Source organism: Bacillus sp. 2CMS4F, from assembly GCF_023161785.1.
GTDB classification, from domain to species: Bacteria; Bacillota; Bacilli; order Bacillales; family Bacillaceae; genus Bacillus; species Bacillus halotolerans.
The window spans coordinates 1-57,671 of the sequence record NZ_JALNTO010000015.1 but is presented as its reverse complement, the minus strand read 5'-3'; the positions used below and the strand labels follow the sequence as shown (position 1 = coordinate 57,671).

The 57,671-nt window shown below is 44.0% G+C and carries 60 protein-coding genes, 1 other RNA gene and 1 pseudogene (1 of these 62 running past the window's edge); 20 read left to right on the top strand and 42 right to left on the bottom strand.

All coding sequences use genetic code 11. From position 1 onward, the window contains the following. Positions 1-1,240: the 5' portion of an RNA polymerase recycling motor HelD gene (helD, locus tag MTN95_RS18095; RefSeq protein ID WP_248339503.1), read on the bottom strand. The gene continues 1,085 nt to the left of window position 1, outside the view; the window shows 1,240 of its 2,325 coding nt (coding positions 1-1,240); it begins with the start codon at positions 1,238-1,240; its stop codon lies beyond the left edge, outside the window. 585 nt (positions 1,241-1,825) lie between these two features. Here helD and MTN95_RS18090 point away from each other — a divergent pair. Next, a complete protein-coding gene (locus tag MTN95_RS18090; protein WP_024122837.1) occupies positions 1,826-2,260 on the top strand; it encodes a hypothetical protein in 435 nt (144 codons plus the stop codon). 89 nt (positions 2,261-2,349) lie between these two features. Here the strand turns inward: MTN95_RS18090 and MTN95_RS18085 are convergent, their stop codons facing one another. The 7 genes from MTN95_RS18085 to csoR form a co-directional block, all read right to left on the bottom strand. Next, on the bottom strand, positions 2,350-2,961 hold the full coding sequence (locus tag MTN95_RS18085) for a trimeric intracellular cation channel family protein (protein WP_010331875.1): 612 nt from the start codon (positions 2,959-2,961) through the stop codon (positions 2,350-2,352). 206 nt (positions 2,962-3,167) lie between these two features. Further along, the gene (locus MTN95_RS18080) at positions 3,168-3,584 is read right to left on the bottom strand and encodes a disulfide oxidoreductase (RefSeq protein WP_024122840.1); all 417 of its coding nucleotides are present in this window, start codon (positions 3,582-3,584) and stop codon (positions 3,168-3,170) included. Positions 3,585-3,588: 4 nt separating this feature from the next. Then, positions 3,589-4,257 carry a disulfide bond formation protein BdbD gene (gene bdbD, locus MTN95_RS18075; RefSeq protein WP_101859952.1) on the bottom strand — a complete coding sequence of 223 codons (669 nt, stop codon included), beginning with the start codon at positions 4,255-4,257 and terminating at the stop codon, positions 3,589-3,591. Between the two features lie 118 nt (positions 4,258-4,375). Then, on the bottom strand, positions 4,376-6,487 hold the full coding sequence (locus tag MTN95_RS18070) for a heavy metal translocating P-type ATPase (protein WP_105953896.1): 2,112 nt from the start codon (positions 6,485-6,487) through the stop codon (positions 4,376-4,378). Positions 6,488-6,655: 168 nt separating this feature from the next. Continuing rightward, the gene (gene copA / locus MTN95_RS18065) at positions 6,656-9,067 is read right to left on the bottom strand and encodes a heavy metal translocating P-type ATPase (protein ID WP_248339501.1); all 2,412 of its coding nucleotides are present in this window, start codon (positions 9,065-9,067) and stop codon (positions 6,656-6,658) included. A gap of 83 nt (positions 9,068-9,150) precedes the next feature. After that, complete coding sequence (gene copZ / locus MTN95_RS18060; RefSeq protein WP_024122844.1) at positions 9,151-9,360, bottom strand: copper chaperone CopZ; 210 nt, start codon at positions 9,358-9,360, stop codon at positions 9,151-9,153. Positions 9,361-9,435: 75 nt separating this feature from the next. Beyond that, positions 9,436-9,738: a copper-sensing transcriptional repressor CsoR gene (csoR, locus tag MTN95_RS18055; RefSeq protein WP_024122845.1), complete on the bottom strand. Its 303-nt coding sequence runs from the start codon at positions 9,736-9,738 to the stop codon at positions 9,436-9,438. Positions 9,739-9,895: 157 nt separating this feature from the next. On the opposite strand from csoR, the gene MTN95_RS18050 reads away from it, so the two are divergent. Then, positions 9,896-10,942 (top strand): oxidoreductase, encoded by a 1,047-nt coding sequence (locus MTN95_RS18050; RefSeq protein ID WP_248339484.1) that lies wholly within the window; start codon positions 9,896-9,898, stop codon positions 10,940-10,942. A gap of 34 nt (positions 10,943-10,976) precedes the next feature. Here the strand turns inward: MTN95_RS18050 and azoRB are convergent, their stop codons facing one another. From azoRB to MTN95_RS18010, 8 genes are all read right to left on the bottom strand, one after another. After that, a complete protein-coding gene (azoRB, locus tag MTN95_RS18045) occupies positions 10,977-11,603 on the bottom strand; it encodes an FMN-dependent NADH-azoreductase (RefSeq protein ID WP_248339482.1) in 627 nt (208 codons plus the stop codon). Positions 11,604-11,764: 161 nt separating this feature from the next. Beyond that, complete coding sequence (locus tag MTN95_RS18040; RefSeq protein WP_248339473.1) at positions 11,765-13,663, bottom strand: FUSC family protein; 1,899 nt, start codon at positions 13,661-13,663, stop codon at positions 11,765-11,767. Between the two features lie 134 nt (positions 13,664-13,797). After that, positions 13,798-14,454 (bottom strand): GntR family transcriptional regulator, encoded by a 657-nt coding sequence (locus MTN95_RS21605; protein WP_105953900.1) that lies wholly within the window; start codon positions 14,452-14,454, stop codon positions 13,798-13,800. A 6-nt stretch (positions 14,455-14,460) separates the two neighbouring features. Continuing rightward, positions 14,461-15,408 carry an EamA family transporter gene (locus tag MTN95_RS18030; protein WP_248339471.1) on the bottom strand — a complete coding sequence of 316 codons (948 nt, stop codon included), beginning with the start codon at positions 15,406-15,408 and terminating at the stop codon, positions 14,461-14,463. Between the two features lie 94 nt (positions 15,409-15,502). After that, the gene (locus MTN95_RS18025) at positions 15,503-15,892 is read right to left on the bottom strand and encodes a YvaD family protein (protein ID WP_185848620.1); all 390 of its coding nucleotides are present in this window, start codon (positions 15,890-15,892) and stop codon (positions 15,503-15,505) included. Position 15,893: 1 nt separating this feature from the next. Continuing rightward, positions 15,894-16,247 carry a DMT family transporter gene (locus MTN95_RS18020; RefSeq protein WP_227598750.1) on the bottom strand — a complete coding sequence of 118 codons (354 nt, stop codon included), beginning with the start codon at positions 16,245-16,247 and terminating at the stop codon, positions 15,894-15,896. Between the two features lie 15 nt (positions 16,248-16,262). Next, positions 16,263-16,817, bottom strand: a complete 555-nt coding sequence (locus tag MTN95_RS18015) for a TetR/AcrR family transcriptional regulator (RefSeq protein WP_248339468.1) — start codon at positions 16,815-16,817, stop codon at positions 16,263-16,265. A 113-nt stretch (positions 16,818-16,930) separates the two neighbouring features. Continuing rightward, the gene (locus tag MTN95_RS18010; RefSeq protein WP_105991558.1) at positions 16,931-17,725 is read right to left on the bottom strand and encodes an SDR family NAD(P)-dependent oxidoreductase; all 795 of its coding nucleotides are present in this window, start codon (positions 17,723-17,725) and stop codon (positions 16,931-16,933) included. A gap of 458 nt (positions 17,726-18,183) precedes the next feature. Between MTN95_RS18010 and MTN95_RS18005 the strand changes: the two genes are divergently transcribed. Next, positions 18,184-18,384, top strand: a complete 201-nt coding sequence (locus MTN95_RS18005) for a hypothetical protein (RefSeq protein WP_024122855.1) — start codon at positions 18,184-18,186, stop codon at positions 18,382-18,384. Positions 18,385-18,628: 244 nt separating this feature from the next. Beyond that, positions 18,629-18,930 (top strand): annotated as a pseudogene (locus MTN95_RS21725) (site-specific integrase); the annotation flags it as partial. 74 nt (positions 18,931-19,004) lie between these two features. On the opposite strand, the gene ssrA reads toward MTN95_RS21725, so the two are convergent. From ssrA to secG, 5 genes are all read right to left on the bottom strand, one after another. Continuing rightward, positions 19,005-19,367, bottom strand: a transfer-messenger RNA (tmRNA) gene (gene ssrA / locus MTN95_RS17995). 174 nt (positions 19,368-19,541) lie between these two features. Next, a complete protein-coding gene (gene smpB, locus MTN95_RS17990; protein ID WP_010331890.1) occupies positions 19,542-20,012 on the bottom strand; it encodes an SsrA-binding protein in 471 nt (156 codons plus the stop codon). Positions 20,013-20,154: 142 nt separating this feature from the next. Then, positions 20,155-22,491 carry a ribonuclease R gene (gene rnr / locus MTN95_RS17985; RefSeq protein WP_095713015.1) on the bottom strand — a complete coding sequence of 779 codons (2,337 nt, stop codon included), beginning with the start codon at positions 22,489-22,491 and terminating at the stop codon, positions 20,155-20,157. Between the two features lie 18 nt (positions 22,492-22,509). Next, a complete protein-coding gene (locus tag MTN95_RS17980; protein ID WP_044159124.1) occupies positions 22,510-23,250 on the bottom strand; it encodes an alpha/beta hydrolase in 741 nt (246 codons plus the stop codon). 131 nt (positions 23,251-23,381) lie between these two features. Beyond that, a complete protein-coding gene (gene secG, locus MTN95_RS17975; protein WP_003220028.1) occupies positions 23,382-23,612 on the bottom strand; it encodes a preprotein translocase subunit SecG in 231 nt (76 codons plus the stop codon). A 152-nt stretch (positions 23,613-23,764) separates the two neighbouring features. Between secG and MTN95_RS17970 the strand changes: the two genes are divergently transcribed. Then, positions 23,765-24,529, top strand: a complete 765-nt coding sequence (locus tag MTN95_RS17970) for an alpha/beta fold hydrolase (protein WP_105953907.1) — start codon at positions 23,765-23,767, stop codon at positions 24,527-24,529. A gap of 43 nt (positions 24,530-24,572) precedes the next feature. On the opposite strand, the gene MTN95_RS17965 is transcribed toward MTN95_RS17970, so the two are convergent. Further along, positions 24,573-24,806, bottom strand: coding sequence for a helix-turn-helix domain-containing protein (locus tag MTN95_RS17965; protein ID WP_024122859.1), 234 nt, complete (start codon positions 24,804-24,806; stop codon positions 24,573-24,575). A 151-nt stretch (positions 24,807-24,957) separates the two neighbouring features. Between MTN95_RS17965 and rghR the strand changes: the two genes are divergently transcribed. The 4 genes from rghR to MTN95_RS17945 all read left to right on the top strand — a co-directional run bounded on the left by rghR (position 24,958) and on the right by MTN95_RS17945 (position 28,059). Then, positions 24,958-25,365, top strand: coding sequence for a transcriptional repressor RghR (gene rghR / locus MTN95_RS17960; protein ID WP_105953908.1), 408 nt, complete (start codon positions 24,958-24,960; stop codon positions 25,363-25,365). Between the two features lie 28 nt (positions 25,366-25,393). Next, positions 25,394-25,813: a helix-turn-helix domain-containing protein gene (locus MTN95_RS17955; protein WP_024122861.1), complete on the top strand. Its 420-nt coding sequence runs from the start codon at positions 25,394-25,396 to the stop codon at positions 25,811-25,813. Positions 25,814-25,904: 91 nt separating this feature from the next. After that, complete coding sequence (catR, locus tag MTN95_RS17950) at positions 25,905-26,231, top strand: catDE operon transcriptional regulator CatR (RefSeq protein WP_010331897.1); 327 nt, start codon at positions 25,905-25,907, stop codon at positions 26,229-26,231. Positions 26,232-26,358: 127 nt separating this feature from the next. Then, positions 26,359-28,059, top strand: a complete 1,701-nt coding sequence (locus MTN95_RS17945; protein WP_248339466.1) for a methyl-accepting chemotaxis protein — start codon at positions 26,359-26,361, stop codon at positions 28,057-28,059. 45 nt (positions 28,060-28,104) lie between these two features. Here the strand turns inward: MTN95_RS17945 and MTN95_RS17940 are convergent, their stop codons facing one another. Genes MTN95_RS17940 through opuBA form a run of 4 tightly spaced genes read right to left on the bottom strand, consistent with a single transcriptional unit; the run spans position 28,105 to position 31,546 of the window. Continuing rightward, positions 28,105-28,785, bottom strand: coding sequence for an ABC transporter permease (locus MTN95_RS17940; RefSeq protein ID WP_248339464.1), 681 nt, complete (start codon positions 28,783-28,785; stop codon positions 28,105-28,107). 15 nt (positions 28,786-28,800) lie between these two features. Then, positions 28,801-29,721, bottom strand: a complete 921-nt coding sequence (opuBC, locus tag MTN95_RS17935; protein ID WP_105991553.1) for a choline ABC transporter substrate-binding lipoprotein OpuBC — start codon at positions 29,719-29,721, stop codon at positions 28,801-28,803. An 11-nt stretch (positions 29,722-29,732) separates the two neighbouring features. After that, positions 29,733-30,386 carry an ABC transporter permease gene (locus MTN95_RS17930; protein ID WP_105953912.1) on the bottom strand — a complete coding sequence of 218 codons (654 nt, stop codon included), beginning with the start codon at positions 30,384-30,386 and terminating at the stop codon, positions 29,733-29,735. 14 nt (positions 30,387-30,400) lie between these two features. Further along, complete coding sequence (gene opuBA, locus MTN95_RS17925; protein ID WP_248339458.1) at positions 30,401-31,546, bottom strand: betaine/proline/choline family ABC transporter ATP-binding protein; 1,146 nt, start codon at positions 31,544-31,546, stop codon at positions 30,401-30,403. A 284-nt stretch (positions 31,547-31,830) separates the two neighbouring features. Here opuBA and MTN95_RS17920 point away from each other — a divergent pair, with 284 nt between their 5' ends. The 4 genes from MTN95_RS17920 (at position 31,831) to sdpC (ending at position 34,683) form a co-directional block, all read left to right on the top strand. Next, positions 31,831-32,364: a GbsR/MarR family transcriptional regulator gene (locus MTN95_RS17920; RefSeq protein ID WP_105953914.1), complete on the top strand. Its 534-nt coding sequence runs from the start codon at positions 31,831-31,833 to the stop codon at positions 32,362-32,364. A gap of 214 nt (positions 32,365-32,578) precedes the next feature. Continuing rightward, positions 32,579-33,058 (top strand): sporulation-delaying system protein SdpA, encoded by a 480-nt coding sequence (gene sdpA, locus MTN95_RS17915; protein WP_049809963.1) that lies wholly within the window; start codon positions 32,579-32,581, stop codon positions 33,056-33,058. Beyond that, complete coding sequence (sdpB, locus tag MTN95_RS17910) at positions 33,055-34,026, top strand: sporulation-delaying protein SdpB (RefSeq protein ID WP_024122869.1); 972 nt, start codon at positions 33,055-33,057, stop codon at positions 34,024-34,026. Before sdpA ends, sdpB begins: the two co-directional genes overlap by 4 nt. 42 nt (positions 34,027-34,068) lie before the next feature. Continuing rightward, the gene (gene sdpC / locus MTN95_RS17905; RefSeq protein WP_105953915.1) at positions 34,069-34,683 is read left to right on the top strand and encodes a sporulation delaying protein SdpC; all 615 of its coding nucleotides are present in this window, start codon (positions 34,069-34,071) and stop codon (positions 34,681-34,683) included. Positions 34,684-34,735: 52 nt separating this feature from the next. Here the strand turns inward: sdpC and MTN95_RS17900 are convergent, their stop codons facing one another. The 6 genes from MTN95_RS17900 to opuCA form a co-directional block, all read right to left on the bottom strand. Continuing rightward, the gene (locus tag MTN95_RS17900) at positions 34,736-35,353 is read right to left on the bottom strand and encodes an SdpI family protein (protein ID WP_024122871.1); all 618 of its coding nucleotides are present in this window, start codon (positions 35,351-35,353) and stop codon (positions 34,736-34,738) included. Further along, positions 35,350-35,622, bottom strand: a complete 273-nt coding sequence (sdpR, locus tag MTN95_RS17895) for a sporulation delaying system autorepressor SdpR (RefSeq protein ID WP_024122872.1) — start codon at positions 35,620-35,622, stop codon at positions 35,350-35,352. Before sdpR ends, MTN95_RS17900 begins: the two co-directional genes overlap by 4 nt. 219 nt (positions 35,623-35,841) lie before the next feature. Continuing rightward, positions 35,842-36,531 carry an ABC transporter permease gene (gene opuCD, locus MTN95_RS17890; protein ID WP_248339454.1) on the bottom strand — a complete coding sequence of 230 codons (690 nt, stop codon included), beginning with the start codon at positions 36,529-36,531 and terminating at the stop codon, positions 35,842-35,844. A gap of 17 nt (positions 36,532-36,548) precedes the next feature. Further along, positions 36,549-37,415 (bottom strand): osmoprotectant ABC transporter substrate-binding lipoprotein OpuCC, encoded by an 867-nt coding sequence (opuCC, locus tag MTN95_RS17885; protein ID WP_105954126.1) that lies wholly within the window; start codon positions 37,413-37,415, stop codon positions 36,549-36,551. Positions 37,416-37,479: 64 nt separating this feature from the next. Then, positions 37,480-38,133 (bottom strand): glycine betaine/carnitine/choline/choline sulfate ABC transporter permease OpuCB, encoded by a 654-nt coding sequence (gene opuCB / locus MTN95_RS17880; RefSeq protein WP_024122875.1) that lies wholly within the window; start codon positions 38,131-38,133, stop codon positions 37,480-37,482. A 21-nt stretch (positions 38,134-38,154) separates the two neighbouring features. Continuing rightward, entirely contained in the window at positions 38,155-39,294 is a 1,140-nt protein-coding gene (opuCA, locus tag MTN95_RS17875) for a betaine/proline/choline family ABC transporter ATP-binding protein (RefSeq protein WP_248339441.1), read from the bottom strand. Positions 39,295-39,557: 263 nt separating this feature from the next. Between opuCA and opcR the strand changes: the two genes are divergently transcribed. The 3 genes from opcR to MTN95_RS17860 all read left to right on the top strand — a co-directional run bounded on the left by opcR (position 39,558) and on the right by MTN95_RS17860 (position 41,773). After that, on the top strand, positions 39,558-40,115 hold the full coding sequence (opcR, locus tag MTN95_RS17870) for a GbsR/MarR family transcriptional regulator (RefSeq protein ID WP_248339431.1): 558 nt from the start codon (positions 39,558-39,560) through the stop codon (positions 40,113-40,115). Between the two features lie 181 nt (positions 40,116-40,296). After that, positions 40,297-40,911, top strand: a complete 615-nt coding sequence (locus tag MTN95_RS17865; protein WP_010331909.1) for a PH domain-containing protein — start codon at positions 40,297-40,299, stop codon at positions 40,909-40,911. Between the two features lie 160 nt (positions 40,912-41,071). Further along, positions 41,072-41,773 carry a zinc ribbon domain-containing protein gene (locus MTN95_RS17860; protein ID WP_248339420.1) on the top strand — a complete coding sequence of 234 codons (702 nt, stop codon included), beginning with the start codon at positions 41,072-41,074 and terminating at the stop codon, positions 41,771-41,773. Between the two features lie 40 nt (positions 41,774-41,813). Here the strand turns inward: MTN95_RS17860 and MTN95_RS17855 are convergent, their stop codons facing one another. After that, positions 41,814-43,631, bottom strand: coding sequence for a zinc ribbon domain-containing protein (locus tag MTN95_RS17855; RefSeq protein ID WP_248339410.1), 1,818 nt, complete (start codon positions 43,629-43,631; stop codon positions 41,814-41,816). A gap of 126 nt (positions 43,632-43,757) precedes the next feature. Here MTN95_RS17855 and MTN95_RS17850 point away from each other — a divergent pair, with 126 nt between their 5' ends. Continuing rightward, complete coding sequence (locus MTN95_RS17850; protein WP_396022389.1) at positions 43,758-44,225, top strand: GNAT family N-acetyltransferase; 468 nt, start codon at positions 43,758-43,760, stop codon at positions 44,223-44,225. Positions 44,226-44,270: 45 nt separating this feature from the next. On the opposite strand, the gene eno is transcribed toward MTN95_RS17850, so the two are convergent. From eno to MTN95_RS17830, 4 genes are read right to left on the bottom strand one after another with little or no spacing between them, the layout of a single operon-like run. Further along, positions 44,271-45,563, bottom strand: a complete 1,293-nt coding sequence (eno, locus tag MTN95_RS17845; protein WP_007409956.1) for a phosphopyruvate hydratase — start codon at positions 45,561-45,563, stop codon at positions 44,271-44,273. Positions 45,564-45,590: 27 nt separating this feature from the next. Continuing rightward, positions 45,591-47,126: a 2,3-bisphosphoglycerate-independent phosphoglycerate mutase gene (gene gpmI / locus MTN95_RS17840; protein ID WP_103671307.1), complete on the bottom strand. Its 1,536-nt coding sequence runs from the start codon at positions 47,124-47,126 to the stop codon at positions 45,591-45,593. After that, on the bottom strand, positions 47,119-47,880 hold the full coding sequence (gene tpiA, locus MTN95_RS17835) for a triose-phosphate isomerase (RefSeq protein WP_010331914.1): 762 nt from the start codon (positions 47,878-47,880) through the stop codon (positions 47,119-47,121). Before tpiA ends, gpmI begins: the two co-directional genes overlap by 8 nt. A 30-nt stretch (positions 47,881-47,910) precedes the next feature. Beyond that, the gene (locus MTN95_RS17830) at positions 47,911-49,095 is read right to left on the bottom strand and encodes a phosphoglycerate kinase (protein WP_095712992.1); all 1,185 of its coding nucleotides are present in this window, start codon (positions 49,093-49,095) and stop codon (positions 47,911-47,913) included. A 48-nt stretch (positions 49,096-49,143) separates the two neighbouring features. Here MTN95_RS17830 and MTN95_RS17825 point away from each other — a divergent pair, with 48 nt between their 5' ends. After that, positions 49,144-49,296, top strand: coding sequence for a hypothetical protein (locus MTN95_RS17825; RefSeq protein ID WP_024122894.1), 153 nt, complete (start codon positions 49,144-49,146; stop codon positions 49,294-49,296). Positions 49,297-49,408: 112 nt separating this feature from the next. Here the strand turns inward: MTN95_RS17825 and gap are convergent, their stop codons facing one another. The 3 genes from gap to araE all read right to left on the bottom strand — a co-directional run bounded on the left by gap (position 49,409) and on the right by araE (position 53,178). Next, the gene (gene gap, locus MTN95_RS17820) at positions 49,409-50,416 is read right to left on the bottom strand and encodes a type I glyceraldehyde-3-phosphate dehydrogenase (protein ID WP_010331916.1); all 1,008 of its coding nucleotides are present in this window, start codon (positions 50,414-50,416) and stop codon (positions 49,409-49,411) included. Positions 50,417-50,462: 46 nt separating this feature from the next. Continuing rightward, a complete protein-coding gene (cggR, locus tag MTN95_RS17815; protein WP_105992113.1) occupies positions 50,463-51,485 on the bottom strand; it encodes a gapA transcriptional regulator CggR in 1,023 nt (340 codons plus the stop codon). Positions 51,486-51,783: 298 nt separating this feature from the next. Further along, complete coding sequence (gene araE / locus MTN95_RS17810) at positions 51,784-53,178, bottom strand: arabinose-proton symporter AraE (protein ID WP_024122896.1); 1,395 nt, start codon at positions 53,176-53,178, stop codon at positions 51,784-51,786. A 203-nt stretch (positions 53,179-53,381) separates the two neighbouring features. On the opposite strand from araE, the gene araR reads away from it, so the two are divergent. Continuing rightward, complete coding sequence (gene araR / locus MTN95_RS17805) at positions 53,382-54,470, top strand: arabinose utilization transcriptional regulator AraR (RefSeq protein ID WP_139372588.1); 1,089 nt, start codon at positions 53,382-53,384, stop codon at positions 54,468-54,470. Positions 54,471-54,518: 48 nt separating this feature from the next. On the opposite strand, the gene MTN95_RS17800 is transcribed toward araR, so the two are convergent. Next, the gene (locus MTN95_RS17800; protein ID WP_248339407.1) at positions 54,519-55,529 is read right to left on the bottom strand and encodes an LLM class flavin-dependent oxidoreductase; all 1,011 of its coding nucleotides are present in this window, start codon (positions 55,527-55,529) and stop codon (positions 54,519-54,521) included. Positions 55,530-55,690: 161 nt separating this feature from the next. Continuing rightward, positions 55,691-56,563: a LysR family transcriptional regulator gene (locus MTN95_RS17795; RefSeq protein WP_105953932.1), complete on the bottom strand. Its 873-nt coding sequence runs from the start codon at positions 56,561-56,563 to the stop codon at positions 55,691-55,693. 98 nt (positions 56,564-56,661) lie between these two features. On the opposite strand from MTN95_RS17795, the gene MTN95_RS17790 reads away from it, so the two are divergent. After that, on the top strand, positions 56,662-57,579 hold the full coding sequence (locus MTN95_RS17790) for a DMT family transporter (protein ID WP_105992115.1): 918 nt from the start codon (positions 56,662-56,664) through the stop codon (positions 57,577-57,579). Positions 57,580-57,671: the final 92 nt, after the last annotated feature.

Here is a 57,671-nt window from a genome sequence, read left to right as displayed (position 1 = left end):
CCTTTCGCCGTTCCTTTTTCTCCAGCTTGTTAAGCTCACTCAGCAGCCAATTTGCCGTTTGTTCCATCCGGTTCGGAATGGACAGGCTTTGATCGAGCGAGTAAAAATACGCTTGGACTTGTTCCTTTGTGATCAGTTTTTGTCCGCGGAAAACGATATTTTTAAAGATCATTCCATCAGAAGACAGCCTGCTGACGTATTCATCAATAAATTGCTGAAAAGATAAGCCTGCCTTCCACGTGATTCCGGCAAGCCTTGATTGAAAACTGCCATCTTTTGTTTTGGTCAGGCAATATTCCAGCTGATCAAAGGGGCTTTCACATTGAAACTTGCGGCCAAGCCGATGCTCGATATATTCCTGAAACGTCGCCTGTTCCATATTTTCTTCGCCTAATTCAGGCAAAACAGAGGAGACATAGCTGTTAAACAAAAAGTTTGGGGAAAATAAAACGATTTGTCCGGCATCAATTACACCGCGGTGCCTGTATAACAAGTAAGCGACACGCTGAAGCGCTGCTGACGTTTTTCCGCTGCCTGCCGCACCCTGCACAATCAGAAATTTGCTTTTTTCATTTCGGATAATCTGATTTTGTTCTTTTTGAATCGTGGACACGATGTTTTTCATTTGTGTATCAGAGTGATGGCTTAATACCTCTTGCAGCATTTCATCGCCAATCGTCATATCAGTATTAAACATCGCTTTGAGAGCGCCGTTTTTAATGATAAACTGGCGCTTCAGCACCATTTCCCCTTCTATCGTTTCACCGGGAACCTCGTATTCAGCTTTTCCTGGGGAATAATTATAGTAAAGGCTTGATATCGGTGCTCTCCAATCATAAATCAGAAAGTGTTCCTCCAGCTCATCCATACAGGATGCTAAACCGATATAGATCTGCTCCGCCTGTTTCTCGCCGTTTTCAATAAAATCAATCCGGCCGAAATAAGGCGATGCTTTTAATTGATGAATTCGTTTGAGCTGCTGATCCATATGCCGATGATTCCGTTCCCGATCAGACAGCAGCTCTGCCTGCTGCTTAATGCTTGCCATCGTTTCAACCGCTTCATGGACGTCATCAAAGTTAACCGTGACATCCTCCCAGAAGTTTTTTCGTAATCCGATAATATCATGCTTTAATCCGCCCGCGGACGTTTCGAGAAGCCGCTCTTTATTCTCGAGCTCCTGCAGTACATCATCTATTCTTGACTGCTCTTCTTTCCATTCCTTATCATGCTGATTCATGAACGGCACCTCCAGAAAATAGTTGACAAACGAAGAAGAAATAATGTAAAATAGAATTGGATATATATTTAATATATGATAAAAGCAGGCAAATACAATTTATAATAGCACATTCGCCCAACATCGTTCAAGGTTTGGGTTATTTATATGCATAAAAAACCGATTTCAACTCGAAATCGGTTTTTTTATTTTAACACTTTGATCACTGTTTTACGTTCTTTTTTTAGGTTGCGAATCTTCTCTTTCATCAGTATCGATTCCTTATAACATTCAATCTTCCATATGAAAATATATCTTTTTCATTTTAAACACACACAGAGCGTTGCCGTGTTTATCAGTTCATCTCACGTGAAGAGTGACTAAACTGGCTGTATTATCATCCATATAGCAAACAAAATCAATAGCCTTCCATCCTTGCTATCATACCTATAGACGCAGTAAAATAGTCATTTTTTATCCATTTTCGACATATTTCAACAAAATGAAGTTTCTAATTTGGGAGATTAGGACGATGTTACATTATTTCTGACGGTTTATGATATGAACATGAAGAAAGAACCAGAATAAGCTAGGAGGTAATACTCAATGAAGAAAAAGCTATATATGATGTTGCTGGCTTTCGTCGTAGCCGTAACAAGTTTTACGGCTATTGACCTAGTAAACAACAAAGCAGAAGCTAAAGATTGGGTTAAAAAAGGTCAAATATGGAGTACTCATTACCATTCGGGCTCATTTAAAAACTATACTTACTCGCCAACTTTTCATATTTATTATCCAGGGCAAGGTACTTGGGCCAACATTACGGCAAACGGATCAGGCAGCGGGAAAATTACAGCCACTCTGCAACAAAAGACAAATAAAGGCTGGAAAAATGTGAAAACTTTTTATGCAAAGAAAAAAGGCTCTACAAATTTAAGTTACAAACAAGCTTCTAAAAGCTACAAAACAAATTACAGATTCAAATTCACTAACACAGGAACTAAAAAGACCATCAGCTATACATTTTGGGCTACTTATTAATTTCAAACAACTTTTCAGCATTTGAAAAGACTTTGATCCAGCTGGCTGCAATAAAAAAACCTCTCCGACATGGATGAGGTTTCTTTTATTTACTGGCTATCTAAGCGAAAATAACGGTTTGGCAGCTTCCAATTAAACATATAAGAACAAACGCGGCATACGACGAGTACAAAAAACAGCGCGTATAAACCGATTGAGTTTCCGGTCCAGCCCAAGCCGACGATTAAACCGCCGAGCGCCGCCCATACCGCATAGATTTCCGCTTTCAGCACGAGCGGCTTGCGCCCGGCAAGCAGGTCGCGAATGATTCCTCCGCCGCTTCCCGTCAGCACCGCAGCCACGATAACGGCGCTAAGCGGATGCCCCATTTTGACGGCGTACAGAGCGCCTTGAATAGCGAAAGCTGCAAGACCGATCGCATCCGATAAATTTCCCCATTTGTTCCAATGCTTCAGCAGCAGCTTCGGAAACAAGAAAACGATCGTGATCGATACCAGAGCAATTTGAAAGTACGCACCCTGCTCCCACAAAGCTGACACCGGAACACCGATCAGCAAATTGCGGATCGCTCCTCCTCCAAAAGCTGTGACAATCCCTAATATATAAACACCTAAAATATCATATTCTTCTTCCATTGCAACAATTGCGCCGCTGACCGCAAACGCAATGATGCCGATCACACTGAGCAGCTCCCAAGCCATTCTGATGACTCCCTTTATATTTGTTAAATTTTCTGACGACCTCTAGATTTTATAACCGCTTCAGCTTAAAATCAATAACATTTTTATGATAAAAAAAGATAAATGTAGAGGGAAAACAGTAAACGCCCGATCAACATGAGGCTGCCGCTGGCAGTGCCTATCATTTATACCGTAAAAAAAAGCGCCCTGCCGCGGGCGCTTTTTTCTTATTCAGATTTTTCGCCTTTGAGGAGGCACATAAAAATGATGATCAGAATAAAAGCAATCAAGGCCAGAAACGGAATGGTCACAAAACCGAACCAGTTAATATATTGGCCTGAGCAAGGCACACCGCTTACACATGGCTTGATGCCGCTAAAGCCCGGCACTTTTTGCTCCAGATAATGCATAATCGAAATAAATGCGCCGATAATCGCCATCGGCAGCACATATTTTTTCACGCGTGTGTCACCCTGAAAGGTGGCGATTCCTAAAATCAGAACGAGCGGATACATGAGAATACGCTGGTACCAGCACAGTTCACACGGGATGAACTTTCTGATTTCACTGAAATACAGGCTGCCCAGCATGGCGATAAGAGCAACAACCCAGGAAGCATATAAAAAAACAATTCTATTTTTCATTCGCTTACTTCCCTTTCAGCTCTTTTTCTATCGTTTCTTTAATTTCTTCATAATTCGAAAAATTACTGATCACTTTATCATTAACATAAATCGTAGGTGTTGCTTTTATGTTCATTTTATGATTAAGGTCCGAATCCTTTTCCACTGCAGAAGCAAATGTTTCCTTATCAAGATTGTCCTTCAGCGTATCAGGGTTTACCTTTGTCGTGCTTTTTGCGATATCACCGAGAACCGCCGGCGTTACCCATTCCTGTTCTGTGTCCGGCTGCTTGTCAAACAGCTTTTCATGAAATGCCCAGAAAGAATCAGGATCTTCTTTCCATACTTCCTCTGAGGCAAGAGCCGCTAACGTTGAGCCTTTTCCATGGAACATGACGTTCACGAAAGAAAATTTCACATCGCCCTTGTCAATAAAGTCTTTTTGGATTTTAGGGAAAATGTCGCTGTTAAACATCTTGCAAGACGGACATTTATAATCTCCGAATTCCACTACCGTTACCGGTGCATCATTTTTGCCAAGCACAGGCTGGCCTTTGATAGACGGCTGTCCTGACACTGCTTCGTTGCCTTGCTCCGTTTTGTTATTAATGATTACAATTGCTGCTAACAAGACAACAACGACAACCGTAAGGATGACCGCGAATTTCGCAGAAGACTGCTGTTTCTTTTTCACTCCGACACCTCATCGTTTTAAAATTAAAAAAGAAGCGGATCTCAATTGACCCACTTCTTTATTTTAACAAGACAACCGTCTATAAGAAAAGCCCGAAATAGTGAATTCTCTCCGACAATTATCTCATTTTGAGGCGCATCACGCGCATAGCGTTTGCAACAGCGAGAAGCGTAACACCGACATCTGAGAAAACCGCCTCCCACATGGTCGCAAATCCAAACGCTCCGAGTAAGAGGAAAATGGCCTTAACACCTAAAGCAAATCCGATGTTTTGCCACACGATTCGCCGAGTCCGTTTTGCAATCCGAATCGCTTCCGCTATTTTTGACGGCTGATCTGTCATCAGCACAACATCCGCGGCTTCTACAGCTGCATCTGATCCGAGTCCGCCCATCGCCGCTCCAATATCCGCGCGTGCAAGCACCGGAGTGTCATTAATTCCGTCACCGACAAAAATGAGTTTTTCATTCGGGAGCAGCTTCGATTCCAATGCTTCTACCCGCTCCACTTTATCCTCCGGCAGCAGCTCCGCATAAACCTCGTCGAGGCCGAGCTGTTTTCCGACTGTTTCTCCTGTCTGTTTTGAATCGCCCGTCAGCATGACTGTCTGTTTGATACCGAGCGATTTCAAATCTGCGATCGCTTGTTTTGCATCTTCCTTTACTTCATCTGCTATGATGATCGCCCCGGCATAGCGCTGATCAATAGCCACGTGAACAATTGTACCGGCGTTTTCATCCGGGACGCTCTCAATCTGTTCTCTTTCCATCAGCTTCTTGTTCCCCGCAAGGATTTCTTTTCCGTTCACCTTTGCGAAAATACCGTGCCCGGATATTTCCTCATATGACTCAATTGTGTCCGGGGAAAGCGGCTTCCCATAGGCTTTTCGCACAGATTCTGCAATCGGGTGCTGAGAGTGGAGCTCAGCGTATGCCGCGGCTTCGAGTAAAGTCTCCTTTGAAAAACCTTCCGCAGGTTTGATCTCTGTCACTTCAAAGCTGCCTTTTGTCAGTGTGCCTGTTTTATCAAACACAGCGTATTTGACTTGATGTAAGGCTTCTAAGTAATTGCTTCCTTTCACAAGCACCCCGGCCTTCGAAGCTGCGCCGATTCCGCCGAAGAAACCGAGCGGAATGGAGACAACAAGGGCGCATGGGCATGAAATGACTAAGAAAATAAGCGCGCGGTACACCCAATCAGAAAGTAAAGCGCCAGGAATAAACAGCGGCGGGACAAATGCCAGCAAGGCGGCGATAATGACGACAGCCGGTGTATAATACTTGGCAAACTTCGTGATAAAGTTTTCAGTCCGCGCTTTGCGGCTGCTCGCATTTTGAACCAAATCTAATATTTTGGATACTGCGGAATCCTGATAGCCTTTTGTTACTTCGATATGCAGAACGCCGTTTTGATTGATAAAGCCGGACATGACTTCTTGTCCTTCTGCCGCTTTTCTTGGTACAGATTCTCCTGTCAGCGCTGATGTATCAACCAACGCCGATCCCTGCACAACCTTTCCGTCCAGCGGTATGCTTTCTCCCGGGTTGACGACAATGATATCTCCTGTCTGCACGTCCTCCGGAGAAACGGTCTTGATGCCGTCTCCTATTTTTATATTGGCGTAATCCGGCCTGATATCCATTAATGCACTGATCGATTTTCTAGAACGGCTGACTGCGGCTCCTTGAAACAGCTCGCCGATTTGATAAAACAGCATCACAGCAACGCCTTCCGGGTATTGCTGAATCAAAAAAGCGCCGATTGTAGCAAGAGCCATTAAAAAATGTTCATCAAACACTTGTCCGCGGCTGATATTTTTGACCGCTCGAACGACAATGTCTCCTCCGATTATCAAGTAGGCGGCGAAAAATAGTAAAAATTCCAGTATTGGGCCGGCATGAATCAAATATGCCGCCGCTCCGAGAAGGACCGCTGCTGCCATTCTGATCAGCATATTGATCATTCTTTTTCGATAACCGTCATCTGCTGATTTCTTTTTATGTTTCGGACGAACTGTTACATGAGGATCAATTGATTTTACTTTTTTCTCGACCTTATTGGTGACCCATTGTTCTTCTTTGCCATCGGCTGAGACAGTCAGTGTGCTTGCTGCAAAGTTAACCGCGCATCCGTCAACGCCTTTGATGCCTTTGACGCCATTTTCGATTTTTTGTGCGCAGTTGCTGCAATCCAAACCGTCCAGAACATATTCCCGCGTCACTTGTTTCATTTGTCTCACCTTACCTTCCGATTTAGGGTTCCCTCATCAAAGCATATGAATGAGTGTGAGTATCAAAATTACATATATGAGCATATACTCATATAATAGTTACATCTATTATATGGTGTTTTCCAAGAAAGTGTCAATGAAAAATAAAAACCGGCAAATCACCGGTTTTTATTTTACTTTTTGCAGACGCAGCGCATTCAGAACAACAGATACAGAGCTAAAAGCCATTGCCGCTCCCGCTATCCATGGCGCTAAAAATCCAAGGGCCGCGACTGGAATGCCGAGACTGTTATAGCCAAGCGCCCAGAATAAGTTTTGTTTAATGTTTTTCATGGTAAGTCTGCTCATACGGATGGCGTCCGCAATACTGTTCAGATCGCCGCGAATGAGCGTTATGTCCGCTGTTTCCATCGCGATGTCGGTGCCTGTTCCAATTGCCATGCCGATATCCGCTGTGGCAAGCGCGGGTGCATCGTTGATTCCATCACCGACCATTGCCGTCTGGCGTCCTTCTTTTTGCAGGCGGGAGATTTCCGCTGCCTTTTGCTCAGGAAGGACCTCAGCAATGACGCTGTCAATTCCAGCCTCTTTCGCTATCGCTTCTGCCGTTCTGCGATTGTCCCCGGTCATCATGATGACATCCAGACCCATCTCTTTCAGACGGGTGACTGCCTCCCGCGACGTGTCTTTTATCGTGTCGGCAACCGCTACAAGTCCCGCTGCTGCTCCATCAATGGACACGAGCATCACCGTTTTTCCTTCTCCTTCAAGCTCCTCCATCCGAGGAAGAAAAGCCTCATGCTCAATCCGTTCGCTCTCCATTAACCGTCTTGTGCCGACGAGAATCGTTTTGCCTCCGGCTTCGGCTAAAATACCAGCGCCTACTTTCGCTTCAAAATGGGTCAGCTTCGGTATCTCCAGCCCTTTATCTTTCACACCGGCAACGATCGCTTCGCCGAGCGGGTGTTCCGATCCCGTCTCAGCTGCTGCTGCGAACCGGAGCAGCTCTGTTTCTTCAAAGCCATCGGCCGGAATGGCATCAGTCAGCTTTGGCTTTCCGTTTGTCACTGTTCCGGTTTTATCGAGAACAATGGTATCAAGGCGGTGTGTTTTTTCTAAATGCTCTCCGCCTTTAAAAAGAATGCCGAATTCAGCCGCCCGTCCGGATCCTGCCATAATGCTTGTCGGGGTGGCAAGGCCCAGTGCACATGGACAGGCGATGACGAGAACCGCAATAAACTTGCTGATTGCTTCAGCAAAATCACCTGGAGACGCCCAAAGATACCAAATAAGGAACGTAAGGACGGCGATCCCCAATACAATCGGCACAAAAATGCCGGAGATCTGGTCGGCGAGACGCTGGATCGGCGCTTTTGATCCTTGTGCTTCCTCCACAATTTTGATGATATGAGAAAGCGCTGTTTCTTTCCCGACGTTAACAGCCTTGATTTTCAGGAAACCGTTTGAGTTCACAGTCGCTCCTGTCACGCTGTCACTGGGAGATTTGTCAACGGGAAGACTTTCTCCTGTAATCATGGATTCATCTACAGCAGAGCGGCCTTCCAGCACCTCTCCATCGACAGGAATTCGTTCGCCTGGTTTGACATGAACAATATCACCAACAGCCACTTCATCTATCGGGATGATTTGCTCCTGCCCGTCTCTTACAACCGCCGCTGTTTTGGCTTGCAGCTTCATGAGCTTTTTAATGGCATCTGATGAGCGCCCTTTCGCCTTCGTTTCAAACAGCTTTCCTAACAAAATGAGCGTCAGCAAAATCGCGCTTGTTTCATAGTAAAGGCCGTCAGTATGCCCATGGGAACCGAGGCTTCGAATCGTAAGATAAAGACTGTAAGCATAAGCAGCCGTTGTTCCGAGTGCAACCAATACATCCATATTGGCGCTTTTATTTCTGAGCGCCTTATATGCGCCGACGTAAAACGGCCAGCCGATCAAAAACTGCACCGGGGTCGCAAGGGCAAATTGCATCCACGGATTGAGGAATAAATCCGGCACCCAAATGAACGAAGTAAATGTAAAATGGCTCACCATCGCCCACAGCAAAGGAAATGACAGAATAGCTGAAAAGATCAGTCTCGCTGTTTGCTGCCGTTCTTCTTTCTTTTTGGAAGCAGCGGCTTCGCTATCCTCATCGCCTTTCAGCTTAAGTTGATATCCGAGCTTATCAACGACTTCTCTAAAATCGCTGACAGCCGCTTCTTTTGGGTTGTATTCAACTGTTACAGTTTCTAAAGCAAAGTTCACCGGAGCATTTGTAACGCCCTCTAATTTGCTAAGCCGCTTTTCAATCCGATTGGCGCATGCCGCACAGGTCATGCCCTCGATATCAAACTCAGCTTTTTCCGTTACGACGTGATAACCCAGTTTTTCTATTTTTTCTTGGATTGCTTCTGTTCCTGTTTCAGCAGGGTCATAGCTGACATTTGACGTTTCCGTCGCCAGATTCACATTGGCATCCGTGACACCAGGCATCCGCTTCAGGCCTTTTTCAATTCTGGCGGCACACGCCGCACAAGTCATACCAGATACTTGCATTGCAATTTCCTTTTCCTCACTCAATACACTCACTCCTTTATATACACCCGGGGGGTATATAAAAATGAAAGAAATATCGCGCCTTGATGAAGGCGCGATACCGTGAATCAATTGGCTACATCATAGCCTTGGTCTTCTATCGCATCCGCAATGTCTTTGACTGACACTTTGCCGGCATCAAACGTGACATCAACTTTCCCCGCTTCAAGATTGACATGAACAGCACTAACTCCGTCAAGCTCTCCCACACTCGTTTCAACTGCTTTGACGCAGTGCTGACAAGACATGCCTTCAACTTGCAATGTTTTTTGTTCCATATGAATTCCTCCTGTTTATTCGATCTGTTTTCATCCTACCATACCCCCGTAGGGTATTACAATAATAAAACATCATTATTTCGCTAATTTTTTAAATACGTCTAATAGCTCAGAAATGGCTTGGTCCCCGTCTCCGCTTTTGATGGCGTCTGCTACGCAATGATGGGCGTGATCTTCAAGCAAGTGGAGAGCCACTTTTTGCATTGCCGCCTGAACAGCTGAAATCTGCACAAGAATGTCAACACAATATCGATCGTTTTCCACCATATTTTGAATGCCTCTGACCTGGCCTTCTATCCGTTTCAATCGGTTTGTAATTTGATCCTTTTCTTTCGAGCTTTTATGGTTTAATGCTTTATGTTCATTATGCTTCTCCATGCGCACACCTCTGTTTCATATATTAATTCCCATTATACTGATTGTCCAAACCGTTGTCTAAGCTTGCGGCGGCAAAAAAATTCACTATGCAGGTTTTACCATTTGAAGATAAGGGTATATACCTTTATCAAAGCACTTTTAAAAGGGGAGAAGAAAAGTGAATACGATACAGGTAGGGATATTAGGGTACGGACTGTCAGGCTCGGTCTTTCACGCGCCGCTGCTTGCCGTTCTGGATGAGTATCATATCAGCAAGGTGATGACATCGCGAACGGAAGAGGTGAAGCGTGATTTCCCTGATGCCGAAGTAGTGCATGAGCTTGAGGAGATGACAAATGATCCGGCAATTGAACTTGTCATCGTCACTACTCCGAGCGGCCTCCACTACGAGCACGCATTGGCATGCATTCAGGCGGGCAAACATGTCGTCATTGAAAAACCGATGACAGCCACTGCTGAAGAAGGGGAGAAATTAAAAAAAGCGGCCGACGAACGAGGTGTCTTGTTAAGCGTATACCATAACAGGCGATGGGATAATGACTTTTTAACAATTAAGAAACTCATTGATGACGGGTCTCTAGAAGATATCAATACATATCAGGTCTCCTATGACCGATACAAACCTGAGGTTCAAGCAAAATGGCGGGAAAAAGAAGGGGCTGCCACTGGTACGCTGTATGATCTCGGCTCTCATATCATAGACCAGGCACTGCATTTATTCGGAATGCCTAAAGCTGTAACCGCAAAAGTCATGGCTCAAAGAGAACATGCTGAAACCGTTGATTATTTTCATCTGACAATGGATTACGGCAAGCTCCAAGCCATTCTATACGCCGGATCAATCGTCCCGGCAAACGGGCCGCGTTATCAAATTCACGGACAGCAATCAAGCTTTATCAAATACGGGATCGACGGACAGGAGGATGCCCTCAGAGCCGGGAAAAAACCGGAGGATGACAGCTGGGGTGCGGATGATCCCGAGTCTTACGGTCAGCTGACAACTGTTCATGGCGAGAACAAAAAAACAGAAACCATTCCATCAGTTAACGGCTCTTACCTTACCTATTACCGCAAAATAGCGGACAGCATACGCGAAGGCGTGCCGCTGCCTGTCACAGCTGAAGAGGGAATTGATGTCATCAGGATCATTGAAGCGGCTGTGAAAAGCAGTGAAGAGAAACGGACCATTTCGTTAGAACAATAAATAAAGCCTCCCTTTATACGAGGAGGCTTTTTCATTAGAATGTTTTTCCTGCTTCTTTTGCGCGGGCAATCGCATCTTCTTTGATTTGCTGTGCTTTGTCAGGCTCTGCATTATGACCCTCTACGAAAATGCCATCGAAGGATGGGACGCCGAAGAAGTTCATCATGATGCCAATGTAACGGTGGCCCATTTCCATTTCAGCCGCAGGGCCTTCTGAATAATAGCCGCCGCGCGCTTGAATGTGAATCGCTTTTTTATCAGTTAACAAGCCGATAGGACCTTGTTCAGTATATTTAAAAGATTTTCCTGCTACTGCAACTGAATCAAGGTACGCTTTCATCACCGGCGGGAATGAGAAGTTCCATAATGGCGTGACGAACACATATTTATCAGCAAATGCAAATTGATCGCTAAGCTCTCCTAAACGGCCCACTTTCGCTTTTTCGTTTTCAGAAAGTGCATCGCCGGACTGGAGCTTGCCCCAGCCGCTGAATACATCAGCATCAATGTGAGGAATGTTTTCTTTGTACAAGTCGATATGTACAACTTCATCGTTTGGATTTGCTTCTTTGTATGATTCGATGAACGCTTTACCGGTTGCCATGCTGTAAGAAGTCGCTTCATCATGCGGGTGAGCAGTGATATACAATACTTTTGCCATTTTTACCAGCCCTTTCAATTTTAAAATTACACATCCGTTATTATCATTCAGGCGCGTCATGATTATTCTTTATCTCTTAAACCTTATTATAGGTGCAATAAAAATTACTTTCAAGTAAAATATCTCGAATTAAAGATTTTTTTAAAACCAGTACGAACAGCTTACTTCTCATAAGCTGTTCGCAAACCTGTATACAATGTGTAGAGCTCCCCGCTGATTCGCGGATAATACGGAAAACGCGGCACTTCTACAACAGCGGGCGGCATTTTCATCAGTACTGATTGCTCAGCCTGTTCAAAAAACGCTCTCAAATGGTTTATTTCTTCTTCAGAAACCGGAGAGGACGGGCGGTGATGGGCTTGAGCCGAGAGCAAATAATAACCTAAGTGCTGTACTCCAGAGATCGCCGGCCATAGCGTATCCGCTTTCGCTTTTGGAAAATCTCCAAGTGCTTTATCATATGCATCCCGAAGCCTGACTAAGCTCACTCTAAGCTGATGTCCGTCTATTTGCTGTCCGGCTAACAGTTTCTCCATAAACTGCCCTTCCAGCCTGATCACTTCCCTCATGTATTCAGGCAAGCGTTTTGCTGAAAAACGTCTCCACAAAAGCATCGTTCCCAATAGGCCAATTATGCTGCCGACAGCCACATCGGTCAGCCTCGCCGCTATAAAATAACCAGCCCCCAAGCCGCCATGCATGCTTTCTGTGATGACAAGCGCGTTTGCGGTCAGAAAAGGAACAGCCAAAGCATAATTGCGGACAATCAGCATTTCAAGAAGAAATTGAAGCATTGTGATACATAAAGCGATATACACGCCGGATGGCTTAAAGAACAGGATCGCCCCTGCCAGCATCACGCCTATTACGGTTCCTGCCGAACGCTGAATGGCTCTTTGCAGCGTAAAGACAACAGTCGTACCCAGCATCACCGCCGCTGCCGAGAGCGGAATCCAGTAAGAACGGTGAAAACCGAAGGCATTGGCAAACAAAGCCGCCGCAAACAGCACAATCCCATACTTTAATGCCCGAATCAAAACAGGTGACTCCCAGTCAAAGGCATTTCTCAGAAAGTAATAGGAGGATGGCAGACGGCTTGGCTCCGCGTCCGATGGATCATCATTCCGCCCTGAAGCGATACTCAACACCTCGTTGATTTCTTCATACAGCTCCCGGGCTGGCTCCGCTTCATCCTCCTGAATAGGAAACGCATCGGAAACACGAGATTGCCCCAGCATGTCGGCAGTTTGGCGAAGTGCCTTTGCGATCTGCGCCGTATCCGCGTTTGGTGTTTCGGCAGAAAAATGAATGATCGAGATAAAGAGATCATCCGCTTTTTCCAGCAAGCGGATAAAACGTTCATCATGAGGCGATTTTCTCCATCTATTCCCTTTGCCGAGCACCGTTTGACGGGCTGTTCTCAGCATCAGCACGGTCTGATGCTGCGCGTTATGAAAATCAGGAGTTCCGACATCGGAAAGGCAGGATGCAAGCTGGCGGTATGTTCTTTTCAGTACTGTATTTTCCGGTCCATGCCTGTTATTGATCCAGCCAATCAAGGCGATTCCTGTGGCGAAAAGCCCGCCGGCAAATGTCAGTCCCGCTCTGAATGGAGCTTCTGAAGGATCTGCCGGCAAACCCGAGCTCACCAAAAAGGCAAGGACAAAAAACATCGGTGCTGGCCCTTGTATCCCAAGCGCGCCAAAAATAAACATTGCAGCTGCCCCGATAAGCCCCAGAACAGCCGCCATGCTCCAGAAAGTCCCTGCCAAAAGCGTCCCTAATCCAAACGATGCGGCGATCCCCATTGAAACTAACAGCAGCTTCAGAATACGTTTCGTATACGATTCCCCGCCTGCATATAAAAAAACAAAGCCGCCGATGCTAGCGGTCAAACCGAAATCCGTGTGTCCCGACAATGCGCCGACAAACACAGGAAATCCTGAAGCGATGCCTGACCCGATTGCCTTTTTCCATGGGAAAGGGGCTGCATGAATGCGAAAGGCATCCTTGACGACACTTGGCACTGTTCTTCGATTTTGATCAGAAGACTTGTTCATATTACATAACCCTCTTTAACGACATGATGTTGGTCTCTTCCCGTTTATTCGCCATAGTATGCCCAGAAACAGACCATCTTCTCATTGGATATGCTCTCATCAAAAAAGACAGAGATATATCTTCTCTGCCTTCATTACACAAGTTTTTTCGCAATGTCATGCATTGGTTTGATCCAGTTGCTGTATGTCAGCTCAGCCGCCTTTTTTCGGTCCTTCTCCTTATATGCCTGAATGATTTGGTTATGTTCTTCAATAGAATTCTGCGGAGACTTGAAAAAGAGGTACTCAAGCCGAAGAATATGCATGTGAAGAACAGAGGTAAAATTACGGATATATTCATTATCAGCCGCCTCAATTATCACATCATGAAACGCTTTATCAATGCCAAGCACTTCATAGATTTCGTTTCGGTCAATTGCCGCTTTCATTTCGTGATTGATGGCTGTCAGCTGCTCTATATGAAACGATTGAATGTTTTCAATTGCCAATTCGGCAGCGGTGGACTGGAGAGACGCCATCGGCGGATAGACTTTGAAGACATCATTTTTTTCAATCTGTGAAATTCTTGTTTCTTTCCCCGGAGACATTTCAACAAACCCCTGCATCTCTAATAATTGCAAAGCCTCTCTGACCGGTGTTCTGCTGACGCCAAGCGCTTTGGCCAACGCATCGTCATTCAATTTTTCTCCGGGCACAAGCACTCCTTCCACGATCCATTTTTGAATTTGCTCAAAAGCAAGCTTTTTGGCAGTCTGCCGTTTCGGCTTCGGGGTATTTGACGGTATCGGCACAAAGCATCACCTCTGAATATGGGTTTGGTTTTTTAATGCTGCCGTTTTGCCGGCACTTTTCTTCTGTGAAAGGACAAAAATCATGACTAAAATGCATGCCGCTCCTGCTGCTTGAAACAACCCAAAGGACACGCCAAGCCAAAGAATAGAAGACGCGACTGCGGCAACCGGCTCAGTGCATCCCAGCATGCTCGCTTCTTGCGGGAATAAATATTTCAAACTTTCTAGGTACATGCAGAATCCTAATAACGTTCCGAAAATAACAATAAAAGCGACCGATACAATTCCAGAAATCGTCCAGCCTTCTGCCTGTACTGCCCAAGGCGGATGAATAAAGCTCATGCCGACGCCCCCGATCAGCATCCCCCAGCCAATGACGAGAGCCGACCCCCATGTTTTCAGAAGAGAACTGGAATACAGCGTATAGAAGGCAAGTGCGCCAGCAGAAAGAAGACCCCATACAACAGATAAAGGAGAAACTGTTAAATTGCTGATGTTTCCATTCGTCAGCAGCAAAAAAGTGCCTGCTAAAGCCAATAATAGCCCCAAAAAATCGGAAAACTGAAATGAATTCTTTCGGGTCAGAAGCAAATACAGCATAATCAGAACAGGCGCTAAGTATTGGAGCAGCGTGGCTACCGCTGCATTTCCGGTTCCGATTGAAGCTAAAAACGTATACTGAACACCCAGCATGCCGGCAATCCCGAAAACAATAAGCTGGACTGCCGCTTTTTTATCTTTCCATATGCCCCAAACTGCCCTCCTGTTTTTACCGGCGGACACAATAATCAGCACCAACAGGCCTGATAACAGTAAACGCACCGTTACAAGCCACTCCACCGATACATCACTCGTTTCAAATAAATGCTGGGCAACCGTTCCCGATAATCCCCAAAAAGCAGCTCCGACAATCACCATTAAAAAGCCGTACAACCGTTGTTTCTGAGTCGCCAACGTATATCCTCCTGACATGTAATATGCAATATATTACATATTATATCGTTTTACTTTTCAGAAAACAAAGTGTTTTCAAAAAATAAAAACAGTGCTACTCGCACTGCTTAGATAAAAGTCTGTGAATAAAAAATAAAGGATAAATCAAAAGGTATCCATTAAACAGCCACCATGCAAGATCAAAATCCCCGCTAAATGTCCAGAATGATAAAGCCTGAAGGCCTGAACAGAAGGTCAGCACAAGAGAAATCAGCGCCATCTGCCTCCATATTGCTCTTTTGACGCGCTGCAAATACAAGCTGTACAAACCAGTAATGGAGATTAAGATATCCAAGGGAAAAAAGGACCAATTCCAGGCGATCATAAACGGATCTTGATAATGTGTAAAGGCCCAGCTTTCCGGCATTAATGAAAAGCCGGCAGACAGCCAGTACAATATAAAACCGATATCCGTCACGAGAAAGAACAGTTTCATCACTCTCATGTTACTGCTCACTTTTATGTACCGTTTGAGACTCCGCCCCTTGATCGATCAGGTTTAAAGACACAACACCGACAATAATCAGCCCGATTGAAATCAGTTTCATGACACTTATATTCTCTTGAAAATACAAAAACCCGATAACTGTGATCAGGACAATGCCCATCCCCGACCAGACAGCGTAAGCAACAGATACATCGATAGATTTGAGCGTAAGCGTCAGAAAGAAAAGACTCCCGCCATAAAAAAACATCAATAGCACACTCGGCAGAAGCTTCGTGAAACCCGCTGAAAGCTTCATACTGACCGTTCCGGCAACTTCAAATAAAATGGCCAAACATAAAAACATCCACTGCACGCGCCACCAGCCTCCTCATTTTTCTGTTATCCCGTTACATAATACATCTACGATTGATTCAAGAACTTCTCCTGTCGTGTACTGATGTTTGAGCGGATAATCAGGATCATACACTTGGTTGATGCTGCCTATATACATTTGAACCAATAAATCAATGTTGATGTTTCTGATCTTCTTTTGCTCCCTGCACTCGTTTAACAATCCAATAACAACTGACCACTCTTCCTTCATAAACGTGTCTAATTTGAGCCACGCATCGTAATGGGATTTCTTCAGCTCTTGTAATAACCCCATGTTCAGCAGCTCCATTTCCTTTGGAAGACCGATCAGCATTTGCTTCACCTTTTCAAGCGCATCTAGGGTCTCATCTTCATAGATGCTTTTTTCCAGTTGCTTCATCTCTGCGATAAACTGCGCCACGACGGCCTCCGCAAGCTGATCTTTCGACGGGTAATGCGCATAAAGCGTCCGCTTGCTTGTTCCAAGCGCTCCCGCCAGATCGTTCATTGTAAATGAAAAACCTTTCTGTCTGATCAGGCGAATGGTTTCCGCCAATATTCTTTTTTCCAAATCAATCACCTCGCTTTCGGTACTATAAAAACTTTTTCGGTACCAAAATTCTACGACAGCAGGTTCTGGAAATCAATATAATAAAAAAACCTCTTCCCAGAGGGAGAGGTTTTCTAAAAGACGCTGCGGACCAAGCCGCCGTCCGCCCGAAGTGCCGCGCCATTAATCGCGGAAGACAGCGGGCTGCTTAGGAATGTAACAAAGTGAGCGATTTCTTCCGGCCGGATCAGCCTTTGGATAATTGAAGTCGGACGGTTTTCCTTCATAAAACGGGTCTCAGCTTCTTGAACAGTCAGGTTTTCACCAGGATAAAGAGAGTTCAGCATTGTTTCCACTCCCTCTGTTAAGGTTGAACCCGGCATGACTGTATTTACCGTTACATTTGTGCCGGTTGCCAGCTCCGCCAAGCTGCGGGAAATGGAAAGCTGCATCGTTTTCGTCGCGCTGTAATGGGCCATTTCCTGAGAAGGCATGATTGCCGCTTCACTGGCAATAAAAATCACCCGGCCTTCTTTCTTCTCTATCATTTTGTGTAAATACTTGCGTGTGAGCCTCACACCGCTCATAATATTCACTTCAAAAAATCGGAACCACTCATCATCGGGAATATCAAAATACTCTGCCGGTTCAAAAATCCCTAAATTATTGACCAAAATATCAACCTGCGGATATGCCTGAAACAGGTCACTGCAGCCTTCTTCGGTTCCAAGATCAAATGCGGCCGGATAAAACACAGCCTCTGCATGCTGTGTTTTCAAATCGTCTATCGTCTGATTCACTTTTTCTTCCCGGCGTCCGTTAATGATAACCGCCGCGCCTTCTTCCGCTAACGAAGCGGCAATCGCTTTGCCGATCCCCGACGTTGAGCCGGTCACCAGTGCGGTTTTTCCATGTAAATTCAGCTTCATTCGTTCATCCCTCCGTTTTTGTTTCCTCTTATTTATTAACAGAAATGCGATTGGTAAAACATCTGCTGTAAAACCAGTATGAAACAGCTGGGATTCAAATGGAAGTACGCACTTTTTGGTGCCTGTTATACGAAAAAACAGAGCAAAACTGCTGGATAAGGGAAACGACATTCCTTATACCATTAGACATATTACAAATTACTAATTTTCACATAACTGTTGGAAATGGCCTTTCCATTTGCGATAATAAAACTAATATGTGATGGATAAATGGGGCGAATAAGGATAGGGCATTTTAAAACAATAGCATTCAGCCTTACTTTATTAACCGACGCGCAAGCCATTTCACCCTCAAGCGATTTTTAAACCGAAGAAAATGGGTACTTTGGATAAGCGGTAAGTAGACTCTCTGCAAGTCTACTTTATTTTTTTCTCATAAATAAACGAGGTGAAAATCAATGAATGGTATAGAATTTTTAGAATCTGTGTCGCAATTTGGACAAATCATTTTATTGTTCTCCGGCTACGCCCTGTATTGGAGATTAGGTAAAACAAAAAGAGAACGAAGACTAACAAAATATGAAACTTTTCTTAGGTTCTTTGTAATGTTCGGCATATTGGCATGGGCGTTTTCGTTTCTTGCTTTGCATTTGTGGTAACAATCTTCTGTCGATATTTGACTTATTATGATTAAAACCCTATGGTATGATCGCTTTCGCTTATTATATGAATAAGGAATATCATTATACGAATGTCAAAATCAGTAGTGTTCAAGGATGTTTGGAAGTATAGCTCCCCTAACACTAAGTCCCAAACCTCCCATACCATCTCAATTGCATCTCCCGAATAATTGAGATTAAGGATAAAATTCACATGCAGATTCAGAGAGAGCCGATAGAGTAACTGTCTCTTTTAAAAGACATAAAAAATAGCGCTGAAAACACAGCGCCAGTAAAATCAGATTATAGGATTTTTGGTTCTTTTTACGATAGCATAGCGATTAGCACAATTGATAGACGCTACGAAAAATACCTTAAAAAATCAGGGGTTAAAAAAATAGTGCTCCACGCCTTCAGACTTCACATGCATCATACTTGATCAATAAAAAATGCAATCCATTGGTCATCGCATTGAACAAGTATAGTCACCTTTACCCGTCTTCACAACATGAAGTTATTGGCTTCACGGAAAACGAAAAATTTTAAAAGTGTTACCAAAAAGTAACCGCAGTGCCCTCGAAAGCTTTAGAAGCCTTGATAGCACTGCGGTTACAAAGTATGTATGGAGACGGTGGGAGTCGAACCCACGTCCAGAAACATCGATTACTTAAGCGTCTACGAGCGTAGCCTGCATACTTATGTTTTCACTCATCTTCTTGCCTGCGGGCGGGCCTTCCGAGAGCTAGTCTGTTTGTCTCTTCTTACGTTCTCAGACAGGAACGCAAGCGTAGCCTACTTGGATGTGCTCTTCACAGACACATAGGCAATGTCAGGAAGAGCTCGCTGCGCTTATTAGGCAGCTAATGCTACGTTTTGGTTAAAACTGTTAGTTTTGCCAGTTATATTTATGTGCGTGTTTACGAGATCGCCTCTCGGCTCGCAGCTCAAGCTCGATCCATCCCTGTCGAATCCGTAACGTCCCCTTGTTATAAGGGAAATACGGGAGAAATATCAAGCTCTCACTCAAACTGGCTACATTCCTATTATAACATGATCACGGCTCATTTCAATTGACAAATCCTTCAAGAAAAGACCGTGTCATCTCATCGTGAAATCAGTATAGCACAGGCTGGATTTCAGTATCAAGCGTTATGCTTTTAGAACCCTTTTTGACTGTCTCTGAACGCTCTTTCAATTTCACGCTTCGCATCCTTGCGTTTCAGATCTTCACGTTTGTCATAGTTTTTCTTCCCTTTACCCAGACCGAGAAGAACTTTGGCAAAGCCGTTCTTCAAATATAGCTTGAGCGGAACGAGTGAATAACCTTTTTCCTTTGTTAAGCCGATCAGCTTATTAATTTCCTTACGGTGCATTAACAGCTTTCTCGTCCGGAGCGGATCGTGGTTATAGCGGTTTCCCTGCTCATACGGGCTGACGTGCATATTGTGGAGAAATACTTCTCCCCGTTCAATTTTGGCGAAGGAATCCTTAAGGTTCACGCGGCCGGCGCGAATCGCTTTGATTTCTGTTCCTTGCAATACAATGCCTGTTTCATATGTTTCTTCTATAAAATAATCGTGATTGGCTTTTTTATTTTGAGATAATACTTTTCCTGACCCTTTCGGCATGCCAGAACCTCCTCTCACTAAGGAAAAACTGTCCACCTTTGCGATACGCTCTATTTTACCAAATGTCACGCATGGCGACAATGAAAAGCTGTTTCCGAAAGAAAGCAAATAGAGCCTGCGGCCCTATTTGCTGGTTGAGCTGCTATTTCTTCTTTTTCCGTTTCTGCTTCGGTGCGTTTTGAAAGCCTCGTTTTTTCTTTTTCTTCTTCGGCTTTGTGAACCACTCTCCTTTTTCCTCGGAAGGAGCAGGAGATACAGGCGTATTTGTGCTTAACACGCGTTTTCTGGCAGGTTTTCCGCGTTTTCGGCTGCGGCTGTCCATTTCTCTCGGACGGCGCGGGGTGCCTTTCATACCGACGATCTCGAAGTCAATATTGCGCTCGTCTTTATTGACGTCAACGACTTTGACTGTAATTTCATCCCCGATACGGAACACATTCCCCGTTCGCTCGCCGATCATCGCAAAATGCTGCTCGTCAAAGCGATAATAGTCATCCGTCATAAAGCTTACGTGGACGAGTCCTTCAATTGTATTCGGCAGCTCGACAAACATCCCGAAGTTTGTCACAGAGCTGATCATGCCGTCAAATTCTTCACCAATTTTATCAAGCATATATTCCGCTTTTTTCAAATCATCTGTTTCACGCTCTGCGTCAACTGCACGGCGTTCCATTGATGAAGTATGTTCAGCGATATCCGGAAGCCGTTCAGCCCACTTCTCCTGTGTCGCTTCATCGACCTTGCCGTTGATTAAGTACGTTCTGATCAATCTGTGGACGATTAAATCCGGATAACGGCGGATCGGCGATGTGAAATGGGTATAGAATTCCGTTGACAGGCCGAAGTGCCCTAAGCTTTGCGGGTCGTATTTCGCCTGCTTCATGGAACGTAGCATGACAGTAGAAATCACTGTTTCCTCTGGTCTGTCACGAACTGCGTCAAGAATGCTTTGCAGCGCGCGCGGATGAATATTTCCCGCCGTTCCTTTTACAACATAGCCAAATGTTGTCACAAACTCTAAAAACTTTTGCAGTTTTTCAGCATTAGGCTCTTCGTGTATCCGGTAAATAAACGGAACGTTCATCCAATGGAAATGCTCTGCAACGGTTTCGTTCGCAACAAGCATAAATTCTTCAATCAGTTTTTCGGCGACAGATCGTTCTCTGATCACAACGTCTTTGACCGCGCCTTCTTCATCGACAAGCACCTTTGCTTCTTTGAAGTCAAAATCAACGGCGCCGCGGTTCATCCGCTTTTCGCGAAGAATTTCTGCCAGCCGCTCCATATCTTTGAACATCGGCACGAGCGGTTCGTACTTTTGTTTTAATTCTTCATCATCATCAACAAGAATCTGATTCACATCGGAATATGTCATTCTTTCCGTAGTTTTGATGACGCTTTGGAAGATTTCGTGCTCTGTGACTTCTCCCCGACTGTTGATGGTCATTTCACAAGAAAGTGTCAGGCGGTCAACCTTCGGATTTAATGAACAAATACCGTTTGACAGTCTGTGCGGAATCATCGGAATCACACGGTCAACCAAATACACACTCGTTCCTCTTTCCATCGCTTCTTTGTCAATCGGCGAGTTTTCAGTCACGTAATGGCTGACGTCGGCAATATGAACGCCAAGCTTATAGCTGCCGTCATCCAGCTTTGTCACTGTAACCGCATCATCCAAGTCCTTCGCGTCCGCTCCGTCAATGGTGACAATAACCTGGTCACGGAGATCACGGCGGTCTTTCAGGTCTTTTTCATCAATCGTATCAGGCGTGCTTGTCGCCTGTTCCATTGCATCGGCAGGGAATTCACCCGGCAGTCCGTGCTTATGGATGACTGATAAAATATCAATGCCCGGATCATTTTTATGGCCGAGAATGGATTCAATCTCACCCTCTGCATTCATTCGGCCTTCAGGATAGCTGGTCAGCTTAACAACCACCTTATGCCCTTCAGCCGCTCCATTTTTCCCGCTATTAGGAATGAAGATATCGCTTGTGATTTTTTTGTCATCCGGAATGACAAAACCGAAGTTTTTTGTTTCTGTATAGGTTCCGACTACCCGCTGAATCGCTCTTTCTAAAATACGAATGACGGTACCCTCTTGTCTGGAGCCGCTTGACTGCGAATTCAGGCGTACCATTACGATATCGCCGTTCATAGCGGTATTCAGCTCATTAGGCGGAATAAACACATCGCTTAACGACGTATCCTCAGGCAGCAAAAAGGCAAATCCCTTCGGATGCGCAGAAAGCTTTCCTTTAATTAAATTCATTTTTTCCGGAATGCCGTAGCGGTCGCTTCTCGTCCGCACGATAAGCCCTTTTTCCTCCAGCGCAACCAGCGCTTTGACAAGCTCTTTAAATTCCTCGGCATCCGTAATCTGTAACATCTCCTCAAGTTCCTGAACAGTCAGAGGCTTGTACGCCTCTTCCTTCATAAACGAGAGAAGCTTATCCATAAATGCTTCTTTTTCCATAATCCGACCTCCTGTTGGTTACCAATCCAGCTTCTCTAAAAATTCATACACATCCTGATGTACGATGTCCCGTTCCTTGTCCAGCGTGATAACATGGCCTGATTCCTCATACCATTTCAGCTGTTTATCGTCAGTTTCCACTTCATTGTAAATAATATTGGCACTTTCGGTATTAATCATGTGATCATGACGGGCTTGCACAACAAATGTCGGAGAATAGATCATATCGACATTCTTTCGCACATCGGCAATCAAGTCTTGCAGCGCCTTAAGGGTATTCATCGGCGTTTTTTCAAATTCCTTCATTTCCTCTTCTATTTGCTCCGGGCTTTTCCCCTCGAATTTTTTGTAATTGCGCGCGTAGGAAAGGACGCCCTGATACATGACCTCTTCGCTTTTAATATGCATTGGCGCGCACATTGGAACAATTCCCTTTATGGGTACAGTGTAACCCAATTTCAGCGAAAAAACCCCGCCAAGCGACAGTCCGCAGGCAGCAATGTCCTCATAGCCTTCAGATTTTAAATATTCATAGCCATCCATGACGTTTTTCCACCAGTCTTCAGGCCCCGTATGTACTAATTCTTCAGGCGGAACGCCGTGTCCTTCATATTGAGGCGCGTGGCACGTATAGCCCCGTTCATTCAAATAACGTCCCAGCATTCTCACATCTGCTGTATTCCCTGTAAAGCCGTGCAGCAAAAGCACCGCTTTGTCTCCGCCCTTAAATGTAAATGGTTTTGGTGTCACAACTTTCATGCTCATGTCTCCCTTTCTTTCTGCACGATCATTTTAGTTTTCCACAGTTTGATAAGAAAAAAACGCTCTGAATATCAGCCAGAAACGTGAAAAAGGCCTGACTTTACATCAGACCTTATACAAACATTGCCCTATAGGATATAAGCAAGCGCAATCGTCAACACGAAAAACAAGACTGCCAGCACAACCGTAATGCGGTGCAGAATCAAATCAAGACCTCTTGCTTTTTGTTTCCCGAAGAGCTGCTCCGCTCCGCCTGAAATCGCACCAGATAATCCGGCGCTTTTACTGGATTGAAGCAAAACGACAATAATAAGTGCAATACTGACGATAACCAATAAGGTAATCAAAACCGCGTGCATCCCTTACACCTCCAGACTCACTGGCCTACATTACTTCTATTTTACATGAAAAGGTTTGGCATGTCACGCCGTATCAGACGCCAAAAGACCGGATAAGACATTTTGTTTTGGTTAGCCTATTCGTATGAATTGAGCGAAAAGGGAGAACAACAATGCCAATCATCAGCACAGTCAATAAGAAACATCTATATTATGAGGAATATGGACAGGGAATCCCTATCATTTTTATTCACCCGCCGGGCATGGGACGCAAGGTTTTTTATTATCAGCGCCTTCTGGCGGATCATTTCAGGGTGATATTTCCCGATTTAAGCGGACATGGCGACAGCGATCATGCAGACCAGCAAATCTCGATTTCCTATTACGCAAACGAGATCGTGCAATTTATGGATCGTTTGCACATTGATCAGGCTGCGGTATTCGGGTATTCCGCCGGCAGCTTAATCGCACAGCACATTGGCTTCACCCGGCCGGACAAAGTATCTCATTTGGTGTTGGCCGGCGCTTACCCCGCTGTTCATACCATGGCCGGTCAGCAGCTTCACAAAATGGGAATGTATCTTCTTGAAAAAAGTCCCGGCATGCTGATGAAAATTATCGCCAGCAGCCATACGAAAAACAGACAGCTCCGAAATCTATTAACGAATCATATGAAAAAAGCTGACCTCGGCCATTGGTATCAATATTATCGGGATTCGCTCCGCTACAGCTGCCTTGAACAATTGCCCCGTTTTAACATGCCGATGCTGTTTATGTATGGCGGCCTGCGCGACTGGACCTTTACACATGCAGGCTATTACCGGAAAGCATGCAGCCACGCTGAATTTTTCAGGCTGGAATACCAAGGCCATCAGCTGCCGACAAAACAATGGAAAACATGCAATGAACTTGTGACGGGTTTTGTTTTGACACATTGATGATAAGGCTTAGAAGACGCTTGGTTCCCCAGGCGCTCTTACATCATTGACTTTTGTCAACAAAATCATAGTAAAAAAGATCCTCAAACTTCAAGTCAAAATAGTGAAGCATTTTTCCGATCACAAGCTGCCCCGGCCGTCTTTCTCCATTCAGCACACGGCTCAGTGTGGCGGGTGAGACTCCGATTTCCAGCGCAAGCTGATTGAGGGAATAATCGTTATTGACCATATACTGCAATACATAATCACGTCTAATCTGTATCTTTTCTACTGGCACTTTCCTCACCTTCCGTTCATGAAAAAACTTTTTCTATACATTTACATTACGGCGTATGTTAACTTTTGTCAATACATTTCCAGCCTACCTATTCCCTTTAGTCAATAAACATACTAAAATATGAGTAACAGTGAGGGACGGGGTGAGACATATGGAAAGCTTCGGCGAACAATTACGGGCATTGCGTGAGGAGAGAAATCTGACAGTCAACCAGCTGGCGACTTATTCCGGTGTAAGCGCGGCCGGCATCTCCAGAATTGAAAACGGCAAACGCGGCGTTCCTAAACCTGCCACCATCAAAAAATTGGCGGAGGCCTTAAAAATTCCTTATGAAGGGCTTATGTATAAAGCGGGATATATCGAAGAGATTCATGAAGCCAGAGCGCCTTATGAAACGAAGTGCCAGCTGCTTGAAAAGGCGGAGGCTTATGACCTGAAAAATCTTGCCCTTCTTGAGAGTGAAAAATGGCAGTATCTCAACAAAGAGGATTTGCTCATGCTGGATCATTATTTCTCTTTTATTTCAGACGAAGCAAAAAAACGATCTGCTGATCAATAACTCTTTCCAGAAATGCGAGGCGATCATCATGTCAACATTCGGACAGGAATTAAGGGCGCTGCGCCGCGCCCGCAAACTGACAGTGAATCAGCTTGCGGTGTACTCGGGCATCAGCTCAGCGACCATTTCAAAAATAGAAAACGGCAAGCGCGGCACACCAAAGCCCGCGACCATAAAAAAGCTTGCAGCGGTGCTGAAAATACCTCACGAAAACCTGATGGCAGCCGCAGGGCACATTACCGCTTTTCCTGAAGAAATTCGAGAGGCTTCGGAAAGCTATCAATCTATTTATGCGATTTATCAGACGGCTGTCACTCGAGGAACGGAGAACCTGTCTCTTTTTAACAGCGAAAAATGGCGGCATCTCTCCAAGCAGGATATTGAAAATCTCAGCAAATACTTCGATTTTTTAGCTTCCGAAGCGAAAAAACGCTCCTCTTCCACGTAATCCTCTGCATCTCTTTCCGCATTTTATCAATCACGCATGCATACGTTCCCTCGTTATTTGCGTTATAATAATGACAGACGAGGTGAAAAGTATGAACCAATCAGAAATGTGTCCTAGATTTGAAAAAGCAGTCGACATCTTGAGCAAACGCTGGGTTGCTTTAATCGTTTTTCAGCTGTTGAATGGTCAGCAGCGATTTAGCGAAATAGAAGCAGCACTTCCAAATCTAAGCGGCAGAGTTCTGTCAGAAAGGCTGAAAGAACTTGAGCTTGAAGGAGTGGTTAAGCGGGACGTCATCCCCGAAACTCCGGTTCGCATCGAATATTCATTAACCGACAAAGGAATGGCGTTAGCGCCCATTCTGGGTGAAATCTCCAAATGGGCTACTGAATGGATTGACCCTTCCTTTCATATGTAATTGCTAAAACGGTTCTATCTCCACGGAGAGAAGAGCCGTTTTTTATTTTTTATTTCCAGGTGAAAAAACAATTTCTCAGCCGATATATAGTACATCACATCACTTTTTTTAAAAGGAGAACACTTAAATGCGACTGACGATTTCCCGCAAATTCAGCCTGGTATTTTTGACACTGATCCTCATCAATCTGCTTATAGGCGGAATAGGCGCTTTCAATATGCAGCACATCATCAAAAAGACAGATGAAATCAATGCAAAATGGATAGACGGCATTAAAGAAATTACATCTATTAATTATTTGACAGAGCACCTTTCCTCTAAGGAAAAGGATTTCCTGATTTATACAGACAAAGATAAAATGGATACGCTGGACCAAGATATGAACCAGATCCTTAAGGATATCAATGAAAAGCTTGATAACTACGAAAAGACAATCTCTAATGACAAAGAACGCAGCATTTTCGAACAGCTCAAGACTGAAGTCAACTCATATACGAATATTCATAACCAGATTTTAGAGAGCGGACGCACGAATGATATAGATAAAGCAAGGGGGTTATTGGTACAGACTGAAGCAAGCTTTGAGGATATGAAAAAATCAATCACTGAACTTGTTGATTTTAATAAAGAAGGCAGCAACACGGCGGTGAAAGAAACCAAGGACGTTTATCATAAAGGTCTCATTTACACGGCTTTGCTTCTGGCAGCCTCCATCGCCATCAGCATATGTATTTGGCTTTATATCAATCGCAGCATTGTAAAACCGATTATTCGAATGAAGTCATCTGCGAATGAGATCGCCGAAGGCAATCTGTCAAATGACATAGAGCCGCTGGCCTCAAAAGACGAGCTCGGCGATCTGAACGAAGCGCTTCAGAAAATGGTAGGGAATTTAAGAGATATCGTCGGCTATTCAAAAGAAATTTCCACCCGCGTGCTTTCTTCATCACAGGTTCTGACCACTGCAACGAATGAAACAAGAACCGGCAGCAGACATATTACCGAAACGATGAACGAAATGGCTGAAGGCTCCGAGCAGCAGGCGCAAGACGCTGTGACGATTGCCGAATCAATGAACGAATTTACAGAAAGCATTGATAAAGCCTACAATCACGGCATGACGATCAGCGATACGTCTCAAAACGTTCTCCAACTCGCCGTAAACGGAAACGAAAATATGGATACGTCAGTGCAGCAAATGAAAACAATCCATCATATCGTTCAGGAAGCCGTTCATAAAGTGAGATCGCTGGAACAGCATTCACAGGACATCAACAAGCTTGTTCAGGTCATCAACGGCATTGCCGAGCAAACGAACTTATTGTCACTTAATGCCGCAATTGAGGCAGCCCGCGCAGGAGAAAGCGGCAAAGGCTTCGCCGTTGTGGCTGAGGAGGTCCGAAAGCTCGCAGATGGCGTATCTGACTCCGTTCAGGATATCACTAAAATAGTTGGCGGCACACAGCAGGAAATCAACACTGTCATCCAGTACCTGGAAAGCAGCTTTACCGAAGTAGAAAAAGGTACTGAAAACCTGACTGACACCGGACAGGCCATGCAGAACATTAAGCAATCGGTCACCTATGTAGCGGAAAGCATTAAGGAAGTAACGGACGGATTAAAGCAGTTAACAAACCAATCGATCACAATTAACCAATCGATTGAAAATATCGCCTCCGTTTCTGAAGAATCCGCCGCCGGCATTGAAGAAACATTTTCCATTACCGAGCAATCCGCCCATTCAATGGATCAAGTGCTTCAAAATGCTGAGGAGCTTGAGCGTTTGGCGAAAGAACTTAATGAGAAAATGGATCAGTTTACAATTTAAATAAGAAAAAAGAGGCTGGAATCATCCAAGCCTCTTTTTTTGTTCTTATGCAGCTGTTTGAATACGTCTCACCCTGGTTCTTTTTTTCTTGACCGGATGTAACGCCCGCTCCACCCAAGCCATGAGCAAATCAGCCGCAACCGCCATCACCGCAGTCGGAATCGCGCCGGCTAGAATAATCGCCGTTCCGTTTGTGGCGTTTGACCCGCGGACGATCATATCCCCAAGGCCGCCGGCGCCGACAAATGTGCCGATTGCTGTAATGCCGATAGCGATGACGAGAGCCGTTCGAAGGCCTGCCATAATGACAGAAAGCGCGAGCGGGAGCTCAACCATCCGAAGAACTTGGAACTTCGTCATCCCCATCGCTTTACCTGATTCTAAGTATGCGTGTTCAATAGTGACAATGCCTGTGTACGTGTTTCGGATAATCGGCAGCAGGGAATACAGAAATAATGATAAAATCACTGTGTTTGCACCGAGCCCCATGACAAGCATCAGGACTGCCAGCATGGCGAGCGCCGGAATCGTCTGAATGACATTTGTTACGGCGAATACCCATCCTGACAAGCGGCGGAAATGCGCAATGAGGATTCCGACCGGAATCCCGACGACAGCAGCAAACAAGACGCCGTAAGCCGACATGAGAAAATGGCGGCCGAATTCTTCCATTACATAGCTGCCGTTCTGTGCATAATACGTCATTAACTGTTCAAGCACATTCATTGGTCAATCCCCCTTTCACGATTCGAAGTAGTGATGCTTTTGCAAATATTCCTTGGCAACGACAGACGGTTCTTTTAGGTTACCGTCGACTTCATAGTTAAGCTCCTGCATCGTGGCTGTATCGATTTTTCCGATCATTTTCTGAATGATGCATTCCAGTTCAGGATGTTCTTTAAGCACCTGTTCCGGAACAACAGGAGAGCAGTCGTACGGAGGGAAAAATTGTTTATCATCCTTTAGCATTTTGAGATCATAGGACTTGATTCTCCCGTCCGTGGAGTAAGCGAGGACAATGTCCATTTTTCCGCTTTTCACCGCGTCGTACACAAGCCCGATCTGCATCGGATACGTGCCGCCGAATGTCATGCCGTAGGTTTTCGTAAAATCCTGATAGCCGTTCCCTTTCAGCTTCATCCAATAATTGTCGACGCCCAGCTTTAATTGCGGCGACCATTTTTTGACGTCTGATACGTTTTCTAAATGATATTGGTCCGCAAGCTTCTTGCTGACGGTAAAGGCATACGTATTATCAAACCCGTAGGAGTCATACCATTTTAAATCGTATCTTTTTTTAAACTCCTGCTGTGTCAGCGCCAGCGCTTTGTCCGGATCTTTTTCAGGTTTCATCCTCAGCGTGCCTGTCAGTGCGTCACCTGTATATCTTGTGGCCGCAATATCGATTTCTCCGTTTATTAAGGCCTGCTGCTGCACCGCGTTGGAGCCGAGATTTTTAATGGTTGTTGTCTTTAGATCCGTATGGTGTTCGATCAGCTGGCCAAGCATGCTTGCGATGATTTCTGATTCACTCATGCTTTGCGCGCCGATTTTAATGGTCTGGTCTGAAGCGGCGCTGAGCCCGGGAAGCGAACAGCCGCTTAGCATCAGCATTACTGCGAGCGTGAAACCGCACAGCCATTTAAGATGTTTTCTTTTCATGAGCAGCCTCCTTATGAAACTTCCTTCATTCCCTGCAGTCCGGCAGGCGTGATTTTTCGTTCTGTCAACGCCAGTACATAATCAATGACAATCGCCAATATCGTGACGGGAACCGCTCCTCCGATGATATATTCCGGCTGATATAAATTCAGGCCGATGAAAATGTAATCACCCAATCCGCCGCCTCCGATAAAGGATGCAAGCGTCGCCCAGCCGATTAAATAAATCGTGGATGTTCTGATCCCCGCCATGATGACGGGCGCGGCAAGCGGCAGTTCCACGAGGCGGATTTGTTCAGCGGCCGTCATCCCGATGCCTTTTCCTGATTCAAGCAGATTTTTGTTAACGCCGCGAATCCCGGTATACGTGTTGCGCAGGATCGGCAAAACGGAATAGAAAAACAAGGCCACAATAGCCGGAACTTTTCCGACTCCCAAGAGCGGGATAAAGAAAGCGAGGATTGCCAGACTGGGCAGCGTCTGAATGATATTCACAATGCCGATAATGGTGCCGGCTCCTTTTTTCATTCTGGTAAGCACAATCCCAAGAGGCACAGCGGCAGCAACGCCTAAAATGACGGCGATGAGAGAAATGGTGATATGCTCATATGTTTTGTAAAGCAGCTCGCCTCCGTTGGTTTGCAAAAATTCAATGATATGATCCATGTCTGACAACCTCCCTATGACAATACTGCGATCTGTTTTTCTTCTCCCCAGATGGACTCATACACAATGTCAACCAGGCTCGCTCTCGTCACAATTCCTATTAAACGGCGGTCTTCATCTAGAACCGGCACGTACTTTACACCCCGTTTTAAAATTTTGTGTACTGTATCCCGCAGCAGTGTTGCGCCCAAGACGGTGTAGATGTCTTGATGCAGGACCTCGCCTACGAGCTCGGCTTTCTTCCGGCATTGATCAATGATTTCCACATCTACATAGCCTAGAAGAACATGGCTGTCATCTACAACCAGCAGCGAGTCGACACGCTCCTGCCTCATCAGCTGGATCGCTTCAGAGAGCGTTTTATCCGCCGTAATGGTCACCGGGTGTGTACTCATAATTTGATCAACCCGCTCAACATCAGGACTTGATGACTGAATCAGGCGCTCCTTGCCGATAAATTCCTCAACAAATTCGTTTGCCGGATTTCTCAGAATATCATCAGGCGTTCCGATCTGCACAATCTCTCCGCCTTTTAAAATGACGATCCGGTCTGCTAGCTTAATCGCTTCATCCATATCATGGGTAACAAATACGATGGTTTTATGTAAGGTTTTTTGCAGTTTTTTAAATTCTTCCTGAAGGGAATCCCTCGTAATCGGGTCAAGCGCCCCAAACGGTTCATCCATTAAGATAAGCGGCGGTTCCGCGGCAAGTGCCCGTAATACACCTATTCGCTGCTGCTGTCCCCCGCTTAATTCATGAGGATAACGGTCTAAATATCCAGGTCCCATATCGACCAATTTTAAAAGCTCACGCGCACGTTCTTTCCGCTGCTGCTCCGGCCATTTCAGCAGCTTAGGCACAAGTGAAATGTTCTGCTGAATGGTCATATGAGGGAACAGTCCGATCTGCTGAATGACATAGCCGATCTTACGCCTGAGTTCTACCGGATCCTGTTCCATGATGTTCTCGCCGTCAATAAAAATCTGACCGGCTGACGGCTCAATTAATCGGTTAATCATTTTCATCGTTGTCGTTTTTCCGCAGCCGCTTGGACCGATAAAACAAATAAATTCGCCTTTTTCAATTTCCAGATTCACGCTGTTCACAGCTTTTTTGCCGCCTTTATATGTTTTCGAGACATTTTTTAATGTCAGCAAACATCGCACCTCCAAAATTAAATTCATTCAATTCGTTCAGTTCATATTTAATTTTTCAGACAATTGAATGCTTCCCATTATAGAATAAAGTTTATAAAATAAAAAGTTTACAATTTGTTCATATTATTTATAAAGTATGTGTAAACTCTGATTTACCCGTATTGACCGGTAATGATCTCCTTATTGCTCCAATTTCCTGCCAAATTCTATGATTACAGCATTTCCGCCGCATCAAAAATGTGGTATATTGACATCGGAATTGTTAGCTGAAAGGATTGAAACTGTTGGAGAAAGATCCGTTAACGATAATTGAACAGACTGAAGACCACCTCATAGAAAGAATCGCGGAAAACATGCATGCATTTGGAATGCCCTCTACCGTTGGACGTGTGCTGGGCATTATTTATATGAATCGCAAGCCGATGACGCTGACGGAATTATCAGAAGCGACCGGCATGAGCAAAACGCGAATGAGTCAGGTCGTGCGGGACATGCTCGATGCCAACATCGCCGAGAAGGTGTTCGAAAAGGGCGTGCGAAAAGACTTATACGATGTTGAAGAGGATTACTACCAAACCTTTATCACACTGTTTACAGCCACTTGGAGCAAAGTCGTCAGCAAGAATAAAATGATGCATAAAAAACTCAACCGGGAGCTGCTCAGTATCTTGGATGAAGAGCTTTCTCCTGAAGCGGAAGAAAAGGTGAATGAGCTGTTGAAGGAATTAAAGGATTGGCTCGACTATTACAATTGGCTCGGCCGTCTGATTGAGTTTTTTGAGAGTGAAGAGATTTTTAAATATGTGCCGAAACCGTAAAGAAGTTCCCAAAATTGATATTGGGAACTTTACGTACAATCCAAATTTTAAATATCAAATTTTTCCCACAAAACAAAACCAAATATAATTTACAATATTTTGTTTATTATCCATTTTATGTTGATTATTCTTACTAGTTATTATATAATCTTTTTGAAATGATTAGATTGGCTTAAAGGAGGTAACCCAAATCAAAAAAAGAGCAATTATAACTATAACAACTATATGTTTCCTTTCATTTTCTTCCTATTACTTTAGTAATATCTCACCTCAGAATCCACTGTTTAAAAAAAATTTTTTGCAACAATTGTCTCCCCAAGGCTTTGGCTTTTATAGTAAAAGCCCTACTGAAGAAAACATTTCGTTTCACACAAAAGAAAATTTAAAGTTACCTAATGCACTTCCTAATAATTTTTTCGGGATAAAAAGAGAAGGAAGAGTTCAGGCAATAGAATTAGGCAAAATTGTTGAGAATATCGAACCAAAGAATTGGAAAACATGTGAAAACAACACTTCCTGCACAAATTTAGAAAGACAAATGAAGCCTATTGAAGTAAAAAAAAGCAAGGACTATACACATCTTAGCAAAGGAGAGTACCTTATATACCGACAAAAGCCACTCTCATGGTATTGGATAGATTTTAAACAAACTACCTCTTTTGAAAGAAAGGTGCTAAAAGTAAAAATAATATGAAAATATTAAATAGTTTCGAAGGTTATATTGACACCTATAATCCATGGAAAAATACATATGCACTTTCTAGAAGTTTACTTGGTTTCTCAACATTACTAGTTTTAGTATTTAATAGTGCTGATATTTTATTTAGTTATAGTGCAAATAATGTCACGTGTGAAAATGTCTATATTCCCACTGCCTTTTGTTTTGCTAACAAATATAGCATCAGTTTTGAGGTTATAAGATACTTAATGATTTTTATATTAGCTTTAGTGGTTATAGGATGGAGGCCTAGATTTACCGGTTTTTTCCACTGGTATATTTGCTATAGCATTCAAACTTCAGCTTTAACTATTGATGGCGGTGAACAAATTGCAACTGTTCTTTCATTTCTTTTATTTCCTGTTACATTATTAGATTCAAGGCAAAATCATTGGAAAATAATAGATATCAATTATGAATCTTTCACAAAGAAGATAGTATTATTTTATTTAGTGACAATAATTAAAATTCAAGTTTTTGTAATCTATTTAAATGCAGCTTTAGAGCGCTTGAAAAATAAAGAGTGGGCTGAAGGGACAGCAATTTATTATTTCTTTTCTGATCCTGTTTTTGGATTGCCTGATTATCAACTTAATTTATTGAATCCACTGCTTGAAAGCAACTATATTGTTGTCATCACTTGGTTAGTAACTATTTTTGAGCTGTTCTTAGCAGCAAGTATAGTTTCTAATATCAGAATAAAAAAAATTGCATTAATATTAGGAATAATATTTCACATAGGGATAATAATCAGCATCGGTATTGTAAGTTTCGGCTTAATCATGATATCTGCATTAATTATATATCTACATCCTATACAACAAAATATCAATTTGAATTGGTGTTCTCCTTTATTTAAATATATATCCGTAAAAGGAAAAAGGAATTTCAAAAGATTAGGAGGTGAATCAGTCAAGTTCCTTACAAAATTGTTTCATAACTAATATTTAGATAATGGAGAAATAACTTAATGGAGGTATAATAATTTGAAAAGTAAATTACTTAGGCTATTGATTGTTTCCATGGTGACGATATTGGTTTTTTCATTAGTAGGATTCTCTAAGGAGTCAAGTACATCTGCTAAAGAAAACAATACATTTTCTGGAGAAGATTACTTTAGAGGACTTTTATTTGGCCAAGGAGAGGTTGGTAAATTAATTTCTAGCGATTTGGACCCTAAACTCGTAAAAGAGGCGAATAGTACAGAAGGTAAAAAATTAGTGAATGATGTAGTCAAATTTATAAAAAAAGATCAACCACAATATCTGGATGAATTGAAACAATCGATTGACAGTAAAGACCCTAAAAAACTCATTGATAATATGAATAAAGCAGATCAACTTATCCAAAAATATGCCAAGAAAAATCAAAACGTAAAATACTCTACCAATAAAGCAACTCCATCTTGCGGGCTTTATGCCGTCTGTGTAGCAGCTGGATATTTATATGTTGTAGGCGTTAACGCGGTAGCATTGCAAACCGCTGCCGCCGTAACAACTGCAGTTTGGAAATACGTTGCCAAATATTCCTCTTCAGCTTCTAATCATAATTCTGATCTAGAAGCTGCTGCTGCAAAAACCCTAAAATTGATTCATCAATAATCATTATAAAAAAAGTGTCTTGCGGGTTACTCCGCAAGACACTTTTTTAACGTTAACCGTTTAACTTTTTGTAATAAAGATAGGAAGCAGTCGTTGAAATAACTAATGCTAGCAACACTAACACAATCATAATCATAATAATATATTCCCCTGTAAAAAATGAAAGAATGGCTATGATAAAACCACACGCTACAAGTACTTTAGAGGCAAAGCGATTACCCAATTTCCAAACAGTCTCATCTTTTAATGTCCAAGGTGTCCTCAATCCGATAAGATGGTTTTGCTCTGCTAACTGCATGGAATTTCCACCAATAATTAAAAAGATACCAACAGCAAGCCCAATTATTAAATCAATATCCAGTTCGTATCCTAAACTTACTAAAAGGGTTGAGAGCTGTAAAATATATAAAAGGATTAACATATTATTAGAAGCTAGAAAAAGCAATGCTTTATTTTTTTGCGTTGACTTAATGGTTAACATATAAAAAGTAAGATAATAAATAAGCATAACAATAGGTATAATAAAAAGTGTTAGAGGTTTAGATATAAAGGCAGCCGGCTTATTTCCTGACCATTGTATCGGTATTTCTTCCGGAAGGTACTGATAAAATATAATTGAAGTCAAGAAACTCAAACAAACAATAATTATGGAAATTATATTTTTCTTCATAAATCGTTATCCCCTTTATTTATAAAGTTAAGCATCCAATTTATTGAGTCTTGAAGTACTGTGGTATTTAAAGAATAATAAATAAATTGCCCTTTACGGTGGTCAGCTATGACTTCCGCCTGTTTTAAAATATTCAAATGGTGAGAAATACTCGGTTTACTGATATTAAAATGTTCTGCAATATCTCCCGCAGTCATATCCCCTCCTTTTAACAAATCCAAAATTCTCCTCCTAGTTGGATCTGATATAGCTTTGAAAACATTATTCATAGCGTTTTCTCCTTTTCGAAAAACATTTAGACATTTAGATGTTTGTATAAATGTATTATTATTATAACTTGAAACTTTTCTCAAAACAACCTTAAAATTGGCAATAACCATCTGATATTTGAAGATTTTTTTTAAATACTTGTCTAACTTCAACGCTGGAAAGTATCGGTTAAAGGGACTAACACAGGTTGTTTACTAAAAAAACCACCCCTGTTTTATTTAAATAGAGATGGTTTTTCTTTCAGCTTTAATATAGTTTCTTTTTTTATTTTTAATCGGGCTTAACGCGCGTTCAAGCCAGCCCATGACCAAATCAGCTATCACCGCCATAAGGGCTGTCGGAATCGCGCCAGCTAATATAATCGCGGTCCCGTTTGTTGCGTTTGACCCCCTGACGATGATGTCTCCAAGGCCTCCGGCGCCGACAAATGTCCCGATGGCAGTAATGCCGATAGCAATGACGAGCGCGGTGCGGAGGCCGGCCATAATAACAGAAAGCGCCAGCGGAAGCTCGACCATCCGCAGCACTTGAAACTTTGTCATACCCATCGCTTTTCCTGATTCAAGATAGGCATGTTCAATGCTTACAATGCCTGTGTACGTATTTCTGATGATCGGCAGCAGTGAATAAAGAAATAACGATAAAATGACCGTATTCGCGCCAAGCCCCATCACTAGCATCAGCACGGCCAGCATGGCGAGCGCCGGCACCGTCTGGATCACGTTCGTGACGGCGAAAACCCAGCCGCTTAATGTTCTGTACCTGGCAATCAGGATGCCAAGCGGAATGCCGACGATGGCCGCAAACAAAACGCCGTACACCGACATCAGAAAATGGCGGGAAAACTCTTGCAGCACATAACTGCCGTTTTGCGAATAGTAAGTGCCAAGCTGCTGTAATACTTCCATTTGGTCTGCCTCTTTTCTTAGTCAAAATAATGATGTTTCTCTAAAAATTCCTTTGCCACAACAGACGGCTCCTTCAGTTTGCCATCCACTTCGTAGTTGAGCTCCTGCATGGTTTCCGTGTCAATCTTCCCGATCAGTTTATCAATAATGCCTTCAAGCTCCGGATGTTCCTTAAGCACCTTTTCCGGAATCACCGGCGAACAGTCATACGGCGGGAAAAATTGTTTATCGTCTTCTAGGATTTTCAGATCATACGCCTTAATCCGGCCGTCTGTGGAATAAGCAAGAACAGCGTCCATTTTCTCGTTTTTGACTGCGTCATAAACAAGTCCGATTTGCATCGGATAGGTTGTTCCGAACTCAAATCCATACGTGCTGACAAAACCTTTATATCCGTCACCCTTCCGTTTCAGCCAGGCATTGTCGACCCCCAGCTTATATTCAGAAGCGTTTTTCTTCAGATCAGACACGGTGTTTACATGCTCCTTTTCCGCAAACTTTTTTGTTACGGTAAAGGCATATGTGTTATCAAACCCGTAAGAATCAAACCATTTATATTTAAAACGTTTGTCAAATTCTTTCTGTACAATGTTCAGCGCTTTTTCCGGATTCTTCTCCGCCTCCATTCCGAGGGTGCTCGTTAAATCCGTGCCAGAATAGCGTGTGGCGGATATGTCAATGTCACCGCCGAGCATCGCCTGGTGCTGAACATAGTTTGATCCGAGATTTTTGACTAAAGCCGTATTTAAATCCGTATCGTGTTCAATGAGCTGCGCAATCATATTCGCTAAAATTTCTGATTCTGTTATGCTTTGCGCCCCGACCTTGATCGTATCTTGTGAGGCGCCGCCAAGTCCCGGCAGAGAACAGCCGCTCAGCAGCATGACAAAGGCGAAAGCGAGCGCGCCGATCCATCTGGTTTTTTTCGTTTTCAATACAGCCAACTCCTTAAGAAACTTCCTTCATCCCTTGCAATCCCTTCGGTGTCACTTTTCGTTCCGTCACGGCTAGCAAATAATCAATGATAATGGCTAAGATTGTAACCGGCACAGCACCGCCAATGATGTATTCAGGCTGATACAGGTTCAGTCCGATAAAAATGTAATCACCGAGACCGCCGCCGCCAATAAATGAGGCAAGGGTCGCCCAGCCGATTAAATAGATCGTGGATGTGCGGATGCCTGCCATAATAATCGGAATCGCCAGCGGAATCTCGACGAGCCGGATCTGCTCCCAGCCGGTCATTCCAATCCCTTTTCCTGATTCAAGCAGATTTTTGTTTACACCTTTAATGCCTGTATACGTATTGCGCAGAATCGGAAGCACCGAATAGAAAAATAAAGCGACGATCGCCGGCACTTTTCCCACACCGAGAAGCGGGATAAAAAATGCCAGAATCGCCAGACTCGGCAAGGTTTGCACAATGTTGACGGCACCTATAACCGCGCCTGCGCCTTTTTTCATTCTGGTCAGCAGAACGCCGAGCGGCACCGCAACGATAATACCCAATACAACAGCAATGAGAGAAATGTATAAATGTTCACCTGTTTTATACAGCAGCTCTCCGCCGTTCGTCTGTAAAAAAGTCATCATTTGATTCATGTGTAAGAGCTCCTCCCCTGATCAGATCGTCATTAGCTGGTTTTCCTCGCCCCATATGGAATCGTATACGATGTCCACAAGGCTTGCTCTTGTCACAATCCCTGCTAAATGGTGCTCTTCATCAACAACCGGAACATACTTAATTCCTTGCTTCAAGATTTTCCGGACGGTATCGCGGAGAAGGGCTCCTTTTTGCACGGTATACATATCCGAGCGGTACACATCACCAACAACGCTCGCTTTTTTGCGGTTTTGATCAATGATTTCAACATCTACGTATCCCTTCAGCACATTTTGCTCATCTACAACAAGCAACGAGTCGACGCGTTTTTCTCTCATCAGCTGAATGGCCTGAGAAAGCGTTTTGTCCGCTGTAACCGTGACAGGCATTCTGTTCATCATCTGCTCAACCAGCTCAATTTCAGGCCTTGTCTGGATCAGGCGCTCTTTCCCGATAAATTCTTCTACAAATTCATTTGCCGGATTTCTGAGAATCTCATCAGGTGTGCCGACCTGAACGATTTCACCCGCTTTTAAAATCACAATCCGGTCAGCTAGCTTAATGGCTTCGTCCATGTCGTGGGTCACAAACACAATGGTTTTATTTAATGTTCTCTGCAGTTTTTTAAATTCTTCCTGAAGGGAATCCCGCGTGATCGGGTCAAGCGCTCCGAACGGTTCATCCATTAAAATGAGAGGGGGTTCCGCAGCCAGTGCGCGCAGCACGCCAATTCTTTGCTGCTGTCCGCCGCTGAGCTCGTGGGGATATCGGTCTAAATATTCAGGGCCCATATCAACAAGCTTTAACAGCTCTCTCGCCCGTTCTTTCCGTTTTTCTTCAGGCCATTTCAGCAGCTTCGGAACGAGTGAAATGTTCTGCTGAATGGTCATGTGGGGAAACAAACCGATCTGCTGAATCACATAGCCGATTTTTCTCCGCAGTTCAACCGGGTCCTGTTCCATTATGTTTTCTCCGTCGATAAAGATCTTTCCTGACGACGGTTCTATCAGTCGATTAATCATCTTCATCGTCGTCGTTTTTCCGCAGCCGCTCGGGCCGATAAAACAGATAAATTCGCCCTTGGCAATATCTAAATCAATGCTGTTCACAGCTTTTTTGCCGCCTTTATATACTTTTGACACTTGTTCTAATTTCAGCAATCCGTGCACCTCCGCAGGTTTCCGTTAATTTTTCTGAAAAGTATAATCTTTATTATAATTTGAACTTTGTAAAATAAAAAGTTTACAATATGTTGAAATTATATGTTATTTACAGATTATTTATTGTTATGACTCAGGCAGAGAGGGTGTTCTTACAATTACGCCGGATACCTCTCGCTTCCTCCGCATACAGCTGTTTTCAACAACTGGCAGAAATATGATATATTGACACCATCAATTGCCATTTGAAGGGATGATCAGCTGTGGAAAAAACTGCTCTCGACATCATTGAACATGCTGAAGAGCATCTCATCGAGAAGATTGCCGAAAACATGCATACGTTTGGAATGCCTTCTACTGTCGGGCGTGTGCTCGGGATTATTTATATGAATCGAAAACCGATGACATTAAGCGAGCTGTCAGAATCAACAGGCATGAGCAAAACACGGATGAGCCAGGTCGTCCGTGAAATGATTGATGCCAACATTGCCGAAAAGGTGTTTGAAAAAGGCGTAAGAAAAGATCTTTACGACGTAGAGCAGGATTATTATCAAACCTTCATATCTTTATTTGCGGTGAACTGGACAAAGGTCGTGAGCAAAAACAAAGTGCTGTACAAAAAATTAAACCGGGAGCTGACGGATCTTTTACAAAGGGACGAGCTTCCCCGAGAAGCCGAAGAGAAAGTCAATCAGCTGCTGAATGAATTAAGAGAATGGCTTCATTACTATGATTGGCTGAGCCGCTTAATTGAGTTTTTTGAGAGTGAAGAAGTATTTGAATACGTGCCGAAAACAGCTGAAAGCAGCTCCCTGAAGTAAGGGAACTGCTTTTCTACATGATGAGATGAATATTGGAAACATCATATATGAGAACATCGTATACTTCCTCCATGTGACATTGGCCTTACCAAGAGGCTGATTCTTCGCAAACGTTTATAGCCGTTCGGAAACGCCGCGTGCTACAATGAAGTGACTATGTAAATAGGAAGGATGTATCTATATGTTCAAGAAAATTGCAGCAGATGCACTCGGATTATCAGATATCGGAAAAATTATCGAACCTCAGGATTATGACAAAACAGATGCTGATGACTATGTCATGCATGAAGACAACGAAAAAATTTATTTCCTGATTAAAACAAAAGCCGATGAATATTGCTTCACGAATCTGGCGCTGATTCATGTTGACGGCGAACGTGCCACTTCCTCCAAACGAACGCTGAAACGCTATCCTTATTCCCAATATAAAATCTCTGATGTTTTTCTGGAAACCGCCGGGAAAGTCGATTTGGATGTTGAAATCAAGTTCAAGCTGGGCTCTGAACAATTTGACATCGATGTGCATAAAGAGCAAATTGAAAAGCTGAAAGATTTGTATAAAGCCCTTCTCCGTATCTCTGAAACGATCTATGAAAATGACATTTTGATCAATCAGGCTGAACAAAGTCTGGAACGAGCAGTCACCATCCTTCAGCATACCCGCCCTGAGCACGTCAATATTGAAACACAATATAAAGAGCTGACCGAATTCGGATTTACATGGGTCACTTCCGTCCGCTCGCAGTACCATATTAAAGATTTCGGTGACGTATTTGAAAAATATATTAATAACTAGAAAAAAGACACGAGTTCGCATCTGGCAGCTCGTGTCTTTTTTCTGATATATAATCTTGGAGAAAATTTTTGGCTGGATATTGGTTACTTTTCTACTTTTTTCTTTTATAATGACATTATTAGTCTATTTTCCCTATATTACATGTAAAAGGAGTCATCATATGTTTTGTCCTCAATGCGGCCATCAAGCAGATGGCGGAAAGTTTTGCGAGAAATGCGGATCGCCTCTTCCACGCCAAGCCGGCGAAAATCAAGGAGCACAGGCGGGAGCTGAAGCTGCAAAACAAGCAGCAAAGCAGTTCGGTTCATTTGTCCTAGCTGTTCTGAAACGCCCTTATCAGGAGTGCAAAACAACAGGCGGCGAACAGCTGATCAGCGGAATCATTACAATGGTGCTTTTCAGTTTACTAACTCCGCTGATGTTTTATATTCTTTTTTCAGATGGTCCCGGCAGTGCGAGCTTTACAGAAATCTTTTTCAAGCCAACCATTTACTTTGCCCTTTTTATTTTCGGGTTGCATGCATTGATCTTTTTTTCCTTAAAAATCGCGGGAAACCAAGTCTCATTTAAAGATTCATTCTCCAGATTTGGTGCGTTTCTTATTCCGTTTACAGCTATTTTGATTCTTGCACTTCTATTGTTTTTATTACATACAGATCTTTGCTTCACCGTGTTAGCGATTGGTTTAATTGGCGCATTTTTCGCTATTCCCCCTGCGATGCTGAGCAGTTACCAGTATTCGTATAAAGGAAAAGCTGATATCATTTACTCAACCATTGTGATTTATCTCATCACATGCGTTGCGTTTCGGTTCATCATCGAACATTATATTAAAGAGATTTTCCGTTATATCTTTTTTTAAAAAACACCCCCATCGCCTGCTGGTGATGGGGGTTTGTTTTTTATTGAATAGATGTTAAATAGATTCTTCCGTCTTTCACTACGCCGGTGTAGGTCCAGTTGTACGTTCTGCGCTTTGTACTGCCGCCTGATTTTGTAATATCAAATTCTTCATATGTTTTAATTGTGATATTCGAGCCGCTTTGATTAAAGCTTTTTACCTCTACATCAATAAATACTTCAGTCGTCCCCTCGCTGTACAGCTTCTTAACCAATTTCTGCTGATCATTATATAATGAACTTCCTTTTTCCAGATTGCCTTCCATGACCGCAAATTCATTTAAATTCACTGCGGTTGATTGATTTGTCAGATAACTAACCATAAATGATGTCACTTGTTCATCCGTGACATCGCCGGTCGATGGGCTTACGCTTGCTTTCTTGCCTTTTGCGTCTGCCCAGGCTGATGTGTACGTCTCTGCATGATCATTTTTTATTTTCTTTATATTTGTCCCGGCAGAATCAAAAGATGATTCTGCATCTTCGAACATCCACTTTTTCTGTTTTTTATCATATGAAAGCAGATATTCATAGCTCGGGCTCTCATCCGACATTTCAGGTTTCGTATAGTCATTATAATTAGCCGACTGGTGAAGTTCTTTTCCTTTTACTGACGCCTGCCATGTACCGTCATTTTTCTGGGATAGAGCAAATGTATCCAAATCAAAGTCTGTTTCCAGATATTTATCTTTTAAGTAAGAATCCGTGTTTTTCATCGAATCCACGTTATCTTTTGCTTCGGCTTTCCAACTGGCACTTGCCTCTGTCATCTGAGCTGTATTTCCATCAGAAAGCGCCTTGGAATATTGCTTTGTCGTTTTGACAATCGTATTCATGATTGTTTCTTGTGTGTCTTGGTCAGGAATTAACGTTAACTCCATTTCTTTGCTATCAATCGGCACACCCGCTGTTTTTGTTTTTCCCCACGGAAACTCCGCTTCAACCGCAGCTGTCATTGATCCGTCTGTCAGAAGCGGGCCGTATGTGACAGATTTGAACGGATCCTTATGGATGGATTTACCGTTAATCAGCAAATCTCCCTTTCCATCCTTCATGTCGTCCGCTAAGCTGAATGTTACATTATCTGCTTCCAATGAGAGATCAACACGAAAGCTGTTGTCACCAACCGCCTGAATGTCTTCCTTTTTCACAAGATCCACTACATCGTTTTTCAGTTTGGCTGAGACTGTATATTCGCCGGGAATGTACGGTCCGAGGGTTTGTGCTTGATCTGCTTTCTCTACAGATCCGGCTTCCTCTTTATTCACATAGAGATTCGTATGTTTATAATTGCTGGTTACTTCAAAATAAACAGGTGCTATCTTTAAATCATAATGGTCAAATACTAGCAAGCTTTTCCCGTCTTTCTCCGCGTATACAATATCCTTTTGGACTGTTTCAGCACGCAGCGATGAAAAAAGCTCATCTTTTTTGTCAGGATGATCCTTTAAATATGTAAGAAACGGCTTTACGTTTTGTTTAGTAAGCTTGAGCTTGTCATTTGCCGATGTTAGCAGCGAAGCGATTTGGTCTTTATCCTCATCATTTACAGCCTGCTCAAATTTGTCGACTAACCTGTCCTTAGAAGTAAGGTACGCTCCGGTTTTATATGCAGCGAATAATATGACGCACGCTGCGGCAATGCTGCTCCATAACATGATGGTTTTCTTAGGGATTGGTTTCCGCGGAGCCTGCCTCGTTTCAGCAGTGCTTGCTGTTTCTTTATTCGCCTGTCTGCTGCTCCCTCCGATCCGGGTGCCGCATTCTTTACAAAACTTGGCCCCTTCATTATTTTTTTGACCGCATTCCTTACAAAACATGTGACTTTCCTCCTGTTTTTTATCCACTATTTTGTACATATTTCCTATGTTACATATTTTATAATAGAATGGTATGAAATTGGAGGAAATCATGAAAATATCTCTATAAACATATGAAAAGGTGGAATGACCATGCAACATCTCACCATTCAAAAAGCAATAAACTATGATCAAGCGCTGTATGACCTTCTGCTGCTCGCCGATCCGTCAAAAGAAATCGTTGATGAATACATTGCCAGAGGGGAATGCTACACAGCTTATATATCGGGCGAATTAGCCGGTGTATACGTGATCATCACAACTAGACCGCAAACTGTAGAAATCGTTAACATAGCGGTAAAAGAAACAATGCAAAAACAGGGCATTGGCAAGCTTCTTATCCGCGACGCCATCGAAAAAGCAAAACATATGAGAGCAAGGGTGATTGAGATTGGCACTGGAAATTCCAGCATCCATCAGCTGTCTCTTTACCAAAAATGCGGATTCCGTATGCAGGCGATCGACCATGATTTTTTTATCAGACACTACGATGAGGACATCTTTGAAAACGGCATTCAATGCCGGGATATGGTGAGGCTTTATTTGGATCTCTAAAAAGCATAAAAAAAGCCGCCGAGACATATCTCGGCGGTCTTTTTATTACTTATTCAAGTTGTAGAAAGAGTTAATACCGTGGTATTGAGCAGTTTCAGCCAACTGATCTTCGATGCGAAGAAGCTGGTTGTATTTCGCAACACGGTCCGTACGTGACGGAGCACCTGTTTTGATTTGTCCTGCGTTTGTTGCAACAGCGATGTCAGCGATTGTGCTGTCTTCAGTTTCACCAGAACGGTGAGAGATAACAGCAGTGTAGCCTGCGCGTTTCGCCATTTCGATCGCATCGAATGTTTCAGTCAATGTACCGATTTGGTTTACTTTGATCAGGATAGAGTTGCCTACGCCGTTTTTGATACCTTCAGCAAGTTTTTTCGTGTTTGTAACGAAGAGGTCATCACCAACAAGCTGAACTTTTTTGCCAAGACGCTCAGTAAGAAGCTTGTGGCCTTCCCAGTCGTTTTCGTCAAGTCCGTCTTCGATAGAGATGATTGGGTATTTAGAAACCATTTCTTCGTACCAGTCAACCATTTCAGCAGATGTTTTCACAACGCCTTCGCCAGACAGATGGTATTTGCCGTCTTCTTTGTTGTAGAACTCAGAAGATGCAGCATCCATTGCAAGTTTTACTTCTTCGCCAGGTTTGAAGCCGGCTTTTTCGATTGCTTCAACGATTGTTTGAAGCGCTTCTTCGTTAGAACCAAGGTTTGGAGCGAATCCGCCTTCATCACCTACAGCTGTGTTCATTCCTTTAGCAGAAAGAACTGATTTCAGGCTGTGGAAGATTTGAGCGCCCATGCGAAGTGCTTCACGGAAGTTAGGAGCACCTACTGGCATGATCATGAATTCTTGAATATCTACGTTGTTGTCAGCATGCTCTCCGCCGTTGACGATGTTCATCATCGGTACAGGAAGCGTTTTTGAGTTGAATCCTCCAAGGTATTGGTAAAGAGGAATCTGTAAGAAATCAGCAGCAGCACGTGCACAAGCCATAGATACGCCAAGGATTGCGTTCGCACCAAGTTTGCCTTTGTTTTCAGTACCGTCAAGCTCGATTAAAAGCTGGTCGATTGCATTTTGTTCAGTTACATCAAAGCCAAGAAGCTCTGGAGAAATGATTTCGTTTACGTTGTTAACAGCTGTTAACACGCCTTTTCCAAGGTAACGGTCTTTGTCGCCGTCACGAAGCTCAACTGCTTCGTATTCACCTGTAGAAGCTCCGCTTGGCACTAATGCGCGGCCGAATGCTCCTGTTTCTGTATATACTTCAACTTCAACTGTTGGGTTGCCGCGGGAGTCTAATACTTCGCGTGCATAAACATCAACAATGTATGGCATGAGTTTGTCTCTCCTTTGATTTTCAGCTTATTTTTGAATTAAAGATGTTCCAGTCATTTCTTTCGGTTTTTCAACACCGAGAAGGTCTAATAACGTTGGTGCAAGGTCGCCTAGGATTCCGCCTTCACGCAGCGTGATGCCTTCTTTCGTAACAATTACAGGGACTGGATTTGTCGTATGTGCAGTGTGCGGTTCGCCTGATTCTGTGATCAGAATATCAGCATTACCGTGATCAGCGGTAATGATAGCGTGTCCGCCTTTAGCGAGAATCGCGTCAACGACTTCGCCTAAGCATTCGTCCACTGCTTCAATCGCTTTAATTGTAGGTTCAACCATTCCGGAGTGGCCGACCATGTCTGGGTTTGCGAAGTTAAGGATAATCGCATCATGCTTGTCAGCTTCGATTTCTTTGACAAGCGCGTCCTTCACTTCATACGCACTCATTTCAGGCTTCAAGTCGTATGTTGCGACTTTCGGCGAGTTGATAAGAATACGCTCTTCACCCGGGAATTCAGCTTCACGGCCCCCGCTCATAAAGAACGTGACGTGCGGATACTTTTCAGTTTCTGCAATTCGAAGCTGTTTTAATCCTTGCTGAGATAATACTTCTCCGACTGTATTATCAAGATTTATCGGTTTAAACGCCACATAGCCGTCAACTGTTTCACTGAAGTGAGTCAGGCAGACGAAATGCAGGTTTTTCGGATAATTCTCGCCGCGGTCGAAATCGCGGAAGTCTTTGTTCGTGAACGTGTTGGAAATCTGGATGGCGCGGTCCGGTCTGAAATTATAGAAAATCACAGAATCGCCGTCTTCGATTTTCGCAACAGGCTCACCGTTCTCTTTCGTGATGACAGATGGAATAACGAATTCATCGTGGATTCCATTCGCATATGAATCATCAACAACATCCAGTGCGCTGCGGTATGTCGGGCCTTCGCCGTATGCCATTGCACGGTACGCTTTTTCTACACGGTCCCAGCGTTTGTCGCGGTCCATTGAGTAGTAGCGCCCGGAAATGCTGGCGATTTCTCCGACACCGATTTCCTCGATTTGTTCGTTTAGCTGGTTGATGTACGTTTTCGCTGTTTGCGGACCTACATCACGGCCGTCAAGGAAGCCATGGATATATACCTTTGTCAGCCCTTCTTTTTTCGCAAGCTTTAACAGCGCGAATAAATGATTGATATGGCTGTGCACGCCGCCGTCTGATAATAGACCGAACAGATGCAGGGCTTTGTTGTTTTCTTTCGCGTTGCTGATCGCGTCAAGGAATGTTTGATTGCGTTCGAACTCTCCCTCGCGAATGGCAACATTTACGCGTGTTAAGCTTTGGTACACAATACGGCCCGCACCGATATTTAAGTGGCCTACTTCGGAGTTCCCCATCTGTCCGTCAGGAAGACCTACAGCCTCGCCTGAAGCAGTCAGTGTCTGATGAGGATACTGATTCCAATAGCGGTCAAAATTCGGTTTTTTCGCCAAAGCGACTGCGTTCCCTACTGTTTCGTTTCGTAATCCGAACCCATCAAGAATGATGAGTGCAGCTGGTTTTTTACTCATATTGACCTTCCTCCAATAATTGAACGAATGACTGTGGCTCAAGGCTCGCGCCGCCGACCAAAGCACCGTCAATATCGGACTCTGCCATATATTCTTTAATGTTTGCAGGCTTTACGCTTCCGCCATATTGAATGCGAAGCTTGTCTGCCGCTTCTTGGCCGAAGCTTTCAGCGACGGTTTTACGGATATGTGCACACACGTCGTTCGCATCTTTAGATGTAGAAGATTTGCCTGTTCCGATTGCCCAGATTGGCTCATAAGCAATAACAGAAGCTGCAACTTGTTCTTCAGAAAGACCAGCAAGGCCTTTTTTCACTTGGTCAGCTACAAGATCATTTGTTTTGCCGGCTTCGCGCTCTTCAAGCGTTTCACCAACACAGATGATCGGCACAATGCCGTGTTTGAAAGCAGCATGTGCTTTTTTGTTAACTGTTTCATCAGTTTCAGCGAACATTTCACGGCGCTCAGAGTGGCCGATGACGCAGTAGTCAACGCCAAGGTCTTTTAGAGCAACCGGGCTGATTTCGCCTGTGAACGCGCCGCTTTCTTCGAAGTGCATGTTTTGGGCGCCGACTTTAAGGTCAGTGCCTTTAACAGCAGAAGTCAGCTTTTCTAGGAAAAGCGCTGGCGCGCAAACAACAGCTTCCGCTTTGTCTGCTGCTGGAATGGAAGATTTCACTTCTTCAACGAAGCTGACAGCCTCGCCGAGTGTTTTGTTCATTTTCCAGTTACCGGCTATAATTGGTTTTCTCATCTGTTCCACTTCCTTATAGCAGTTTTAAAATTATTTATCGTTCAGTGCAGCTACCCCTGGAAGCTCTTTGCCTTCCATGAACTCAAGGGATGCGCCGCCTCCTGTTGAGATGTGGCTCATTTTGTCAGCTAGGCCGAATTTTTCAACCGCTGCTGCAGAGTCTCCTCCGCCGATGACAGAGTATGTATCTTTTGCCTCTGCCAATGCTTCCGCAACCGCTTTTGTTCCTTGAGCGAACAAGTCGATTTCGAATACGCCCATCGGTCCGTTCCACACGACCAGTTTGCTGTTTTTGATTACATCAGCATACGTTTCGCGTGTTTTTGTACCAATGTCAATCGCTTCTAAATCACTAGGGATTTCAGAGATCGGCACAATTTTTACGTTTGCATCGTTAGAGAAATCATCTGCAACGAGCACATCTTCAGGCATGTAGAAGTTAACGCCTTTTTCTTTCGCGCGATCCATAAATGTTTTCGCAAGTTCGATTTTATCTTCTTCAAGCAGAGATTTACCAACCTCATAACCAAGCGCTTTAACGAATGTGTAAGCAAGACCGCCGCCGATGATCAGGTTGTCTACTTTATCAAGAAGACTTTCGATGACGCCGATTTTATCTTTTACTTTCGCTCCGCCGATAATGGCAGTGAACGGACGATCAGGGTTGGAAATTGCTTTTCCGAGTACGTCAAGCTCTTTTTCCATTAAGAAACCTGCAACCGCTGGCAGATGCTCGGCAATTCCAGCTGTAGATGCATGAGCACGGTGGGCAGCACCGAATGCGTCATTCACATATACATCTGCAAGCTCAGCAAATGCTTTTGCAAGCTCAGGATCATTTTTCTCTTCGCCAGGGTAGAAACGTACGTTTTCCAATACAAGAACGTCTCCGTCCTTCATGTCGGAAATTTGTGATTTTACAGCATCACCGTATGCTTCATCCGCTTTTTTCACTTCTTTGCCAAGCAGTTCGCCGAGGCGTGCAGCAACAGGAGTTAAACGAAGCTCCTCAACGACTTCGCCTTTCGGGCGGCCTAAGTGGCTCGCAAGAAGGACTTTCGCGCCTTGGTCTGCAAGGTGTTTGATTGTCGGAAGTGCAGCACGGATACGTGTATCGTCTGTTACTTCCCCGTCTTTCATTGGAACGTTAAAGTCAACGCGGCAGAATACAACTTTGCCTTTTACGTCGATGTCTTTGAGAGTTTTCTTATTCATGCTTTAGGAGATCCTCCTTCAAAATGGTTTGCATGCAGCACGAAAAACGTGAAACCGTCTGATCAAGCGATTACTCCGCGAGGGCAGATCGCATACTTTTCGGCACAGGGCAGATCGTCTGAAGCCAGGGCAGTGGCCGCAGGCGAAGGCGCCGGAAAGCTGCAAAACGCAGATGCTTCTCTTTCACAGAACGTTTTCTGAAAGCCGGTCTTCATGGAAAAAGGGAAAGGGAGTCCGTCCCCTTCCCTTGTCCGCTTTCATTATAGCGCTTCTATTCAAAAGAACCAAGTAAGGTCCTTTTTTCAGCTATGAATTAAAGACCTTTTTTAGCGATGTAAGCTGCAAGGTCAACAACGCGGTTAGAGTAGCCGCTTTCGTTATCGTACCAAGAGATTACTTTTACCATGCTGCCTTCCATAACCATTGTAGAAAGAGCATCGATTGTAGAAGAATTTTTGTTTCCATTGTAGTCGCCAGAAACTAATGGCTCTTCGCTGTAGCCAAGGATTCCTTTAAGATCTCCTTCAGCTGCTTCTTTAAGAGCTGCATTTACATCTTCAGCTGTTACTTCTTGGTTCAGTTCAGCAACCAAGTCAACTAAAGAAACGTTTGGAGTTGGAACACGCATTGCTCCGCCGTTCAGTTTGCCTTTTAGTTCAGGAAGAACTAGAGAAACTGCTTTAGCAGCACCAGTTGAAGTTGGGATGATGTTTTCAGCTGCTGCACGCGCACGACGGTAGTCTTTGTGCGGAAGATCAAGAATTTGCTGATCGTTTGTGTAAGAGTGAACTGTTGTCATCATACCGCGTTTGATGCCGAATTTGTCGTTAAGTACTTTTGCAAACGGCGCAAGGCAGTTTGTTGTGCAAGATGCGTTAGAGATAACGTCGTGGTTAGCCGCATCGTATTTATCTTCGTTAACACCCATAACGATTGTGATATCTTCTTCGTTAGCAGGAGCAGAGATGATTACTTTTTTCGCGCCAGCTTCTAAGTGTTTCGCAGCGTCTGCGCGTTTTGTGAAGAAACCAGTAGATTCAACTACGATTTCAACGCCTTGTTTACCCCAGCTAAGTTTAGCAGGATCGCGTTCTGCAGATACTTCAATTGTTTTACCGTTAACAACAAGGTTGTTACCGTCAACTGAAACCTCAGCGTCTAATTTTCCGTGTACAGAATCATATTGTAAAAGGTGAGCGAGCATGTTAGCATCTGTTAAATCGTTAACCGCTACTACCTCAACTTCAGGATTGTTTAATGCTGCGCGGAATACGTTACGTCCAATACGACCAAAACCGTTAATACCGACTTTTACTGCCATGATTGTTTCCTCCTTTAAATAAGTGAGAGATATTTATATTGAGGGATTATTCATCCCTTAATAACTTCTTTGCGGCTCCTTCGTCAGTGACGAGAACCGTGTTGCGCGGCTTTTTAAAGTAAGCCTCGATCGCCTCGGCTTTTGATGATCCGCCCGCTACCGCTATAATATCGGGAATGTCGTCTATGTCATCCAGCTGCATTCCGACAGAATGCACTTTGTGGACCACTTCGCCGTCCGCGTTAAAATAGTAGCCGAACGCTTCTGTCACTGCGTTGTTATCATCTATTTTCTTTAAGTCTTCTAAAGGTGTGTTTCTCCGCTCAGCCATAGTTTTAGCTTCGCCGATTCCGTGAACCAGCATACTCGCTGATTTAATCGTGTTCAGCACCTCTTTGACAGAAGGTTCTTCAATAATAGATGAATAGGCGCCTTGTGACAGCTGACCCGGAACAAACAAAAGCCGGTAAGTGCCTGAAGCCTTTTCCGCCATATGCGCGCATATGGTGTTCGCCTGGTTTTTTACGTCTTCGCCTAAACCGCCTCTTGCAGGCACAAACAAAAGCTCGCGGTTTTTAGAATCCGGCGTCATCATCTCGGCGACAGCTTCAATTGTCGTACCGCCGGTCACAGCGACGATATTTTTGCCTGAAAATCTTTTTTTCATACATGCGACAGCCGCTCTTCCCATTTCTTTTTTGACCCATGGGGATTGATCGCTGTCTCCGGATACAATAATGACGTCATTTAGATTTAAACGTTCTTTTAATGTCTTTTCCAAAAGCGTCAAACCTAAAACATCTTTCATCGTATCTTCTAAAACGGAAAGCAGTTCATAACCTTCTTCTGTCAGCGTCATGCCGTTTGTTTTAATATCGACCAGATTCTGTTCCTTCAAAAACTGAACCTCGCCTCTCAGCACACGCTCGCTGATTCCGAGACTGGCAGACAGGCTTCTGCGGCCGATGGGTTCTGTCAGCCTGATATACTGCAAGATTTCGAACCTCTTTTGCATGACGAGCAGAAGATCAGGCAATAATTTTTTTTGAGCTTGTATTAACTGGTTCATGACTCAAACGTTCCTTCCTTTTTTTGCTGGACACCAAACGTCCCGCTATGACAAAAAACGTCCCATCATAGCCAAAAAAAATTATTTCTGCTTTCTTTAATTATTTTAACAGGGTGGAAATGTTTATTCAACTGTTAAGAGCCAATTCATCGACAATATTCGCGCAGTTTTCATGCAGCTGGCGTTTCTTATTTTTATTTTTTCCTTTATATCTCTATCTTATACAGCAAACCGTTAATGGTGCGCACAAAATAAAAGAGCCCTCTCAATCGAAAGGGCTACATATTTTAAAGCGTTTTCATTTTATCCAGAGCTTTTCAATCTCTTCGAGCGATTTATTCTTCGTTTCCGGACAGATTGTGACGACAAACAGGAAGCAGAGAATGTTAATGACGGCAAAGATCCAGAACGTGTAGGCCAGTCCGAACGAGCTGATCATCATCGGCACAAACTGCCCGATCGCCCAGTTTGCACCCCATAAAAAGATGGTGGCGATCCCTGCGGCTCTCGCCCGCAGATGGTTCGGGAAAATTTCAGAAATCATAATCCATGTGATCGGCCCGACCGATACACAGAACGCGGCGACAAACCCTAATATAAAGAAGATCAGCATAAATCCGCTTGTTAGCTGAAAATAAAACGAAGTCCCGATTAAGATCATAAAAATAGCCATGAAAGCAGAACCGATGGACATCAGTTTTTTGCGCCCGACTTTATCAATCAATAAAACTGCGATGACGGTAAAAATGACTTCCACGACACCGACAATACAGGTTGTCACAAATCCGGCATTTTGTCCGAATCCCATCATTTTAAAGATTTCCGGTCCGTAGTAAGTGATGGCGTTCATGCCGATCACTTGATTAAAGAGCGCCAGCAGGATTCCAATGATAAGCGCTTTTCTGAGGCCTGGTTTGAAGAGCTGTGATAGTGACCCCATTTGTTCTATTTTTAAAGAGTTTTCAATGTTCTTCAATTCTTCTTTTGCGACAGTTTCTCCATTAATGCGTGTCAGAATCGATAACGCTTCTTTTGTTCTGCCTGCTTTCGCCAGCCATCTTGGACTTTCCGGCACGACCAGCAGGACTAGGAAAAAGATAACGGATGGCACCATTCCGTAAGCGAGCATCCATCTCCAGCCGGTTTGCACGCCCCATTCATATGTTCCGGAACGCTGGACAGCGAGATTAATAAAGTACGTTGCGGAAATACCCAGTATCGTAAAGAGCTGATATAAGGAAGATAAACTTCCGCGTATGGCGGGCGGCGCCGCTTCCGTAATATAAGTCACGGATAATGACGAACCCATTCCGATCCCTAAACCTCCGATAATCCTCGCAATGATTAAGGTCGACACGTCTTGTGAAACAGCAGAAACAACTGCTGATACCGCAAATAACAGGGCCGCTGTCATTAAGATTTTTCTGCGTCCGAACCTGTCGCTTAAAAACCCGGATACCCCGACTCCCGCAACTCCTCCAATCATAATGCTTGAAATCACCAGCCCCTCCATGAACGGACTCAGGCTGTATAAATCCTTTAGAAAACCAATAGCACCGGAAATAACTGCAGTGTCATAGCCGTACAATAAACCGCCAAGTCCCGCCGCGCATGATATCAAAATCACAAATCCCATTGAATGGCTTCTTGTTACAGGAGCATTTGGTTCTAATTGAGTTGGAGTATTCTTCATTTCTCTGCCCTCCCGAAAGTTGAGTAAAGCGTTTACATTTTTCTTCCTAATTGTACGTACTTATTTAAAAATTTAACGAAAATTATTGTTTATTAGTACGTACAAATATAGAATAATCCCGTTTGCATTTTCTGTCAATGTTTTCTTGTATAGATCACTGTGATATACTGAAATTTGTCCGTATACATTTTGGAGGAATGGATATGTTACCAAAATATGCCCAAGTAAAAGAAGAAATCAGTTCATGGATTAATCAAGGCAAAATTCTGCCCGATCAAAAGATCCCTACCGAAAACGAGTTAATGCAGCAATTTGGCGTCAGCCGGCATACCATTCGTAAAGCCATCGGAGACCTCGTATCGCAAGGCCTGCTTTACAGCGTGCAAGGCGGGGGCACCTTTGTCGCTTCACGCTCTGCTAAATCAGCGCTGCATTCCAATAAAACGATCGGCGTTCTGACGACCTACATATCAGACTATATTTTTCCGAGCATCATTAGGGGAATCGAGTCTTATTTAAGCGAGCAGGGATATTCTATGCTTTTGACAAGCACAAACAACAATCCGGATAATGAACGCAGAGGATTAGAAAACCTGCTGTCACAGCATATTGACGGATTGATTGTAGAACCGACAAAAAGCGCTCTGCAAACGCCGAATATTGGCTACTATCTCAATTTAGAGAAAAACGGCATTCCTTTTGCGATGATTAATGCGTCATACGCCGAGCTTGCCGCACCAAGTTTTACTCTGGATGATGTGAAAGGCGGCGTGATGGCGGCCGAGCACCTGCTCTCTCTCGGCCATACGCACATGATGGGTATTTTTAAAGCTGATGACACGCAGGGTGTCAAACGGATGAACGGATTTATACAGGCGCATCGCGAGCGTGAGTTATTTCCTTCTCCGGATATGATTGTGACGTTTACGACGGAAGAAAAGGAATCAAAGCTGCTGGAGAAAGTAAAAGAGACACTGGAGAAAAACAGCAAAAACATGCCGACTGCTATTCTTTGCTATAATGATGAAATTGCACTGAAGGTTATTGATATGCTTCGAGAAATGGATATCAAGGTGCCTGAGGATATGTCCATCGTTGGGTATGATGATTCCCATTTCGCGCAAATCTCCGAGGTGAAATTAACCTCTGTGAAGCACCCGAAGTCTGTGCTGGGAAAAGCGGCTGCAAAATATGTTATTGACTGTTTGGAGCATAAAAAGCCTAAGCAGGAAGATGTCATTTTTGAGCCTGAGCTGATCATCCGCCAGTCCGCAAGAAAGCTGAATGAATAAAAAAGCAATGTATGGGTTTCCCCTTTACATTGCTTTTTTTTATGGCCTTTATCTGTTTTTCCAAATGTCAGCCACGATTTCAAATGAACGCATTCTGTCAGCGTGTTCAAAGGTTTCTGAGTTGACCATAATTTCATCGGCCTGAGTCGTTTTGACAAAGTCTTCAAGCTTTTCTTTCACTTCTTCAGGACCGCCAATGATGGTTGAACTGAGTTGCTCATGAACCATTGCTTTTTCATATGGGCTCCAGATTTGGTCCATGTCTTCTACTGGCGGCTTCAGCTGGTTCGGCGTGCCGCGGACAAGATCAAGGAATCGCTGGTAATGCGATGTAGCCAGATGCTGCGCTTTCTCGTTTGTGTCTGCGGCGATAATCGTTACGCCGACCATCGCATACGGTTCATCAAGCACTTCTGACGGTGTAAAGGAATTGCGGTACAGCTCCAAAGCGGGAACCGTATTCGCCGGTGAGAAATGGGCAGCGAATGCAAACGGAAGACCCAGCTCACCTGCCAGACGGGCGCTGAAGCCGCTTGAGCCCAGCAGCCAAATCGGCACATCTATGCCCTCTCCCGGAATGGCGCGGACTTGATTGCGCACGTTTCCTGACGGTTTAAAGTAATTGCGCAGTTCCTCTAATTGTTCTGGGAAATCTTCACCGCTGCTGATGTTTCTGCGGAGCGCCCTTGCAGTCAATTGGTCTGTTCCCGGTGCACGTCCGAGCCCCAGATCAATCCGTCCGGGATACAGTGTTTCCAGTGTGCCGAATTGTTCAGCGATGACAAGTGACGAGTGATTCGGAAGCATAATGCCGCCGGAACCGACGCGGATTTTCTTTGTGCCGCCGGCTATATGGCCGATCAGAACCGCGGTGGCAGAGCTTGCGACACCTTCGATATTATGATGCTCTGCAAGCCAATAACGGTGATAGCCCCACTCCTCAGCACGGCGCGCCAAGTCCATGCTGTTTCGGAATGACTCTGCTATCGTTCCCCCTTGAACAACAGGAGATAAATTCAAGACAGAAAGCAAGGTATCTTTGCGTTGGTTGTTAGACATATTGTTCTCCTTTGCAGTTGTGATATAAGTAAACAGCCTTATGCTGTTATGTCTTTATCGAAAGGACTTCTATCACACCATAACACAACTGCGTTTAGGATTAAAAGAATTTGATTCGATGAAATTCGAACAATAAAAAAGACGTTTCTTCATTTTGATTTTTACGCAAACAGTTCCTGTGCCATATCAATGAAAAGCTTAGCCGCCAAAGAAGCCTCATGTAATGAAGGAACGGCAAGCTGCACATCCCGATACACCTGCGGATCGAGATCCCGCGTCACCACATGCTCCGGCAGCGGCATTCCCGACATGGACATTTCTGATAAAATCGCCAGCCCCAAGCCTTCTTTGATCATGCTGATCGAGGTGTTAATGTTATAGACAGTGAAAGCAGTGTGCAGCGTTGAACCAGCTTGCTTGAACTTATCGATAAAAGGTGATTCATAGCCGCCGTCGCAGACAACTATCGGCTCACAATCGAGATCTTTCAGCGTGATGGCCGGGCGATTGCACAGCGGGTGGTCATCACGCAGCACGACGACCATTTTGTCTTTTTTCAGCCGAATGTACTCCATCTCGTCTGCCGGATACAGAAGAATGCCGGCATCGATCATCCGCGTGTGAAGCCACTCCTTGACTTCATCTACGGTTCCTTCATGCAAAACAAGCTCCAATTTCGGATACCTTTGTTTAAACTCGCTGATCAGCTTCGGCATAAAATAAGCGGAAGCGGTTGGAAATGTGCCGATATGAATCGTTCCCAGCTCAAGCCCTTTTTCTGCCGCTGCGACCTGCTCAACTTTTTCGATTCCTTTTAACACTTCTCTGATATGGACTAAGATCTTTTTTCCCGTGTCTGTCAGCATCAGGCCGTTTCTGCGGTCACGGATGATTAATTTCACATCAAGCTCGGCTTCAATCGCGGAAATGGCATGGCTGACAGCCGGCTGTGTCATGTTCAGCGCCTGTCCCGCTTTTGTAAAACTCCCCGTTTCAGCTACTTTGACGAAAACTCTTAATTGTGTAATAGTCATAACAATTTACTTATGCTCCTCATAAAAAAGATTCATTTTATTTATCTTATGTTCTACCGTATCATATGATGGAAATGTTCTACAAGGAGTGATCAAAAGTGAAGCAGCTATCAAAAACGCGGACAGCGCTCCTGCTCGCCTTTCTCGTCATCATGTGGGGCGTCAATTGGCCGCTGTCGAAAGCAGCGCTCGCCTATTCGCCGCCATTGTTGTTCGCGGGCATCCGGACGCTGATCGGCGGGCTTTTATTAGTGATTGTCGCATTGCCGCGTATTCATAAACTGCGTTTTAAAGAGACGTGGCCGATTTATCTTGTTTCTGCTCTTTTAAATATTACGTTATTCTACGGCCTGCAAACGATTGGCCTGAATTATCTTCCTGCTGGTCTCTTTTCCGCTATCGTATTCTTTCAGCCGGTGCTGATGGGTGTCTTTTCTTGGATGTGGCTCGGAGAATCCATGTTTGCGATGAAAGTGATCGGGCTTGTGCTCGGTTTTGCCGGGGTTGCAGTCATCAGTGCCGCGGGCTTTGGCGGGCATATTTCTGTCATAGGGGTTCTGCTGGCTCTGGGTTCCGCGCTCAGCTGGGCACTTGGAACAGTATTTATGAAAAGAACAGGCAGCCGCGTCGATTCCATCTGGATGGTCGCCTTGCAGCTGACAATCGGCAGCGTATTTTTGCTCGTATCCGGCTTCTGGACAGAGAGCTTTTCCGCGATCCAATGGACAGTCCCGTTTGTCGTCAGTCTGCTGTTTATCTCAGTGTTTGTCATCGCGCTTGGATGGCTTGTCTTTTTTACCCTTGTCGGTTCTGGAGAAGCAAGCAAGGTTGCTTCCTACACCTTTTTGATTCCGCTCATTTCCATCGTGGCCAGTTCGATTTTCCTGCATGAGCCGTTAACCGTCAGCCTCTTGGCAGGCCTTCTTCTGATTGTCACAAGCATTTGCCTCGTCAATACAAAATCAAAGGCTCAGAAAGCGGCTGCGCTCGGTGTAAATGAGAAGGCTGCACAATAAAAAACTCTTGTCTAAGGGACTGACCCCTGTTTTTGAGACAGGGATCAAAACACCTTTTATACAGCCAATTGCCGATAGCTTATCGGTGATTG

Coding starts and splice junctions, on each gene's coding strand:
- opuBC (WP_105991553.1), bottom strand. CDS start 29,721: ATGAAAAGAAAACATCTTAAATGGCTGTGCGGTTTCACGCTCGCAGTA.
- copZ (WP_024122844.1), bottom strand. CDS start 9,360: ATGGAACAAAAAACATTGCAAGTTGAAGGCATGTCTTGTCAGCACTGC.
- araR (WP_139372588.1), top strand. CDS start 53,382: ATGTTACCAAAATATGCCCAAGTAAAAGAAGAAATCAGTTCATGGATT.
- MTN95_RS17800 (WP_248339407.1), bottom strand. CDS start 55,529: ATGTCTAACAACCAACGCAAAGATACCTTGCTTTCTGTCTTGAATTTA.
- smpB (WP_010331890.1), bottom strand. CDS start 20,012: ATGCCGAAAGGGTCAGGAAAAGTATTATCTCAAAATAAAAAAGCCAAT.
- gpmI (WP_103671307.1), bottom strand. CDS start 47,126: ATGAGTAAAAAACCAGCTGCACTCATCATTCTTGATGGGTTCGGATTA.
- MTN95_RS18025 (WP_185848620.1), bottom strand. CDS start 15,892: ATGAGAGTGATGAAACTGTTCTTTCTCGTGACGGATATCGGTTTTATA.
- rghR (WP_105953908.1), top strand. CDS start 24,958: ATGGAAAGCTTCGGCGAACAATTACGGGCATTGCGTGAGGAGAGAAAT.
- gap (WP_010331916.1), bottom strand. CDS start 50,416: ATGGCAGTAAAAGTCGGTATTAACGGTTTTGGTCGTATTGGACGTAAC.
- MTN95_RS18010 (WP_105991558.1), bottom strand. CDS start 17,725: ATGAAGCTGAATTTACATGGAAAAACCGCACTGGTGACCGGCTCAACG.
- sdpR (WP_024122872.1), bottom strand. CDS start 35,622: ATGAATAATGTTTTCAAAGCTATATCAGATCCAACTAGGAGGAGAATT.
- MTN95_RS17955 (WP_024122861.1), top strand. CDS start 25,394: ATGTCAACATTCGGACAGGAATTAAGGGCGCTGCGCCGCGCCCGCAAA.
- tpiA (WP_010331914.1), bottom strand. CDS start 47,880: ATGAGAAAACCAATTATAGCCGGTAACTGGAAAATGAACAAAACACTC.
- MTN95_RS17900 (WP_024122871.1), bottom strand. CDS start 35,353: ATGAAGAAAAATATAATTTCCATAATTATTGTTTGTTTGAGTTTCTTG.
- MTN95_RS18085 (WP_010331875.1), bottom strand. CDS start 2,961: ATGGCTTGGGAGCTGCTCAGTGTGATCGGCATCATTGCGTTTGCGGTC.
- MTN95_RS17980 (WP_044159124.1), bottom strand. CDS start 23,250: ATGAAAGTTGTGACACCAAAACCATTTACATTTAAGGGCGGAGACAAA.
- sdpB (WP_024122869.1), top strand. CDS start 33,055: ATGAAAATATTAAATAGTTTCGAAGGTTATATTGACACCTATAATCCA.
- catR (WP_010331897.1), top strand. CDS start 25,905: ATGAACCAATCAGAAATGTGTCCTAGATTTGAAAAAGCAGTCGACATC.
- azoRB (WP_248339482.1), bottom strand. CDS start 11,603: ATGGCAAAAGTATTGTATATCACTGCTCACCCGCATGATGAAGCGACT.
- MTN95_RS18080 (WP_024122840.1), bottom strand. CDS start 3,584: ATGAAAAATAGAATTGTTTTTTTATATGCTTCCTGGGTTGTTGCTCTT.
- araE (WP_024122896.1), bottom strand. CDS start 53,178: ATGAAGAATACTCCAACTCAATTAGAACCAAATGCTCCTGTAACAAGA.
- MTN95_RS17850 (WP_396022389.1), top strand. CDS start 43,758: ATGACCATGCAACATCTCACCATTCAAAAAGCAATAAACTATGATCAA.
- MTN95_RS18005 (WP_024122855.1), top strand. CDS start 18,184: ATGAATGGTATAGAATTTTTAGAATCTGTGTCGCAATTTGGACAAATC.
- MTN95_RS17855 (WP_248339410.1), bottom strand. CDS start 43,631: ATGTTTTGTAAGGAATGCGGTCAAAAAAATAATGAAGGGGCCAAGTTT.
- MTN95_RS18040 (WP_248339473.1), bottom strand. CDS start 13,663: ATGAACAAGTCTTCTGATCAAAATCGAAGAACAGTGCCAAGTGTCGTC.
- opuCD (WP_248339454.1), bottom strand. CDS start 36,531: ATGGAAGTATTACAGCAGCTTGGCACTTACTATTCGCAAAACGGCAGT.
- cggR (WP_105992113.1), bottom strand. CDS start 51,485: ATGAACCAGTTAATACAAGCTCAAAAAAAATTATTGCCTGATCTTCTG.
- MTN95_RS17945 (WP_248339466.1), top strand. CDS start 26,359: ATGCGACTGACGATTTCCCGCAAATTCAGCCTGGTATTTTTGACACTG.
- MTN95_RS17865 (WP_010331909.1), top strand. CDS start 40,297: ATGTTCAAGAAAATTGCAGCAGATGCACTCGGATTATCAGATATCGGA.
- MTN95_RS17930 (WP_105953912.1), bottom strand. CDS start 30,386: ATGGATCATATCATTGAATTTTTGCAAACCAACGGAGGCGAGCTGCTT.
- csoR (WP_024122845.1), bottom strand. CDS start 9,738: ATGGAGAAGCATAATGAACATAAAGCATTAAACCATAAAAGCTCGAAA.
- eno (WP_007409956.1), bottom strand. CDS start 45,563: ATGCCATACATTGTTGATGTTTATGCACGCGAAGTATTAGACTCCCGC.
- rnr (WP_095713015.1), bottom strand. CDS start 22,491: ATGGAAAAAGAAGCATTTATGGATAAGCTTCTCTCGTTTATGAAGGAA.
- MTN95_RS17795 (WP_105953932.1), bottom strand. CDS start 56,563: ATGACTATTACACAATTAAGAGTTTTCGTCAAAGTAGCTGAAACGGGG.
- opuCC (WP_105954126.1), bottom strand. CDS start 37,415: ATGCTGCTGAGCGGCTGTTCTCTGCCGGGACTTGGCGGCGCCTCACAA.
- MTN95_RS18090 (WP_024122837.1), top strand. CDS start 1,826: ATGAAGAAAAAGCTATATATGATGTTGCTGGCTTTCGTCGTAGCCGTA.
- opuCB (WP_024122875.1), bottom strand. CDS start 38,133: ATGAATCAAATGATGACTTTTTTACAGACGAACGGCGGAGAGCTGCTG.
- secG (WP_003220028.1), bottom strand. CDS start 23,612: ATGCACGCGGTTTTGATTACCTTATTGGTTATCGTCAGTATTGCACTT.
- MTN95_RS18070 (WP_105953896.1), bottom strand. CDS start 6,487: ATGAAACAAGTGACGCGGGAATATGTTCTGGACGGTTTGGATTGCAGC.
- MTN95_RS17940 (WP_248339464.1), bottom strand. CDS start 28,785: ATGAATGTGCTTGAACAGTTAATGACGTATTATGCACAGAACGGCAGC.
- MTN95_RS17970 (WP_105953907.1), top strand. CDS start 23,765: ATGCCAATCATCAGCACAGTCAATAAGAAACATCTATATTATGAGGAA.
- MTN95_RS17830 (WP_095712992.1), bottom strand. CDS start 49,095: ATGAATAAGAAAACTCTCAAAGACATCGACGTAAAAGGCAAAGTTGTA.
- MTN95_RS17860 (WP_248339420.1), top strand. CDS start 41,072: ATGTTTTGTCCTCAATGCGGCCATCAAGCAGATGGCGGAAAGTTTTGC.